This is a genomic window from Amycolatopsis sp. NPDC058340 (assembly GCF_042723975.1).
Lineage (GTDB): Bacteria > Actinomycetota > Actinomycetes > Mycobacteriales > Pseudonocardiaceae > Amycolatopsis.
Genome location: NZ_JBHXIB010000023.1, coordinates 42,663 through 98,996 on the forward strand (window position 1 = coordinate 42,663; position 56,334 = coordinate 98,996).

A 56,334-nucleotide genomic window follows, 5' to 3' on the forward strand; every position below is an offset into this window, starting at 1 on the left:
GCCCTGGGGTCGGCGCGCCCGCCCGGCCGGAGAAGGTCAGCCCTTGCCGACCTCGATCTTGACCTGCTTCTCCTGCGGCTTGTCCTCGACCGGCATGGAGATTTCCAGGATTCCGTCCTTGTAGGCCGCGGTGATCTTCGCCGTCTTCGCACCGGAGGGAAGCGAGACGGTCCGGCTGAACTTGCCGTAGTAGAACTCACTGCGACCGTGCTCCGCGGTCCTCGCCTCGCGCTCGGCGGTGATCGTCAGCAGGCCCTCGTGCGCGGTGACCGAGATGTTCTTTTCCGGGTCGAATCCGGGCAGCTCGGCCCGGACGAGGTACTTGCCGTCCTCGACGGACTCTTCGATGCGCACCGGGTTGTGTTCGGCGAACGGCCACGGATTCTCCAGCCAGGCCGCGATGCTGGGCAGGGTCAGCCGGGAACCGGGTACGAGAGTTGTCATGTCCGTACTTCCTTTCTCTTTTGTCGATCCGTCACGCTTCCCAAGCCCACTCTCGGACTTCGGGGAGATCCTCGCCGTGTTCGACGATCCATCTGCGGTGCCGTTCACGCGCGTCCGTCATCCGTTGCCGGACGGCGCCGGCCCGGGCGAGCAGTCCGGGCACCCGGTCGATCACGTCGGTCACGAGCTGGAAGCGGTCCATGTTGTTGCGCACCAGCATGTCGAACGGTGTCGTCGTGGTTCCGTGCTCGATGTACCCGCGCACGTGCATGCCGTCGTGGTTCGCTCGCCGGTAGGCCAGCCGGTGGATCAGCCAGGGATAGCCGTGATAGGCGAAGATCACCGGCCGGTCGGTGGTGAACAGCGCGTCGAACTCGCGGTCGGTCATCCCGTGCGGGTGTTCCGCGGCGGGTTGCAGGCGCATGAGGTCGACCACGTTCACGACCCGGACCGCGAGGTCGGGCAGGAATTCCCGCAACAGCTTGGCCGCCGCGAGCACCTCGACCGTCGGTGCGTCACCGGCACAGGCGAGGACGATGTCCGGTTCCCGGTCCGGATGGGCGCCCGCCCATTCCCAGATCCCGGCGCCGCGCGCGCAGTGCACCGCGGCCTCTTCGGTGTCGAGCCAGACGGGGCTGTCGTTCTTCCCCGCGACGATCACGTTGACGTAGTCCCGGCTGCGCAGGCAGTGCTCAGCGACCCACAGCAGGGTGTTCGCGTCCGGCGGCAGATAGACCCGCACGACTTCCGGGCTCTTGTTGGCGACATGGTCGACGAAGCCCGGATCCTGATGCGAGAAGCCGTTGTGGTCCTGCCTCCAGACGTGCGAGGTCAGCAGGTACGTCAGGGACGCGACCGGCCGCCGCCACGGGATCCCCTGATGCACCTTGAGCCACTTGACGTGCTGGTTGAGCATCGAGTCGACGATGTGCACGAACGCCTCGTAGCAGGAGAAAAGCCCGTGGCGTCCCGACAGCAGGTAGCCTTCGAGCCAGCCTTGGCAGAGGTGTTCCGAGAGCACCTCCATGACCCGGCCCTCCGCGGCGAGGTGCTCGTCGACGGGTTCGGTCGCGCACAGCCAGGTCTTGGCGGTCACGTCGAACACCGCGTCGAGCCGGTTGGAGGCGGTCTCGTCCGGGCCGAACAGCCGGAAGTTCGCGGCCTTTCGGTTCAGCGCGAACACGTCCCGCAGCCAGCGCCCGAGCACGCGCGTCGGTTCCGCGACCGCGCCGCCCGGCCGGACGAGCGGGATCGCATGCGGCGACACCTCCGGCAGGTCCAAGGGCCGCAGCACGAGACCGCCGTTGGCGTGCGGTGACGAACCCATCCGGAGCTCACCGCGCGGGATCAGGGCGGTGACCTCGGACGTGGGCCTGCCGTCCTCGTCGAAGAGCAGTTCGGGGCGATAGGAGCGCAGCCATTCCTCCAGCTGCCGCAGATGCTCTGGGTTCCCGCGCGCGTCCGGTACCGGTACCTGGTGCGACCGCCAAGTCCCCTCGACCCGTTTTCCATCCACAGTGGAGGGTCCGGTCCAGCCCTTGGGGCTGCGCAGCACGATCATCGGCCAGCTGACCGGCCCCGCCTGCCTGCCCGCGGCTCGGGCCCGCACCTGGATTCCGTCGATCTCGTCCAGCACCCCGTCCAGCGCCGCGGCCATGGCCTGGTGCATGACCGTCGGATCGTCGCCTTCGACGTAACGCGGGGCATATCCGTAGCCGCGCAGCAGCTCGTCGAGCTCGGTTCCGCTGATCCGCGAAAGCACGGTCGGGTTGGCGATCTTGTACCCGTTGAGATGCAGGATCGGCAGCACCGCACCGTCACGGACGGGATTGAGGAATCTGCCCGAATGCCAGCTCGTCGCCAGCGGGCCGGTTTCGGCCTCACCGTCGCCAATGACGCAACCGACGACGAGGTGCGGGTTGTCGAACGCGGCACCGTAGGCGTGCGCGAGCGAGTAGCCGAGCTCGCCGCCCTCGTGGATCGACCCCGGGACCTGTGGCGCGACATGACTGGGCACCCCGCCGGGGAAGGAGAACTGCCGGAACAGCGTCCGCAGGCCGCCCTTGTCGTAGGGGACCTCCGGCCACGCCTCCGAGTAGCTGCCTTCGAGCCACGTGTTCGCGTACAGCGCCGGACCGCCGTGGCCGGGTCCGGTCACGAACATGGCGTTCAGGTTCCGCCGCACGATGGCCCGGTTGAGGTGGGCGTACACGAAGTTCAGCCCCGGAGACGTACCCCAATGACCGAGCAGGCGCGGCTTCACGTGCTCCGGTTCGAGCGGCATTTCGAGCAGCGGATTGTCCATCAGGTAGATCTGGCAGGCGGCGAGATAGTTCGCCGCCCGCCACTGAGCGTCCACTTGGGACAGCTCGACCGGGGTCAGCACCGCGGGTGCCGGGGGTGCGCCGAGAACGGTCACCGCGACTTCTCCGGCCGGACCACCATCACCGGGCATTCCGCGTGGTGTGCGAGCGCCTGGCTGGTCGAACCGAGCACCTGACCGGTGAACCCGCCCCTCCCCCGACTGCCCACGACCACCAGCTGAGCCTTGGCACTCCACTCCAGCAGGGCATGCCTCGGCCGGTCCTGGACGAGGACCCGCTCGACCTTCACGTCCGGGTACTTCTCCTGCCAGCCCGCGAGCCGCTGCGCCAGCAGGCGGCGTTCCTCGTCCTCGATCGATTCCCACTGCACGACGAGCCGTGCCATGCCGTAGGCGTCGTCATAGGTGACGTCCCGCCAGGCGTGGACCACGACGAGGTCGGCCTTCCGCCACGCGGCCTCTTCGAAGGCGATCTCCAGTGCGCGCTCGCTCAGCGGACTGCCGTCGATTCCCACCACGATCGGCCCTTCCGCCGGATACGCGGTCGTGTTCTTCCGGCCACGCATGACCACCACGGGACAGTGGGCGTGGGCGACGACCGCCGACGCCGTCGAACCGATCGTCATCTCGCCGAAGAAGCCCTTCCCGGTGCCGCCGACGACCACCATCGCCGCCGCCTTCGACGCGTCGATCAAGGTGGGCACCGGCGAGTCAGCCGGCATCCGCGTGTCCACGTCCACTCCGGGAGCCACCGAACGGGCTTCCGAGACGGCCTCGTCCAAAACCCGCTGACCTTCCTCGGCCAGCACGTCGTACCAGGGAGTGGGGCCGGCCAATCCGGCTCCATAGGCCAGCCTGTCGACGCGAAGCGCGTGTACGACGAGCATCTTCAGCAGCCGTTCTTCCGCGACGGCGGCGGCCCACCGGACGGCGGCCCGTCCCGGCTCTGTCCCGTCCACCCCCACGACGATCTTCCGGTCCGGCGCGTTCATCGTTCGTCCTCCTGATAGGTCACTTTCGCTTCCACCACACCCGGAATCGCCTCGGCGAGCAGCTTGGCCACATGACGATCGGTGTCGTTGTCGTAGGCATCGCCGACCCGCACGAACCCGTCGCGCGCCTCGACCGTCCACCGGCCCGGGCCGCCGTAGATCGCCAGATGGTGGCGGACGTCCGCCGCGATCGCCTCGTCGGAACGGGCGAAGGCACGCACGAAGTCGCCTCGTGTGAGGATCCCGACCACCCGGGAACCGTCCACGATGGGCATCGCGCGAATACGCCCGTCGAGCAGAGCCCGGCCGACATCGGCGGCGTCCGCACCGGTGCTCATTCCCGTGGCCGGTGACGTCATCACCTGGGCGACGGTCAGCCCCGGCCTCGGGCGTGCCTCATGGTCCGGTCCCGAACGCATGTCGTGCGGGAACCGGTTCCGGATGAGATCCGCCTCGGTGACGATGCCGATCAGCCGGTCGTCCTCGTCCACCACCGGCAGCGCGGTGAAACCCTTCTCCGCCAGCAGTTCGGCCGCGTGTTTCGCGGTGGTCCCGGGCGTCACCGTGACGACCGGCGCGGACATCAGATCCCGTGCTCGCATGGTGCGCTCCTCACTCGCTTTCTCGTCCGTTCGAAGCCGGACGGACGACCGCCACCGGGCATTCCGAATGCGCGACGAGCGCCTGGCTCGTCGAACCGAGCAACATCCCCTGGAACCCGCCGCGACCTCGCGACCCGACGACCAGCAGCTGGGCACGTTCGCCGAAACCGAGCAGGGCACGAACCGGGCGGCCGCGGGCGACCACCGTCTCGACGCTCAGGTCCGGGAACTTGGCCAGCCAGGGCGCGAGTTGTTCGTCGACCGCTCGCCGCTCCGCCGGCTCGACCGTGCCCGGGTCCACCGCCAAGGCGTGCGCCCGCACCGACTCGTGGTCGGTGACCTCGTTCCACACCCGCACCACGATCAAATCCGCGCCACGGAGCGACGCTTCCTCGAAAGCGAAGGCCAAAGCGGCGTCACTCGACTCAGAGCCGTCCGTGCCCACGACGACGGGACCGGTCTCCGGTGGGACGTCTTCCGGGCGTTTCCCTCTCGCGACGACGATCGGGCAATGACCGTGCTGCGCCAACGCCACCGCCGTCGATCCGACCAGCAGACCGGTGAAGCCGCCAAGGCCGCGCGAGCCCAGCACGATCAGGGTCGCCGTCTTCGATTCCTGGATCAGTGCGGCCACCGGTGCCCATTCGCGCGCCGCGGTCTCGACGACCAGGTCCGGATGGCGCGCGGCCACCGCTTCGCAAGCTTCGGCGAGCCATCGCGCTCCCTGTGCCTCGAACGCCGATCGGATCGCGTCGGCGGACGGCACCACCCCGGGCATCCTCACCGGCGGAACCGTGTACACGTGCACCAGCCGAAGCCGTTTCCCTCTCTTCGCTGCCTCTCCCGCCGCCCACACCGCGGCCCGCCGGGCGGACCCCGAACCGTCGATCCCCACGACGACAGCGCCTTCAGCCACGCTCGACATGCCCACTCACCTCTCTTGTCCGGGCAGGCTTCAAGGCGGCGGCGACTTCGCCCGCCCAGGCCCGCACCGCCGGCCAATCCCGGAAGTCACCGTCTTCGACCCGAAGCGCCGTCACGACCGCTCGTTCGGCGAACCGCAGCAGACTCCGCTCGATCCGGCCCGGGAACACCGCGTGCCCGAGGGCGCCGGAGAGCGTCATCAGCCGGGTCACGTCCACCGGATCCTCCGCGGGCTTCGGCGGCGTCCCCACCGGGCCGCTGGAGAACAGCCACACCTTCTTGGACCTGAGGATCCGGGCGTGCTCGCCGACGACGTTTCGCGCCGCCTCGATCCACTGCCCGAGGTACACGCCGCTGCCCAGCAGAACGACGTCGAACTCTTCGACCGCCGCGACATCCTCGGCCCGAGACACCCGCACGACCGCGTATCCGCGCAGCTCCGAAGCGAGGGCGCGGCCGATCTCCTCCGCGATCTCCCAGGTCCCGCCGTGGCGGCTGGCCGCCGCTACGAGGATTTTCATTTGGCTCTCCTGTCTGGTCTGTTCCCAGCTTCGACCAGTGAGGAGCCCCGGAGGAGAGACCGAAGTCCCGGCCGTCCGGGCCCACAGTCCCGGCTTGATCGGCGGGTGGCCGTTAGCCGGTTCGAGGGAGGACCTTCGTCTCTACGACGCCCTCGATGCCGACCAGATCATCGGTGGACCGAAGGACGACTAGGGAGACGATCATGACGGTACGGCTCGGCATCAACGGCTTCGGCAGGATCGGGCGGGACATCCTGCGCTGCGTGCTGGAGCCGCCGGAAAGCCCGATCGAAGTGGTGGCGGTCAACGACATCACCTCGCCCGAGATGCTGGCGCATCTGCTGGTCCACGATTCCACGTACGGAAGGCTCCGGACACCGGTCGAAATCGTCGACGGCGAAGCGCTCCGCGTCGGCGACCACCTGATCCAGGTCAAGGCGGAGGCCGATCCGGCCCGGCTGCCGTGGGGCGAGTACGGCGTCGACGTGGTCGTCGAGTCCACCGGCAAGTTCCGGACTCGTGAAGCCGCCGGCGCGCATCTGGAAGCCGGTGCCAGGAAGGTCGTGATCTCCGCGCCGGGCAAGGACGTCGACGCGACGATCGTGCTGGGCGTCAACGAAGGTGACTACGACGCCGAAAACCACCACATCGTTTCCAACGCGTCGTGCACGACCAACTGTGTCGCGCCGATGGTGAAGGTGCTGCACTCCGCTTTCGGCATCCGGCGCGGCCTGCTCACCACCATCCACAGCTACACCGGCGATCAAGCGCTGCTGGACCGTCCGCACAAGGACCCGCGCCGGGCCCGCTCGGCGGCGGTCAACGTGGTACCCACCAGCACCGGCGCCGCCAAGGCGATCGGGCTGGTGATCCCGGAACTGGCGGGCAGACTCGACGGGGTCGCCGTGCGCGTGCCGGTCGAGGACGGGTCGCTGACCGACCTCACCGTCGAACTCGAGCGCCCGGTGACCGCGGAGCAGGTCAACCACGTGTTCGCCGAGGCTTCGGACGGTGCCCTCAAGGGGATCCTGCGTTACACGGAAGCACCCGTGGTGTCGCGCGACATCATCGGCGACCCCGCTTCGTGCGTGTTCGACGCTCCACTGACCAAGACCGACTCGCATCTGGCGAAGGTCTTCGGCTGGTACGACAACGAATGGGGCTACGCCACCCGCACGGTGGAACTGGTCGAGCTGATCGCACGCAGCCTGCCGCCGCGATGACTGGTTCTCGATGAGGCCATGCGGCTCCCACCGGGGCACACTGGTCGATCGTCGGGCGCCGGCGTCGAGCCGGACGAAGGGAAGGGGCCGATCCTCATGAAGAAGTCCTGGTGGATCGCGTCGACGGCGGGAGCGGCGGCGCTCGTCGTCGCAGTGGTCCTGGTCGTGCGGGAACTGTCCGGTCCGACGAACGGGACCGCCCCGGATCCGGCGCCGTCGTCCAGCGAAGCCGCCGCGCCTGATCGCCGATCGGTACTGGCCGTCAAGATCGACAACGTGGCCGCCGCCCGCCCGCAGACCGGTCTGAGCGCCGCGGACCTCGTGTACGTGGAACCTGTCGAGGGCGGGCTGACCCGGCTGCTCGCCCTCTACCAGGGCCGCCCGCCCGCGGTGATCGGCCCGGTGCGCAGTGCGCGAGCCACCGACCTCGGCCTGCTGGCCCAATTCGGGCGCCCCGCTCTCGCCTATTCCGGCGCCGCGCCGGAGCTGCTGCCGTCTCTGCGTTCGGCTTCACTCACGAGCGCTTCGCCCACGGAAATCCCGGACGCGTACTTCCGCGACGACTCCCGGCCGTCACCGCACAATCTCTACCTTCGCCCGCAACAGGTCCCCGACGGCGAGGTCGCGCCGCAAGACGCTTTTCCCGCCGCAGGCGCCGCACCCGGATCCGGCACGGCGACCGCCACCGCGGCGATCCGCTACCCGGCGGCCGCTTTCACGTTCACCTGGTCCCCGGACATCGGCCGATACCTGATCGGTCTGGACGGCTCGCCACTCACCTCGGTGGACGGCGGCAAGGCCGGCGCGGCGACGATCGTCGAGCAACGGGTCGCCGTCCGGCTCGGCGAACGCGGGGAGACCGGCACGGTGCCCAACTCCCCCATCGCCCAGACCGTCGGCACCGGGAAGGCGACGATGTGGCGGGACGGGCAGCGGTTCGCGGGTAGCTGGAGCCGTGCGACGGCAACGGCGCCGACCCGGTTCACGACCACGTCCGGGCAGCCACTTCCGGTGTCCGATGGTCCTTTGTGGATCCTGCTCGTTCCAGCGTGACCGGCGCGGCGGTCAGCCGACCCGCAGCACGGCCGCGCCGTTGACCCGGTCCGCCGCCAGGTCCGTGAGCGCCCGATCCGCCTCGTCCAGTGGGTACGGCACCGTGCTCACCTCGAGGCGGTGGGCACCCGCGAACGCCAGGAACTCCCGCGCCTCGGCGCGCGTGTTCGCCGTGACGCTGCGCACCTGACGTTCCTGGAAGAGGTGCCGCTGATAGTTCAGTGACGGGATGTCGGAGAGATGGATCCCGGCGAGTGCCAGCGTCCCACCCCGATCGAGAGCTTCGAGGGCGGGCGGGACCAGTTCGCCGACAGGTGCGAACAGGATCGCCGAGTCCAAGGGCTCGGGCGGCGGTTCGGCGGCCGCGACCGCAGAGGCCGCCCCGAGCGCCAAAGCCAGCTTCCTGGCTTCCTCGCTGCGGGTCATCACGTGCACGGTGGCGCCGCGAGCGATCGCCACCTGGGCGGTCAGATGGGCGCTTCCACCGAATCCGTAGATCCCCAAACGTCCACCTTCGGGTACTTGCGCCCGCTCCAGCGCGTGATACCCGATCAGGCCGGCGCACAACAAGGGCGCGAGCTCGTCGTCGGTGTACCCATCGGGCAGCGGAAGCGCGTAAGCGGCCGGTACGACCGCGAATTCGGCGTATCCCCCGTCGTCGTCCCAACCGGTGTAACGCGACTCCGGGCACAGGTTCTCCCGGCCGCGAAGGCAGTATCGGCACCGGCCGCAGGTTTCACGTAGCCAAGCGATTCCGACCCGGTCGCCTGCGGCGAAGCCCGAGACTCCCTCACCCGCGGCGACCACCTCACCGACGACCTCGTGACCCGGAATCACCCTCGCCCGATGGACCGGCAGGTCTCCCTCGGCGACGTGCAGATCGGTCCGGCACACCCCGCACACCAGCACCTTGACCAGCACCTCACCCGCGGCCGGCCGCGGGGCCGGCACCTCCGCCCAGTCGAGCGGGTTCGAGGCCATCGGCCCGGGCCGGGTGACCCGCCATGCGCGCATCTTCACGAACGGCCTCCTCCGTCGGAAAGTCCTCCGTCCAGGATCATCCGCCTTTCGGCCACGGGGAAGGACCGAAGGTCACTGCCGCCCGGCGAGCCGAAGCCTCACCGTGGACACGGAAGGGAGAGAAACCATGACCGTGCAGAAGGAAGACCGGCAAGTGACCGAATCCGCGGCACCGAAGAAGCCGAGCGAAGTGTTCACCGAGAAGGTGCAACGGCTCGTTCGCGAGGGCAACGTCCGGCGCATCGTCGTCAAGGACCCCCAGGAGCGGGTGATCCTCGATGTCCCTGTGAACGCCGGCCTGGTCGCCGCGGTTTTCGCACCGGTCGTGACCGCGGCCGGCGCGATCACCGCGCTCGCGGGCCCCTGGTCCATCGCGGTCGAACGCCGCGGCGACCCGGCGTCGGAAGAGAAGCCGTCGTGAAACCCGTTCGCGTCTGGGTCGGGCTGATCTTGGTCGCCCTGGGCGTGTTGGGAATCCTCGACGCGACCGGCGCCCTCGAGACCGGCGGCTTGCTCAGCGCGTGGTGGCCGGCCTCCTTGGTCGGCCTCGGCATCGTCGCGATGCTGTCCCAGCGGCGGATGTCGATCGGACCGGCCGCCGTGACGGTGATCGGGCTCGTCCTGCTCGCGGGCACCCTGGACCTGGCCGAAGGCGGCCTGTGGTGGCCCGTCCTGCTGGCGGTGGCGGGATTCGCCGTGCTCGCCGGACTGCGCCGGGAGCACGGCACCAGGACGCCGCTCGTGATGTTCGGTGGAGCGACCACCAGGGAACAGTCCCGCCACCTGCGGCACACCGACGTATCGGCGATCTTCGGCGGTTCGACGCTCGACCTTCGTCAAGCCCGGATCGACGAGGGAGCGACCGTGGACGCCTTCGCCTTGTTCGGCGGCGTCAAAGTCCTGGTACCGCGGGGCTGGCGGATCTCACTCGGCGGCCTGCCGTTCATGGGCGGTCTCGAGGACAAGACCGACAGCACCGGCGACCTCCCGGCGGACGCCCCGGTACTCGCCGTGAACGGGACCGCGATCTTCGGCGGCGTCGAAGTCACGAACACCCCGGAGAAATGACCAAGTGACTGCGCGGTGCCGTCGCGGCCCAGATGTCGCGCCGGTACCGCGGCAGCCGAGCCCTCACGTGGTCGCGATCGGCTCGCGGCTCCGGCGGGACAGGGGTGGCGGAGGCGCCACCGGTGGTTTGGATCGCGGTCACGGATCGGCCGACCGTGTCCGGTGAGGGCACGAGTTCGCCTTCGAAGTAGGCGAGCACCAGCAGGTCCTCTCCGGACTGGGTCTCCATGGCGAAGGCCCAGCCATGGCGCTCGTCCCACTGCAGGGCTGTGTCGCGCTCCGGCTGACGGGGTAACCGCTGGTCCAGGGCGATATAGGCGGACGCGGGGTGATCGAGATCCATGGCCCAGGACTCCTTCGCCACTCCCACCGCGGCGGTCACCGCGACCAGGTAGCCCGCCAGCCCGCACCGCAGGTCGTGATCGAGTTCGATTCCGGTCAGCAGGGAAACCACCCTCCGTCGAGTCTGAGCTTCACCGGCCACTTCGGACCGGCCTCGCCAGACGAAGGACTTTCGTCCCTCCCGACGTCGGTGCTAAGTCCATAACGGACGAAGTGCACGGCGGAGATCGCGCCAGGCCTCCGGCAGCGCGGCCACGCATCGATCGGCGTTGGCCGTCTCCTGCGCCCGCACCGCCGCGTGGGTACCGTCCGCGACCTCCAAGGCACCCAAGAGCTCGCGGGCGACGACCGCGTCTTGGAATTCGCCGAGAAGGTCCTGGAAGGCACGCAGTGCCGGCTTGGCATCGACCGGCAGCGCCTCGGCGCCCGCTTCCAGCGCGTACCGTAGCCGCTTGGCCGCTTTTCGTACACCGTGAACGGCGCGGTCACGTTCCGGACCGGCCGGTCGCGCGTCGACCCGGGACACGCGAGCGTCGACTTTTTCGGCCACCGCGCGAGCCAGTTGAGGAAGTACCCGCTCGGCGGGTCGCCGGGCCGCTTTGGGCCACTGCTGCCGGGGCCTCTCGCTCAGCACCACCTCAAGGACGTCCAAGGCGGTCAGCAACTGCAGGTACCGACGGCCGTCGAGCGCGCACCGAACCCGCTCGCGCGCCTCCTCCGAGAGGACGGCGAAGCAGGCGTTCGTCCGCTCCCCGGCCCAAGGCCGTGAACGTGCCCACTGGACCTCGATGTCCCGCGCCGGGCCGAGTTCCCCGCCGAGCCAGCGCAATTCGTCACCCAGAGCCTTGAGGAGTTTCCGGCCGCCCAGCACCCGGGCATAGGCGGAAAAGACGCCGCGCAGCCGCCGGGTGGCCACCCGCATCCGATGCACCGCGTCCGGTTTGTCCTGCCGCGCGGCCAGATCCGCGGCGGCGAGGGCCGCGATCTGCGCGCGCACGTAGCGAAGGACCACTCCCCGTGCGGAGTCATCCGGAGGTCGGGGCGATCGCGCGATCCGGTGATCGAGCACCGCGTGAAGTCCGGTCGTCCCGCCGTCGCCGACGCGCGCGACGGCCACCAGGTCGTTATCACGGGTATACGCACGAACCAGCCGGGAAAGGGCCGGCGGGACGGCGAGGTCCGAACCGGCGAAGTGAATCAGCCCGTCCGGCGTTGCGAGGCACCACGATCCGTTGTCGACACTCAACGTCAGGTCATTTCTGAGCAGGCGCAGGGAAGCCGTGTCGAAGTACACGGTATCGGGTGCGGTCGCGGCGGTCGCGCTCATGGACTTACCTCCTTCAAGGTCGCCGCGTGGTCCGGGACGTAGGTCTGCAGCAGCCGGTCGGGACGGCAGTAGCCGTTCGATTCCGGACGCGAGGGGAGCGAAACCGCCTCATGGACGACGTCGTGATAGGGCACGCTCGAGAGAAGGTGCGCGATCATGTTGAGCCGCCCACGCCGCTTCTCCTCGCTTTCGACCACGTACCAAGGAGACTCGGTGGTATCGGTATGCACGAACATGTCGTCCTTCGCCCGCGAATACTCCTCCCATTGCGTCACGGACCGCAGGTCCATCGCGGAGAGTTTCCAGCGGCGCATCGGATCGTCGATCCGGCTTCGGAACCGCCGCTCCTGCTCGTCCCGGCTGACCGAGAACCAGTACTTACGCAAGAGAATGCCGTCGTCGATCAACAGCCGCTCGAAGATGGGGCACTGCTGAAGGAACCGCTGGTGCTCTTCGGGAGTGCAGAAACCCATCACCCGCTCGACCCCGGCACGGTTGTACCAGCTGCGGTCGAACAGCACGATCTCACCGGCCGCGGGCAGGTACTCGATGTAGCGCTGGAAATACCACTGCGTCCGTTCACGATCGGCAGGCTTCGGCAGAGCCGCGATCCGCACGACGCGCGGATTCAGATGTTCGGTGACCCGCTTGATCGTGCTGCCCTTCCCCGCCGCGTCCCTGCCCTCGAACACCACCACCAGCCGGGCGCCCTCGTGCCGCACCCACTCCTGAAGCTTGACCAGCTCGGCCTGCAACCGCAGCAGTTCCCGTTCGTACACCACGCGCGGAATCCGCGCCTTGCCCTTGCTGGCCATGCCCTCAACGGTAGGTATCCAGGCGGCATCGGGATTCGGCCGTACGTCGACGGTGGAGAGGTCTTTGGTCATGAGTGACCAGAGACATCCGACTCTCGTCCGGACATCGTCTCCACTATGGACGGTTGCCGTAGCGAAAGGGCCAAAGGGCCCTCGGCTCCGTCATGCCCAGTGGGGTCGTTCGCCCCTGTGACCGCGACTCGCAGACGGTGAGCATGAGAAGCAGTTCGATCCGAGGAGGAAAGCGATGGACCATAACCTGCCCGACGCGTACACGGTGAGGGCGGCCATCGCACTGGCAGTACGCGCGCCCTCGGTGCACAACAGCCAACCTTGGGACTGGCGGTTCAGCGGCCGCACGATCGAGCTGCGCGCGGACACGGGCCGCAGGCTGCGGCAGGCCGACCCCGAGGGCCGCGATCTGCTCATCAGCTGCGGGTGCGTGCTCCATCACTTCACGACCGCGGCCGCCGCGCTCGGCTGGGCCGCCCGCGTCGACCGAATGCCCGATCCTGACCTGCTGGCCCGGATCGAACTCTTTCCTCGTGAACCGCGTGAAGAGGACATCGCGCTGGCCACGGCGATACCCCGCCGCCGAACGGATCGCCGCCGGTATGCCACTCGGCCGTTGACGGCCTGGGCGGAGAACCGTCTCGTACGAAGCGCGACAGTCCACGACGCGATGTTGCGATTCCTGGACGGTGCCCCACAGCGTTCGGCGTTGACGGCCGCCGCGGTGGAGGCTCGGGACCTGCACCGGGCCGACCCGGACTACGGACTCGAACTCGCGTCCTGGAGCGGACGGCGGTACGCAGCAGACGGCGTACCCGCACGAAACGCCGTCCTGACCACCGCTGCGCCGCTGGTCCGAGACTTCTCCAACGCCCTGCTCACCGACACCGACGCCCACGATGGCGCCGCACTGACCGTACTGTCGACCGCGGACGACACTCCGCTCGACAGGCTACGAGCAGGTGAGGCCGCCAGCGCCGTAGTGCTGACGGCGACCCGGCTGAACCTCGCGTCCTGCCTGGTCACGGAGCCACTGGAGCTGCCCTGCACCCGGGCTCAGCAGGTTTGCTGAGCATGCCTGTTTCACCACGAACGTCCTCTTCCGCGTGCCGCGTTCGCTCCAGCGTGTACTGCGCGAGTCCGGATCGGGCAGACTGACGCGGTGAGCAACGATCAGACCGAGACCTCGCCAGTGGACGACGAGCACGAAGCGCTGGCCGGGGTGGCGCACGCGCTGAGCCGGGTTGCGCGGTCGTTGGAGGACGAGCCTGACCTCGACCGCACTCTCGAGGGCATCGTGGCCGCTGTCATGCCCACGGTGGCGGGGGTCCAGTACGCCGGGATCAGCCTCATCGAGGACGGCAAGCTGCGCTCGGTCGCACCCTCGGACGACCTGGTCGGCCAGGTCGACGCGGCACAGTACGCCGCAGGGGAAGGGCCGTGCGTGGACGCGATCATCGAGCACGACACCTTCCGCACCGGCCATCTGGGCGCGGAGACGACCCGGTGGCCGACGTTCGCGCCCGCCGGCGCGGATTTGGGGATCGTGTCCATGGTGGCGTTCCGGTTGTTCACCACCTCCACCACCCTCGGCTCTCTGAACCTCTACTCCACCGAACGCGACGCGTTCGACGAGGACGCCGAGGTCACCGGGGAACTGTTCGCCACGCACGCGGCGGTCGCGTTGGCCGGCATCCGCAAACAATCACAGCTCAAGACCGCGTTGCAGACCCGGGACGTGATCGCCACCGCGAAAGGGATCCTGATGCAGCGCCACCAGCGCACCGACGATCAGGCGTTCGCCATGCTGGTCGAAACTTCCCAGCACACCAACATAAAACTGCACGACGTCGCCGCCTGGGTCGTCGACGACGCCAACACCACCGCCACCTCTGATGGGCGGCCCCCGGGTCACTCGGGATAGAAACCCGGAGGCCTTGACCACCACCGCGCCGCGGACGCGGTGACAGCCCTCCGACGGGCTACCCGCCCAGCCCGGACCCAACCTCGCACACAGCACCCCCATGCTGGCGGTGGTGAAGAGGACGGCGCGGATCTAAAGCTGCGCGGCGATGTGCGGGCAGGTTCGCCAGGCCTTTCTGTGCGGTGCAACGACAGGGCCCCGCCGACGGGTCGTCGGCTGGCGGTATGTCCGGTTACGCCGAGCCGGTCGTCGAGGACCTCCTGCCACCGCTCGCCGGGCGCGATGTGCCCGTCGAAGAACACCCGGACACCGGCAGGGGAAAGTACTTCGACGAGATCGATGACTATTGGGCGATCCTCGTTCGCGAACGCGTCGTAGCGGACCGTGACCTCGGAAGTGTCCAGTCGGGATAGGCGCTCGCGCGCCTCAGCGTGTGATCGGTCAGCCAGTCCTGACCCTGCGGGCCGGCAAGAAGCTGCCGCAGCTCGGGCTCCGAGAGAACTTTTCTGTTCTGCCGGCCGGAAGCTCCTCGCGACTCAGATATCGAGGCATGCCTTCGTCCCGGTGCCCATAGTCTGCTGGAGCGCCGGCTCCTCGATCCGTAAAGGGCGCCACCGCCGGGAACACCCGCGAGTCCCCGGCACGGCATCGCCTTCCGGTCACGGCCGCTCCAGGCGCACTGTCAAATCGCCGTGTGAGCGACCGGCTTCTGCCAAGACCACACCTGGGTTCATATTCCGGCCCCCGCTCAACGGCGGACGGCTATGCCACGACGGCGGGAGCACGCTGGTAGACGGCCTGTACGTCCTTGGCTTGGCTCGGCAACGCACCGGGTCGGCACTACTCGGTTGGGTCGGCCACTACGCGCCCTACCTCACCCGGCGATTCCTCACCGGGCAGGGGCTCCCAGGGGATCGAGCTTTCCAATCCGAGCGTCGCCAATTTCCGCCGGGCCGCGGCCGAGGCTGTCACCCGCAGCGTCGCTGCCTGGCCGCACAGTCGCGGACCAGCGCCAGCAGCGGCACGACGGCTTCCATACTCAGGTAGGCGACCGCGGACAAATCCACCACCACTGCGCCCGCCGAGCACATGGCCGGCGCAAGCAGTTCTTCGAGCCGACGGGCATCGGCGAGCTCCTCGGTCGCGGTGACGATCACCGTGGCCGCCACGATGTCGCCAGTCTGCGAGACGCCGCCGGTGAGCGAGGAGTGCCCGTCATGCGGATCGGTTGTCGCCTGCACAGGTCGTGCCCTTCTCTAGTCGCCCCTCGATCATCCCAGATCAACGCACCGAACGCTCAAACTCCGACCGATGGCTCCCCAGCGGCCGAACGTCTGCGGTTCAGGTCGTAGCCATCGCAGGCCCGCCCCACCATCGACGACGCCCTGCATGAATCGGCCGCCGGCAAGCATCGGCCCCGCCCTTTCCGTCAACCAGGCCGATTCTCGCGCGTCTCGCCATCGCGCCCACACGCCGTGGCCGATCAGGTCCCGCGGACGACGCCAAGGCCAGGCGGGGTCCGAACCCGGGTGCCGGTGCTGCTCGGCCGGGCAATCGTCATTACTCGCCTTCCCGCTGCCCTGCTGTCCCGCAAGCATTAGCCCCGATACGCGAGCCTCACACGGGCCGGCTTGTCCAAGTTGGCCCGTGCGAGCTCAGCTAACCCCAATGGCGAATGGGCTCCCGGCCTTGGCACATTGCGGCACGGCTACCTCGGACGACCGAGCCTCCGAGATAGCAGCGGGCTCGGCGTCAAATAGAGACGATGTAACGGCCGCCCCTTCGACGGCGACTTCGAACAAGTTGGCCCCGGCAGTTCCTCCCCCCTCGCTGCCGGGGCCAGCCATGGTTGGTAGATCGGGATCAAAACCGCGACATGAGCGCTGACCACAGCATCAGCCCAACCCGGCTGCGGTAGTCCCGGTTACCAGGAAGTCGCCGGGCTTGGCGGCGAAGGGATGAAGGCAACCCGCGGTGGCCGAGAGCTGGACACTGCCTTCAATCAGTACCTTCTGCGTCCCGCCGATTGCGCGAACTCGTCCCGGCGGGGTTAGATCGCTGCTCAGACTCGGCGGCAACCCCGGTTCACGCCCATTTGTCTGGTTGGCCTGGCAAGCCCCGGAAGAGTATCTGAACATCCCGCACCACGCTCTGCGCGGTCAACCACGCGTCGTACAACACGGGCAAGTTCGGCCCACCGTCGCCGGCGATGACCCGGTCGCGGTACTTATGCAGTTCTGAGGTGGGCAACCTGCACACCCAGCTGAGGTACTCGAGCCGTGTCATCTTCCGGACACGAGCATCCTCGGCAAGGGCGGCCAGTTGCTGGTCGGAGAAGAAGTCACCTTGGCAGCTTTCGAACCAGGCGACCTTGCTCGGATCGACCCTCCAACGACTAAGACTTCCATCGGGTGACGTCTCTACGGTCCAGCCGTCATTGTCATTGCGTCCCATGGCCGTAACTATCCCCAAACCCTACGGTCTGTTTCAAGAACAGACGCACTGAGAAATCGGCGAAGAAATTGTTGAGTGTGGCATGATCTCAGCGTTTCCGGTGGTCACGGTGCCGCGACCAGCCTGTGGTCATGCGACTCGCTGAACACAGTCGATCGCGATTCTGCTGCGGCGGAAGAGATCCTGGGTGCATTGTCACCAGCCGCGAGGTTCGCCGACAAGGCCGAGTCAGGCACCGCGTCGCCGAGCGGAAAGGTATCCCGGTGCCTGTCGACCGACAGGCACCGGGATACCACCCACCGTCGCGGGCCTGGTGTCCGACACGGCACAGGCTCGTGGGGGCACAGTTATCCGAAAACAGTGCTATCAGAAGCCTGCGAAAATTGTCGGCGGCCCGTCCGGTGGCGGCCGTGCGGCGGGTGGCTACCGGGCCCCCGGAGCACAAGGGACGTCGAGGTCCTTCTGCAGATCGGTCCACTGGTGTGTGCCGGTGGCGTTGACGATGACGAGCCGGTCCACGCGGCTGGTCCCGTCGGGTTTGCACAGGTTCCGGCGGGCCTGCAGGCGCCGTTTGTTTTTGAAGTACTCCTCGATGGCCGCCCGGGTACCGTCGTGCAGGCCCGGTCCCACCTTGGGTTCGAGGTAGATCTGCAGGACTCGTTCGAAGTCCGGCGGGCAGTCCTCGTCGGAACTCGCTTTTTCAAGATTGAGCTGTTCGGCGCCATCGCGCATGTTCGAGGTCAGTTTGCCGTCGCTCTCGGCGGTCTTGATCTGGACGCAGCGCCTCACCGGCGTGCCGTTCTCGGTGCCGGTATAGATGAGGTCGGCCTTGTACTGCTTGCCGTTGGCGGCGGTGTATTTGCCGTTGTACCAGATCTGGGCTGTCGGGTCGGCTTGCAGCAAATGCGTGATGTGTTCCAGTTCGCGGTGCTTGCCGAGGGTGTTGTTTTCGCTGACCACGCGACGAAGATCGTCGGGGTTCTGCAGACGCCCGGAACCGACGACCTTCTCCAGCAGCGGCAGCTTACCGTCCTGGTTGGCACGGGCGAGCACTTTCCGCGCGGAGGCGTTGATGTTCTCGGCCCCCGGGTCCGACGGCGGGACGGCTTTGGTCATCGCGTCCAGCAGGCGGGTGGCGGCCGGACGCAGCGGCGCGTCGACGCTGGAAAGCTCGCTCACCTGGTCGGGCTGCAAGCCACGGGCACGCAGCCGCTCGCTCACCTCGGGATCAGGACCGTACAGCATCGACGAGTACACCCAGACGTTCACGCGATAGTTCACGGTCTGGCCGGGGCGCGCGAGGTTGCCGTGGGTGAAGGTGACCGATCGCGACTCGCCGGGCTGCAGGGTGCCCAGCGGGTTCGGCGCGCCGGTCGAGCCGGGATCGTTGGTGTAGAGGGTGGCATCTGCGGGCTGCCCGCCGGAGTTGGTGACCTGGACGGTGTGCACGCAAGTCGGCGTCGTGCACAACGACGGGCTCAGCGGGTCGATCTTGAAGCTCGGCGGCTCCACCGCTCCAGTGGCGGCCTTGGCCGCACCGGCACCAGGACCGGCCGCAGCCGCGGCTTTGTCGACTGCCGTGGGCACGGCGGCGGCTTTCGCGGGGTCGGCCGGTTGTGGCCTGATCGACACGTAAGGGTTGTGGTAGTGGTCGTCGGGTGCGTCCGCCTGGGCGGGCAGCGGCCGGTGGACCGCCGGGATCGCGGTCCCCGGGCCGGTCCTCTGGGTGGAGGCGGGGCGGATCGGGCTGTTGCGGGTATGGGGGTTCCCGCCGAGCGCGAGCACGGTGTGTGGGGTGGTGTCCTCGATCAGAACGGTCCACTCACGCGACGAGTACGCCGTGGCCGTGTGGCCGTCCGCGACCGGCTGGGATTCGTGCCGTTGTACGGACGGGTCGGCGGTGATCTGCCGTACCAGCTCGGCCAGCGCCTTCGGTGTGACCGTCGAGGCGTCGAGACCGAATGAACTGAGCATGTAGTAGCCGGAGCGTTTCTCAGGTTTCACCCACCGGCCCGCAGCGGACAGGTCATGGGCATGGTGCGGTTGCTGAACCGCCCAGAACTCGGCGTCGCCGTTGAGGTAGAGATTCCCGGCCGACCACACCGCGTCCGCCTTCCCCGCGCCGGGCTGGCGCAGCATGCCGGCTGCTTTCCCGTCGGCGGTGACCGTCAGCTCGGCCTCGGTGACGGGCTTGTCGTCGGTGGCGGTTTGGGCCGGGGAATACGAAATCGACACCTCGGTCGCCGGCCAGGCGGCGATCGCCTCTGCCGCCACCGCGCCGAGCTCGGACGGCGACACGGACGAGGCCACGCCGGTCCCGTCGGAGCTCTTCGGCCACAATAGGAACCCGACGAGCACAGCCAGCACGAGCGCCGCGCAGACCCCCATCACGACGAACCGCCGTCGCGGGCCCCGCCCGGCCTGCACCGTCGGTGCGGCAGGTGGCGACCAGCTGGCGGCGGGTGTCGCCGAATGGGACTCGGTGAAAGGCACTGCCACCCGGTCCGGGCCGGGCTGCTCGGTGTCGGCCATCAATGCTCACCTCATTGGTTCTGGGGAAATCCGGCACGACGTCGGCGGTTTCGCCGCGCCGCTCGAGCTGCGCTGGCCACGGTCAACCGTCTGTCCGACGACGGCCGCCACCGTCGTTGTTCCCGACGTCACAGCTACGCATGGCACTCAGAGTTGTACGCAGCGATGAAATTTCGATGACACGGCCATCACCTAGACCCGGACTGGTGGCAACGCATCCGCGGCCGCGCCGGCCATTGCCTTCAGCGTCGGGCTGAGGGTCGCTACGCGGGGAAGTTCGTCCCTTCGGGCGCTAGGCCACCTTCGAGTAGGCGACGTCCACTACCCGCGAACTTTGACCGGCTACGGCATCGTCATGCGTCGCGACGATGATGGTTTTGCCGGACTGGTTGAGGCCGCGGAGTAGCCCGAGGACGATATCGCGGTTTTCAGCGTCGAGGGAGCCGGTCGGTTCGTCCGCCAAGACGATGTCGCACGGCTTGAGCAGTAGCCGCGCCACGGCGACTCGCTGCTGTTCACCCCCGGACAGGGAAAAGATCTTGCGGTTCTCCGCTCCCGGCAACCCGACCTGCGCGAGTGCCGCGGCGATTCGTTCACGCTTCGGGGTCCCGCGACCTGCGTAGGTGAGGGCGATGTCGAGGTTGTGTGCGACCGACTCGCTGTCGATGAGTGCGAAGTTCTGGAAAAGGTACCCGAGGTGTGTACGGCGAAGGCGGTTAGCGGCGCGACTGTGCGGGCCCGGTGCCTTGGTACCGAGCAGCCGGACTTCGCCGGAGTCGGGGGCGTCCAGCAACCCGATCATGTTGAGGACCGTGGACTTCCCCATGCCGCTCGCACCGGTGAGCGCGATGAACTCGCCCGCCTCGACGCGGAGGTCGAAGCCGTCCAGGACCCGGCGCGCGCCATACTGTTTGCGCAATCCCAGGAGTTCGCAACAGAATCCCACCACTACAGCTCCTTCAATCGCTTGACCGCGTTCCGGCGTTCCACGAGGCGTGCGGTCACGACCACGAGCAGAGCCTCGACCACCAACGACGCGAGCGCCACGACCAGCAGTTTCGGCAACTGGGCGTACGGATTCGCCTCGACGCCCGGCATCGACGTCGTCTGCGTTGCCAGCCACACGACCACGACGGCGGCAACGAGGCTCTGCACCAGCCACGCCCCGCCCAGCACGACGAGCAACTCCCGGTAGGACCGGGTGACACCGATGCCGTGGAGCCTGCGCACGGTGAGTCGTCTCCGTAACCGATCGGAGCCGATGACCACTGCCGTCGCGTTCAGGACGACCATGACGAGCAGCGCGCCTCCAGCGAACGCGATGGCCTGCGTCGCAGCGCTGCGCAACTCGTGGAGCTGCGTGCCCATGGCGTCGTGCACGCTCACCAAGCGCGGCAGGTTGTCGTCGAGCTTGAGCTCCCGCAGCAGCGGGGTGAATGTGGTGAGCATGGCCGCGGGGTCACCGTCGACGCGGACTTTCAGCCCGGTGTCCAGTTCGCCGGTGATGGCGTTCAGCCGATCCACCGTCAGGCTGTTCGCGGGCGTCATGACCTCGACGATGGGGTCAGTGATCATGTTCCCCTGACGGGGGTTGACCTTGGGGTCGAAGCTGAACACATCCTGCCCCGAAGCCGTCCAGATGATGCGGACCTGCTGGTCGGCGAACCGCTCCGGCGCGTTTTCGCCGGCTATACGCCTCTCCGCCTCCATGACGCCGGTGATCCCGGGTCCTCCGGTTCGCATTTCCCGGAACAGCTCCTTGAGCTCGGTTTCACGCGCCTTGAACTGCTCGGGCACGGCGACCACCCATGCCTGTTCGTCATCCGCAACATCGATCCGCTTCCGCGATTCATCCAGAATCGGGTATTCCTTCAGGTAGTTGCTGTTCACGCGGATGGGCGGCACCGGCCAAGGCGACGACGGGTCGCTCGGTGCGCCGGCTTGATAGTTGACGGAGTCGATGTACAGCGCGCCCGCCTTGTCGAGGACGGGATACAGGCCACGCGCCTCCGCGATCGTCGAAGCGTTGCCGCCGATTTCCAGCTCTTGCTGATCGTCCCCGATGAGGCGCGGGTGGAAGATCGCATAGTTCTGGACGTTCTCCCAAGGAGCCATTGACTTCTGCCGCTCGGCCAAGTCGGCGAACTGTTGCCACACCACCACGATCAAGACGGCCAGCACCACACCGCACACGGCTTTTGCCACGGCCGGCACCGCGACCGCAGCTCCGAGCGAGGAACGGTTTCGCTTGTGGCCGGCGCTCCGCATCTGATCGTTCACTGCAGGCTTCCTTTGATGAGGTCGGAGACTCGTACGCGATTGATGATGATCAGCCCGACTCCCAGTGTGGCCACGAGCGTGACCGCTGCGACTTGGCCGAGTGTGATCGCGAGTGCGCGCAGGAACAAGGTGTCGCCCCCGGGGACGGCGAGTGAGACAGCCAAGCAACCAACCAGTCCGGTGAAGAACGAGGCGAATTGCAATCGCCCCACGACCTTGTACCAGATTCGCAGCGCGGGGAACCCGACCAATCGCAGCACACCGATTCGCTTTCCCTCGCGCAGAAGGATAAAGGCGATGACCAGCGTGGCCACACCGGCGAGGATGTACGCCAGGACCTCCAGGTACCCACTGCCTTCAACGGGAACCCTGGCGTTCTCGGGCGTGAGATCCGCGATGGTCAGCCCATCGACCCCCGCCTCGATCAGCCGCTGGTGCACGATCGCAAGGAAACGGCCGGTAGCGGCACTGTCCAGGGATTCGACCACATACCTCCCCGGGCTGGGCAAGGAATCCAACCCGCGCCGCAGCGGCGCGAACGTAAGTTCGTACCGGTCACCGAAGACCGCAGGCACCCCCACGTTGTCCCGCTCACCAGCTCGCACCGAGGAAACGGTCGCCGTGCTATCGCGCGACTCGACCGGGCTCAACCAGCGCCCCTCCGCGAGAACGAACCCGTCGCACAAGGCAGTGCCATCACGCCCCAGTAAGACGTAGTGCCTGATGCGCTTCTGCCCGGACCGGGGAGTGCTCACGGTGGTGCGCAACACGTTCGAACCGGTCGCCACGGCCGCCTCGGCGAGCACGCGCACCGCCGCCTCGGGGTCGGCCGCCCGCGGGTGCTCCGGCCAGACGAACTGAGTACCGACGCGATACGCGGCGGTCTCCCCTCGCGACTCCCGCTCGAAGACCGCATCCGCCAGGACCACCGCTGGAATGGCGAGGAGAACTCCCATGAACAGGATGATGAGGGTCAGCCGCACCGATGCTCGCTCTCCTCGTCACGCACATACACGTCGCAAACCGGCGGACCACTCGTCACGCTCACCCTGCCGCTTGGACATGCCCGTCGATCTGGACGGTTCCCCTCGCCGAAACCGGTACCGGGCCGGACATTCGCCGGGCCCGGTACCGGTTCACCACTTGCTCCGGGTCACCTCACGACCGGATCAGGCGTTGGGGTTGTAGTAGGTGTTGCATGTGTACGCCCAGCCCGCCGTGACGGCGGCTTTGGCCCAGTAACCCGGGTTGGCGTAACGCTTGCTGGTCCCACCCGCCATCGCCGCGGTCGCGCTGTGGTAGTTGCGATTGTGGATGTAGTTCGAGTAGCACTGCTTGAGCGCGCCGTCCGGCTGAGTTCCGTGGCACCACGACCCGCCGCCCACGTTCTCACAGCCCTGGATCGACACAGTCCCGGCAGCCTCTGCCCCGCTGCTCGGAGCCGCCTGCGCGACCGACGTAACCCCCGCGGTCATGAAAAGCGCCAGCGAAGCGACCGAAGCCATTTTCGCAGCCTTGACCTTAATAGTTGACATGACTATCTCAATCCTCCCCTAATCGACCACTTTTGTGATGGCCGAGCCGATCACTCACGACACATCACATTCACAGCAGGCCGCCACTGTCACGAATTCCCAGCCCGCCAGAAACCACAACCGGCGAAACCACTGGGGGAACTGCAATCGATAGCCGAGCAGACACACGGCAGATTCAGCACGCGCGCCGCCACAAAAAGAAATAGCCCCCGTTAGCCCCCTCCGGCTTCGATGACCCTCATCAGATCATCACCAATCAACGTACCAACACGCATATCGACCAACAAGCACTCTGTCGCCACGTTCACCCGATCGATCGAACAACCAGATCAATGTCCTGCCGGCCCGCAAATGTCCACTGACTGCCAAGGCATGGACATCCCACGAGAGCCGAAGGGTCCGACAACCCCGCTACGCGATGTCGCCGACTTCAGCGTCGGATCGCAGAGACAGCCCCCTTGCTCATCGACACCCACGGTCTACTTGGGCATATGACCCCACCACACTGATCGCTCGACGCGCCGTATCCGCCGACTGATTACGACGCCGACTCCGCGCCCACAACATGACCTGAAGCGAAACCCGCGCAGGATACCAGCACGGGCACCATAAAGGCGAGGATACCGAAAGTTATTCGGCTTTACGTTGAACTGCCAGACCGGATCGAAATGCGTTCACAAGAGGTTCTAGGGCAGTTGCCCGGTCCAGAACTAGACTCATGCAATGGCGGTCTGGTCTTAATTTTTCAACTTTTTCAGTAGTCGCATCGAGCTGAGACCTTCCCTTTTGGCCGTTTCCGCGCCTGTGGAGTGCTAGAGCTTCCAGCCCCGGCGTCCCAGACGAGCGTCCCGGCCTCGCCTCTCAACTCCTCCCAGCAGCGGCACTGGCTGGGCCGCCACAACCCCAACACCATCGTTCTTCAGCCGTCCAGTGAATGGACCATCACGGCTGCCGTGCGGCTCGAGGTATGGCACGCAGAACCTGCATGCAGTTGACCCGCCGAACGCCGACACCTCCACAGTCGACGCCTCCTTCGACGCCCCTGACATCGGCGCCCGTTGATTCTCCGTACCCGCCAACGAAACCGGCCACGGCGAAGGGGTACACATGCAACTTGGCAGGGCACCGACATTCAGTCGTTCGATGCCCGGATCCCGCCGCATTGGTGCTCGTTCCCTGCGTGGGTCGCGCCACTGCCCGGCTTCGCCGACGGTCACCTCGGCCTGGGCGATGTAGAAGGCACGTGCCACAAGCACCCGGCTGCCGCCACCGGTGACCGGAGTGATCTCCATCGTCTCGCCGCATCGCAGGGCACGCTGGGACAGGTTAGCCAGTCCGCTTAGCCGCCCCCTCCCGGAAATGCTGACACCGTTGTCCGTCACTTCGATGACGAGCTCATGTCCGGCCTCCACGCTGACGGTGATCCGGCCGACGCCGGAATGCCGGACCGCGTTGCTGAAGCTCCCTCGTCTCTGATTTTCGTCGTGCTGCCAGCCTGAGTACGAGGTTTGGAGCCGCGAAGTGACATTCAACAGTTCGAGCTAGGACAGGCGGGGCGTCGGCGATGCATGCCAACTGAATCGACACCGGCTGAATCCGTGACACTCGGCGGCATCGCCGCCACCAGCCGGGTCGCTCGGGGCACTACCACGTTGATCCTCGAACCTGCCCGCCGGGCCAGGCTCCGCAAACGCCTCGATTCAACTCAAACCCGTTGAGGTGAATACCGAGACGAACGCACCGTGCCTTTCCATGGTTGTCGCCGATGAGCACGTCGACTTTTGTATCATCGCTCTCTATAGAGGGGGCGTCGTGAGATCTCTGAACCATGGGGAACCCACCGAGGTGGGTCGGTACCGGGTGTTCGCCGTGCTCGGGCAGGGCGGAATGGGCCGGGTGCTGCTGGGCCGTTCGCCCGACGGGCGACTGGTCGCCGTCAAGCAGGTGCATCCGGGCTTCGCCCACGATGCCGGTTTCCGTGAGCGGTTCCGCCGGGAGGTCGCTGCTTCGCGGATGGTATCCGGCGCTTTCACCGCCGCGGTGATGGACGCCGATCCCGACGCGCCGACGCCCTGGCTGGCGTCGATGTTCGTACCGGGTCCCTCGCTCTCGGAGGCGGTGACCACTGGTGGGCCGTTGCCGCCGTCCTCGCTGCGGTACCTGGCCGCAGGGCTGGCGCTGGCGCTCGGAGAGATCCACCGTGCCGGGCTGGTCCACCGCGATCTCAAGCCCGGTAACGTCATTCTCACCGGAGACGGTCCGCGGGTGATCGACTTCGGCATCGCCCGTGCCATCGAGGGCGACTCCGAACTCACCCACACCGGAGCGATCATCGGCTCGCCCGGGTTCATGTCGCCGGAGCAGGCACGCGGACAGGAGATTGGCCCCGCGAGCGACCTGTTCTCGTTCGGGTCCCTGCTGGTGATGGCCGCGACCGGGCAGGGCCCGTTCACCGGATCGTCCACTCCGCACACCCTCTACAACGTCGTGCACACCCGGCCCGATCTGAGCAGGGTGCCGGAGGACCTGCGCCGGATTGTCGAAGCCTGTCTGGCGAAGAGTCCCGGCGACCGGCCGGACTCGGCCTGGGTACTGCGTCAGCTCGGCCCCATCGCGCCGGCGGCTGCCCCGTGGCCACCGCCGGTGCCCCAGCTGATCGACGCGCAGCAGGCCGAGGTGCGGGAACTGCTGAACCCGCCCGCGCCGAAGCGCTCCCGACGCGGGCTCTACACCACCTTGGCCGCGGCCGCGGCGGTGCTGGTGGTTGCCTCCGTCGTCGTGGCGGTGAACCTGCCGCAACGGCCCGCGCCAGCACCCACGGCCGCGTCGGCGCCGCCACCCGGAGCGGCCGTGACCACGCCGGTCAACCCGGATCCGCTCGGTCCGGACAACCTGCGCCGGGTCGATCTATGCAAGGTGCTGGCGGGCTGGGAGGCGCCCATGCTCGGCGCGCTGACAGCGTCTTCGCCCGGACGAAGACTGGACTGCCTTTACGGTGCCCTGACACTCGATATCGGCCCCAGGTTGCTCGAGGGTGCTCCAGCCGGGGAACTGGAAGGGCTGCCGTTGTACACCAGCACCTTCGGCGATTCGTGCGCGGCCGCCGTTCCGGTCGCCGGTCTCCAGAGCGTCGTGCTCCTCACCGAGATCCGCGGCTCTCTCTCCTCGGACGAGAAGTGCACTGTGGTGAAGGCCGGACTCGGCGAGGCGGTGCGGCGGATCCGAGCGGGTGGTCACGGACGCGATATGGCCCCCCAGTCGCTGATCGGGCTGGACCCCTGCACGCTGCTCTGGCCCGAAAGGGTCGCCCGGTTGATCGGCCCCGTACGGGCCACCGTCCTCGAGGATCTGCACCAGTGCGTCTACCACGGCGACGACACGTTCCGTCTGACCGTGGAGCAGGCGTATCCGCCACACGGACCGGAGCAGGCCGCCGCCGGTGGCGTCGTGCCGGTAGAGGTCGACGGTACGACGGTGTACCGCGACGAGCGTCCACCGCAGGGGCCTCCGGCCTGTGTCCTGACCTGGCAGCACCGGCCGATGAGCGAGCGCAACGGTGAGAACGTCAAGGTGACGTACGAGCGTGGAAGCCGCAAGACCATGCAACAGGCCTGCGCCAAGGCCGAGGAGGTCGTCAGTGCACTGCTCACCTGGTTGCCGAAACCCTAGGACCAGTCTGTGAAACCCTTGCGTGCCGGCGAATCCCGGCAGATCGGTCCCCACCGGATCATCGCCGAACTCGGCGAAGGGGGCATGGGCAGGGTCGTACTCGGACTCGCTCCCGACGGCCGGCTCGTGGCCGTCAAACAGATCCACGCCGAGTTCGCCCACGACCCCGGCTTCCGGGAACGTTTCCGCCGGGAGATCGCCGCCTCACGCCTGGTCTCCGGCGCCTACACCGCCGCCGTCATGGACGCCGACCACGAAGCCGAATCCCCTTGGCTCGCCTCGGTCTTCGTCACCGGACCCGATCTGCGCACGGCCGTGGACACGACCGGCCCGCTCCCCGTGGAAGCCGTTCGCCGGCTCGCCTCCGGACTCGCCGCCGCACTCACGGACATTCACCGTGCCGGGCTGATCCATCGCGATCTCAAGCCCAGCAACGTCATCCTCTCCAGCGACGGGCTCCGCGTCATCGACTTCGGCATCGCCCGTGCCGTCGAAGAAGCGCAGAACCTCACCCACACGGGTGCCATCATCGGCTCACCCGCGTTCATGTCACCCGAACAAGCCGGAGGCGGCCCGATCACCCCGGCCACCGACATGTTCTCCCTCGGCTCCATCCTGGTCATGGCAGCCACCGGACGTGGCCCCTTCAGCGGCGCGTCGGCACCACAGACGCTCTACGACGTGGTCCACACAGAACCAGATCTGTCCACCGTGCCAACGGAAATCCGGCGCATCGCCGAACCATGCCTGGCAAAGGACCCCGCCCGGCGGCCCACCCCCGGACAGCTACAGGACTTCCTCGGTCCTGTTCCGTCGGACACCGAACCCTGGCCCGAGGCCGTACACGCCCGCATCCGGCATCAGGACGCAGAAGTGCGCTCGGTGCTCTCGTTGCCGATTCCCGCGTGGCAGCCACCCCCGAGACCTTTGCCGGTCAAGAAACGCCGGCCGGGATTGCCCATCACCGTGGCGCTGGTGGTGGTCGCGGCCCTGATCGGCACCCTGATCGTCGTCATCAAGGCGATCACCTCACCACCGGATCCTGGCCCCGCGGCCATGCCGGTGGCCGAGGCGCTGACCCTGGCCCGGCTCCGCCGTGTCGACACGTGCAAGGTGCTCGACGGCCGGTATACCGAGGACCTCGGCTCGCTGGAGCCGGACTCGAACCCGATGTCACCGGACAGGTGCACCTACAAGGGACCCAAGGGCCTCTATTTCGGTCTCCAGCTCGGAGAACCTGTGGTCAACGGCGGCATCGGCATGGCGAACCGCACCGCCGAAGGACTACCGCTGCTGCGCGCCTCCTTCAGCGGGGGCTGCCACTCGCTGATTCCGATCACCGACGAGCCGGCGCTTTACGTGATGGTCTACAACGACACGAACGTGGGCGACAAATGTGCGGTCGCGGACAGCGCGCTCACCGTCGTGCTCGCCCGCCTGCGCACCCACGAAGTCGATCGTCAGGACGACGCGGCCGGTGTACTCCCCCTCGACCCATGCGCCCTCCCTGACGCCACCGTGGTCGCCCAAACCATGACCGACGTCCGGGCGGTCACCGCGGGCCTGCGGAACTGCCGGTGGCAGCGGAAAGACGAACGGCTCGACGTGAGACTCCAGCGGAGCCTTTACATCGACGCCGACAACGGTGACCCCGTCGATCTCGGCAACGGAGTCACCGGTTACGTAACCGATGACTCCGAGTCCTCCTGTCAGCTCTCCTGGCCGCACCGCACCCTCCCGGACGGTGACGCCGAGTACATTTCCGTGTGGCTGCAGGGATACAGCGGTGAACGGGCCTGCGAGCGGGTACGCGCCGTCGCCGGCTCCGTGCTGAACCGGCTTCCGAAGCGCTAGCGGCCTCGCACCCCTCGCCCAAATGTGCGTTGTGGGTGCCGAAAATTATGTCCATGCACATCAAGCGGCATGTCGGTACTCATGGAGGACTCCGCCGAGTCGGTCCTGTCGGGGTATCACGAGGCGTTCGATCCGGTCAGGTTCAAGGGCTTGAGGCCGGGCTCGCAGGGGCGCCGCGGCGGCCATGATCGGTGGGTTCGATACTGGTTGTAGTGCTGCTCGCACTCGCGCAACGCGTGCCGGAGGTGGGTCTCATTCCAGATCATGCCAGCGCGACGACGCTCGAAACGAGCAGGAGCCGTTGCACCGGCCGGATCACCTCGGCTGAGGCTCCACGCAGCGACAGCTGCCGGATTGCGATCAGCAGCGCCAGCACTGACAGGTCCACGGCGGGGGCGACCAGCGGGGCGACCCAGCCGGATACGCCGAGCCGAAGCCCGAAGGCCAAAACGTTGCCGAACCCGAACAGGAACGTAAGCCCCACGATCACGCCGACAATGACCGTGACCAGCTGCAGCACAGCGTCACGCTCAACCGGAAAACCAACTGCTTTGGCAGACACGAAGTAACTCCTCGTAACCAGCATCCCAAGATCAACTGGCGATATTCAGGCGACCGGAACGCGCCGCAACGCGTCCGAAGCCACCCCAACGAGGAGGAACGAGAAACCGCGGACCTGCGAAAACAGACGAAACGCCTGGTCAGGAGCTAGTTCGATCTTCCCTGACACGGAAGAGGTCACTGGTTCAATCCCAGTATCGCGCACCATCTGTTTTCGCAGGTCAGAAGCCCTGCTCCTCCTCGGAGGGGCGGGGCTTCAGTCGTTCTCCCCCACATCCCATCAGGACGTTTGAACCGAGCACGCCAGCCCGGCGGATCACCGTCGGTTGGTTGTGCGTAGGCCACGACGGATACCTCGCTTTCTTTGGTGACGGTCCCGGCTTGTTCCGGGACGTAATGGGCCGACGCTCACGCCGCACGCATACCACCGCGATACGGACGCACCGCGTTCTTCGTCAACTGCACGATCTCGGCGACGTCCTCCCGGCTGAACCGGTAGTGCTTGCCGAACCGACGATGCGGGAACGCCCCGGCAGCGGCCCGGTCCTTCAACGTCCTCGGCGACAAGCCGAGCAACGCACCGAACTCCTCGGCCGTAAGCAAGGCGTCGGGATCGCGCGGCGCATGCGCCGCCAACGCGCGGATCGCGTTGGCGAGCTCCCGGATCGAAGCCGCCAGCGCGGCCCCGCCATCGACGGGCTCCGGGGCGGAAGTGCTCATCCGCGGAGTGTCGTTCGTCATAACCTTTCACCTCCTTCAGTGGCGCGGGCAGCACAGACCAGCCCGCCACGTCTGCGGCACCGGATGGTTCCGGCGCCCGCGGACGTGAGGGCTCGTGACAACGAATCAGCTGGCGCACAAGGCAAACCTGAGCCGAGCCGGAGACCTACCCGATCGCGTGAACTACCGCTCCGCTCGGATCTCCCACCGGGTTCGCCGGATCCCGTCGACACCACGGGACTCGCGCGGTCGGGACACTGTGGACCAACCCGGCCGCGGCCGCAGGTCCACGACCGGACGAAACCCCGCCGCGCGCAGACTCGCTCCGCTCTCGCCGTCCTGTGTGTAGGTGATCAGGCGCTGGAACCCGAGGGTCCGGGCGACGCGCCACGAGACTCCGTACAGCTTGGAGTTGGCGTTGCGAGTCCCCGTCGTGCAGGTGCGGGTCACCTCCACGCTGACCCCGTCATCGAGATGCCGGGCGCCCAACGATAGCCACCCCGACGAGTTCGGTCTCGTACGCGACACCCACGGCGAACTTCATCCCGCGTAGTGGCCGGTGGTGCCGGTGATGTGCGGCGATGAACTCGCACGCCTGCCGGAAGGTGACGGGAACGATGGTCAAGCTCAACGTCGTCACCTCCATCCCGGCGGGCCGGCATTCGACGGATCACAGACGGCCCACAGTGGAGGGTCGGCCGGGTCTGAGTCCGGACTCGAATCGTTCGGTTCGGTCGACGGTGTAGTCGGTGGACAGGCTCTGCGTCCGAGTCCGGACTCGGACCGCGATGCCACGACCGCCACTCGGCGGGCAATCGGTGGCGTCGCCTCGGGTCGGCCGGCGCTAGCCGCTCGCTCGTTCACGCCGCCGCCTTACCGACGCCGACGAGCGCACTGCTGTCGGCATCCCGATCCGGCGTGATCCGACGGGAGCGCGGCGGCAACGTGGACGGCGGCGAGACCGGCTTGGCCAGGACCGAATCAACGCCGTGCGGATCGGCCCTGAACACGAGAACCGTCTGGTGTGCCGACAGAGCGATCGGGTGCTCAAGTGCGCGCTCCGCTCGGACGGCAGCGCGCCGCGGCGCGAGAGTCGGGTGGGTGTAGGCACGGCCACGTGTCACGGTGGCGGTAAGAGCGAGACAGCGCGCGACCGGTGCCAACCCGACCGCACTGCCGATCCCGACGATCTGGCTGGGAACGTCGAGCAAGTCATGCACGGCTTCGGACATGCATGTGTCCTGACTCCCACCAGCACACCAGACACGGCGGACCTCCAACTCCCCCAGCACGTTTTCGTCGGTGTTCCAGGTTAGGTCCAGCCTCGTGAAGGCACGCACAACTCCGCCGGCAACGGCTGCCACGACGGCGTCAAGACCATCGAGCTCCGCCGTACCCGCGTGTCCGCTCCCCCGACGTTTCACGCATTCCGCCGAGGAAGCCGAGGGGAATGCCGAGTTCTTGCCTCGTCCCCAGTTGCACGTCGGCGCCGACGCGCCGCAGGGTCCTGGTCACGCGGCGCATCCGGCCCATCTGCCCTCGGGAGACCGCCGCGAAGACATTGCCCGTCCGTTCGTAGCCGCAGTCGATGCGTACTTCTCGATGAGGCTCGGCTGACGGTCACCGTGACCGCAGTGGCGGTCGAGGCATCTGGGTTTCCAGCCCCAGCCCCAGAGGCGGCCGCTTCACTATCCCGAGGTGGCCTCGTTGGCGTCGTCGACGACCCAAGCCGCGACATCATGCAACTTCATGTTGGTGTGCTGCGAGGTCTCCACCAACATCGCGAACGCCTGGTCGTCGGTACGTCCATGGCGCACCATCAGGATCCCTTTCGCCGTGGCGATCACATCCCGCCTCCGCAGCGCCCGTTTCAGCTCCGACTGTCGGCGCGCCCCGGCCAGCGCGATGGCGGCGTGCGCGGCGAACAGTTCCCCGATGGCCTCGGCGTCCTCGTCGAACGCGTCAGGCTCAGTGGAATAGAGGTTCAGCGAGCCCAGTGTGGTGCTACTGGTGAACAGCCGGAACGCCAGCATCGACACGATCCCCAGGCCCGCGCCGGCGGGCGCGAACTTCGGCCACCGGACCGTGTCAGCGCCGAGGTGGCCGGTGCGGAAGGTGCCACGCTCGATGACCGCATCCACGCACGGCCCCTCCCCCGAGGCGTACTGCGCCACGTCGATCTTGCCGACCAGGCCATCTGAGGGCGCGACCGAGCGCAGCGTGCCGTGATCGATGAGACTGATCCCGGCGTACTGGACCCCGTCCACCGTGGACATCGCCGCCGCGACGATTCCCTCGAGCGTGTGGTCGAGATCGGGTTCGCCTCCCAGCGACCGCGCGACCCGGCTCAACGCGTGCGCCACCCCCACCAGCCCATCCTGGCCGTCCCCCGCCGCCGATTCGGCACGATCCCCGCTCACCACGTCAGTCTGCCCGACCCCGTCCGATGTGGGTACCGACCGGGCCGAACGTGCTCAGGGTCCGCTTCAGCTCACCCCTCAAGGGCGTTGAGGGGGTGAGCCGAGAAAGACGGCGCTCCAGTTTGCCGACTCCATGGAGTGACAGGGCCTGGCCGGGGTTGAGTTTGTGGCCGAGGCGGTCGGCCTTCGGCCAGCGGACCTCGGTCGCCCAACCCGCCTTCTCGAACACCCAGATCAGGCGTGCGAAGATGTCGAGCTGACGGGGTCGGGCTCGGGCAAAAATGGATCCGGTGGCAATACCACGTTCGACGAATGCCGAACCGCACCGTGGCGGGCGGCTTACGCCAAGGATGAGGGAAACGCCTTTCCGCACAGCCGAATTCGAAATGGCTACCGGGTAACCGGGGCATCCGCCGCGGCCGCTCCGTCGAGGTGGTCGGTCAAGCCGGTCGCCACGATCGCTCGTCGCACCGGCCCGGAAGGGACGACCCGAACCCGCGCCCCGCGTTCGTGAGCGAGGTCTCGGATGCGGACGAACTCTGACAAACCGGCACAACCACAGAAGGTGACGGAACGGAGGTCAAGAAGCAGCAAGGCGAGATCACGGTGGAGCGCGTGTTCTGCCTGTGAGGTAAAGGCTTTCGCGTTCGAAAGGTCTATCTCCCCACGAACGACCACTAGCGCTGTGTCCGGAGCAGGCCGCTCGATCTCGATCGTCAACAGCTGTGACGCCGGTGCCGTGTTCCTCATTCGACTACTCCTTTCTGTGCCAGCGAACCTCCCGATGTATCACCGTGCTTCCGTTGACTTCCCGGTATGGACGCGGCTCAAGCTCGAACATCCCAAGCCACTCACATGCGTCACAATCCTGAATCGAGGCGCGTAGGCGGGTGTGCCCCTGAAAGCGGAGCCTCAGAACTCACCCGAGTCCCGCGGCTGCGGGCGGCATGCGGTTTCGGTAGCGGGGCACCACGCGCGACGAGCAGGCCCAGCGCGATCATGCCGACGCCGAGACCGGGGTGCAGCCAGTTGTCGGCGGTGTTGACCGGCACGAGGTCGGCATCGGCGCCGTGGTCGATCACCAGTCCATGGATCCAAGGCACGAGGTAGATGGCGCCGCCGGCGATCAGGAACAGCAGCGCTCCCTCACAGATGCGCGCGGCGGCGATCCCTGCGACGCCGAACAGCCGATTCGTGTCCGGCGAACGACATCTTGTCGTAGTCGGTGGTGACGACATGACTCCACCTGTCCGCGTACGGAGTCCCCGGCCTCATCGGCCCTCTCGCGGCCGGCCACGCAAGCCGTTGCCCGTCAGCCGTCGCCCAGCTCCGGGCCCGCCGGATCGGGGTCGATCTCCTCGCCGTCCGCGGGTTCGATCTTGTCCGGCTCGGCCGCCTCGGGCCCGAAACCTTCAGCCGGGCCGGGAGCACCCTGTCCGGCATCGGCGGCCGCGATCCGTTCTTCGCCGATTCGAGGATCGGGTTCGAAGGGTGATGTCGTCATGGACGCCGGATACCCGTCGAGCGACCGTCCATGCGTGCCTCTCACCTTTCGTGCCGGGGAGTGCGGATCTCGTCCGCCGTCGAACCCCCGGCGACATCCGCGTCAATCCCCAGGTTCTCCTCGTAGCGCTGTCCCGTTTCCACCCGGTCGTCGATCAGCGTGGGCGCGACGCCGCGGCTGTCGGCACCGGTTCCCGAGCCCGGATCGGCGGCAGCGGCCGGATCCGGTTCCTCCTCGGCGAGCCGCTCCGCGAGGGGAACGGGGTGGGTCTGTTCCCAAGGAGTCACGCCGTACTTGTCCACTCCAGACGAGTGCTCTGGCGGATTCATCCCCTGTTCGAGCGGGTCGGCGCGGAGCCTGTCCTCATCAAGATCCTCGGCGTTGTTCAACGCGGCCGGATCGGTTTCGACCGGCTCGGGCGCCCCGGTGTCCTGAGGCGGGTCATCAGGCTTATCCGGCTCGGTCATCACCGCTCCTTCCGCGTTCCGGGGAGGGTCACGTCGCCTCACCGCGGAAATTCTCCAGATGTTCTGGATGGCCTGGCTTCGACCGCCCCTCCTCGTCTTCGAGCGGGGTGTCGTGCTTCTGCCGCTGAGGCTCCCCGAGGGGACGTCGTTCGTCCACTTCGTTGCCGCTGCTGTCTTCCGTAGACGTCTGGTGGCGGCGGTCATCCGGCATGTCATCACTCGATTCGCTGGCTCGCTTCTTCTTTCGAGGGGTACCGAGATTCGCCGCAGTTGAAACCGACTGGTCCCCGCTTTCGAACCCATACGCACCCGCGCCCGCGACGAGTACGAGCGTCAGGGCGTTCCCGACCAGCACGCTGACGCCGCGGCGAGCCGGGAACTCCAGCGGGATCCCACCACGCCCGATCGCCTGCGGGCCGGAACTTCGCAGCGCGGCGTTCACCGATGGCACCCTGATCCCGGAGCGGCACGCATGCCGGACCGGCAACACGTCACCGCATTTGGAATGGCGCGAGATCCCGAAGAGGCGCAGACCCTGGTGCTGTTGTCCGAGGACCCCGACCCACCCGATGGAACGTTCACGCATTGCCTGATCACAAGGATTCCGCCGCGACGTGGCGAAGTCGCGAAGGACGGGCCTGGTTCCCGCCTCGGCGCCGACGCCGGTCCTGATGAGGTCCGCGACGCCATGGCCGGGCATGTCCTCGCCACCGGCACCCTGGTCTGCCGGTACGCCCGCTGACCCCCTCCGTGCGGTTCGACGAGGAAAGTCTCATTTGGACTGGCGGCGTTTCCCCGAGATCATGACGGGTACCCGCACTGGGTGAAAGACTCGCCGGCGGTGACCAGGCTCCGATTCACCGTCGTGGTCGTTTGCGTCGCTGTCCTCGCCGGGTGCGGAACCGACGCCCGGGCTGAGACGGTTCACGCCGGACGAGAACTTCGCGGGCAGATCGAACTCCTCCGGCTGGTTGTCGCGACCGATCGCGCTTCGGTGCCTCCGGTGCCCTATCTATCGGTCACGATCGGCGACGCCGCCGAAGATCTCGGCTCCGCGGGGACTGACGCGGCGGCGATCCCTGACGAGTGTGTCAGGGCCGCTCTGGTTTCGATCGCGGACCGCGCGGTCGGCGTGGCACGGGAGCTGGACGGCACCGTCGGCGACGGCACCGACCAGGGCCTTGACCAGATCGACGACAGGCTCCGTGGCCTGTTGGCCGAGCTGGACGGCTGGGGTGTCCGCCGATGAACAAACGCCTGCTCGCCATCACACTCGGCATCCTCACCGCGGTCGGCGGTTTCGTCGACATCGGCGATCTGGTCGAAAGCAGCGTGGTCGGCGCCCGATACGGGATGGCGATGCTCTGGGTCACCGTGCTCGGCGTCGTGGGGATCTGTGTCTACGCCGACATGTCCGGACGGATCGCGGCGGTCACCGGGCGGCCGGTGTTCGATTTGATCCGGGAACGATTGGGACCACGCGTCGCCCTGCTGAACCTCGCGGGGTCCTTCCTCGTCACGCTGCTGACCGTCTCCGCGGAGATCGGTGGGATCGCGATCGCGATCGAGCTGGCCTCCTCGGTCGACAGACTGATCTGGGTGCTGCCTGCGGGCGCCGCGGTCTGGCTCGTGATCTGGCGGGTCAAATTCCAGAAGATGGAGCAGGGATTCGGCCTAGCCGGTCTCGCGATCGGCGTGTTCGCCGTCGCGTTGTTCGTCCTCGAACCGGATTGGTCCGCACTCGGTGCCCAGGCGGCGGCTCTCGGCCCACCCGCCGATGAGGCAATCCCGACCTACGCCTACCACACGATCGCCTTGTTCGCCTCCGCCATGACACCGTACGAAGTGTTCTTCTTCTCCTCCGGGGGTGTCGAAGAACGCTGGTCCACAAAGGACCTTCCGGTCCAGCGCACCAACGTGTTCCTCGGCTTCCCGCTCGGCGGGCTGCTCGCGCTCGGCGTCATGGCCTGTGCCGCGACCGTCCTGTATCCGGCCGGTATCGACGTCGGTCACGTGAGCCAACTGGTCATGCCGGTGGCGGTGGCTCTGGGCACCGCGGGCGTCGTCGTCGCCCTCATCGGCGTCTTCGCGACGACCTTCGGCGCCGCACTGGAATCCGGGCTGTCCTCCGGGTACATCCTGGCCCAGTATTTCGGCTGGGAATGGGGAAAACAGCGGCCCCCACGCGGTGCCGCGCGCTTCCACATCGCGGTGGCCGTCTCCCTGCTGCTCGCGGTCGTGCTGGTACAGACCGGAATCGACCCCATCGCACTCACCGAGACGTCCTTGATCTTCTCCGCGATCGCGCTGCCGCTCACCTATCTCCCCGTGCTCCTGGTCGCCAACGATCGTGAGTACCTCGGCAAGCACGCGAACGGGCGGTTCAGCAACGTGCTGGGCGTGGGCATGCTGATCGTCATCGTGGTGGCCGCCGTGGCGGCCGTCCCCGTCATGATCGCGACCGGAGCGGGCCAATGAATCCCTGGCAGGACCTCGATCCACTGGACCTCGGCGATTCCCTGCTCGACCGGCAAATAGTCGGCGAGGACGGCACCGTGGTCGGCAAGGTCGACGATCTGGAACTCCGCGAAGACGACAGGGGACGCTACGTCATCGACACGGTGCTGACCGGGTCCTGGTCGCTCGCCGATCGCCTCGACGGCCTCCTCGGGCGGCTTCTGCGCCGAATCGGCGCACGGCTGCACACCACGGCACCGCACCGCATCCCGATCTCGGCCATCCGCGAGATCGAGCCCGCCATCGTGGTCACGACCGCGGTGGCACGGGCCAGCATCAGTCCCAGCGAGGAATGGCTGCGCCGCACGATCATCGACCGGATACCGGGGGCGGGCGATGCGGGCTAGCGGATTACTGGGCAGGCCGGTCACCGACAGCACCGGGCGCTCACTGGGCGCGGTGCGGGAGATCCGGGCCCAACCGCGGATGCGCGGAGACGGGATCCTGGAAGTGGCCGTCGTCGGGCTGATCGTCGGCCCCAGCAGTATGCGGCTCTTCGGGTTCCAGCGCCACGACCAGCGCGGACCCGCACCTCTGGTGGCACTGATCCGTTGGCTGCACCGCCACACCCGCTACGTCGCGTGGGACGACCTCGAACTCACCGAAACGGCCGTGCGGGTCCGGAAAACCTACGACGAGCTGAACCCGCTGGTCCACTGATCGAGGTCAGGCCGAAACCGGACATGCCCACCTGACCGAACCAACAGTTCCCGACGTGCCCGCGCGATGTACCTGAGCCTGCCGCAGGCACATCGCCCGCCTCCCGGCCGATGGAAATCACGTCCGCGTTCAGCGACGGTGCCGAGGATGTGCTCCGGCAGACCGGGGTCGGCACTAGCAGGGGTTCGTCGGCCGCGTTCGTGCCCGAACGATATGACGACGCGATACCGGCCGCCTGCCTGGTATTCATCGAAGTGCCCGACGTCCTGGCGGCCGGATTCATCATCGCGCCGACGCCGCGGCGCTCGGCTTGGGAGTCAGCCGCCGATTTCCTTGCTTACGCCGCTCGGCCCTTCGTAGGTCCGATCCGGCAAGGCGCGCAAGGCCGCCAAGGTGTCCCCGTCGGCACCATTCCGCTCGGCCACCTGCACCAGGTCGTCGCGCTTCGCCGGGTAGTCGACGCCAGCCAGGTGCTTCTGGACCTCGATCGGGTTCGAGTTGCTCATGAAATCTCCTTCCTTTCGGGTAACCAGCCCCGGTTACCCAGTCACGTGGAAGTCATACCCATCGATCGGGCGGCCCCGACCTGTCCGGCGGCCGGCAGCTGCCGCACGTGGCGCCGGCTTTACGGATCCAGTGGCTGCAACGGCTGAGAGTGCGCGTCGTCACGCGCCCGATCCCGACACGGCTCACCTTCCCCTTATGCCAAGCACGGCTCCGGGTTTCGCCGGTTGGTCGCGGGGAAGCCGGTGAATGTCGGGCGAGAAAGGAGACGAGATGCCTGGACGGGAAGACCTGCCCGCCACATTACTGCGCTCGCCGCGGAAGGCTCAGGACACGTGGGTCGCGGCGCACGATTCGGCACTCGATACCTACGGGCCTGGTCGGCGGGCACAGCAGACCGCTTTCGCCGCGGTGAAGCACTCTTTCGAGAAAGTGGGCGATCACTGGGAGCCGAAGCAGCAACGCGGTCCTTCGGACGACCAAGCCGCCGGTGGCGCAAGGCAGCGTGAGCGGCCGACCCACGGCGGCGTCGACGCGCGCGCCAGCAGGGCCCATCTCTACGAGCGGGCCCAACAGCTGGGGATCCATGGACGTTCACGCATGTCGAAGGCCGAACTCGTGGACGCTTTGGAGAAGGCGAGCCACCGCGAAACCGCTCGGGCCCGGGCCTGAATACGTATCGGGCAGGGCGCCTTTCGGCCGGGTGTAATCGCCCAACGGGCCGGGTAGCCGTATCGAGGGAGGTCCTGGATCGGACCGAACTTCCGGACCCCGTCCGTGGCAGGGCGGACGCGGTGTCCGGCGCCCGGCCGAGTGGTGACACCCCGAGTCACCACTCGGCCTTCGACCAGCGCTGCGACCCCAGGAGGCCGACATTGCGAACTCCGCTGCAGAACCTCACCCGGCATGGGCAGAGCCCCTGGGTGGACTACCTGTCCCGGCCGTTCTTACGAGACGGCGAGCTCGGCCGTCTGGTCGGCGCCGGTGTCCTGGGGATCACCTCGAACCCCACGATCTTCCAAGGAGCGATCGCCGAAGGCGACGCCTACGACGACCAGCTACGGGCAGTGCTACAAGAGCAGCAGGACCCGAAGGAAGTGTTCCTGACCCTGGCTGTCGACGACGTCCGCGCCGCGTGTGACCTGCTGCGGCCGGTCTTCGATCGCAGCGAGAGCCGCCAGGACGGTTGGGTGTCGTTCGAGGTGGACCCTCGGTTCGCCCACGATACCGGCGCAACGATCGCCGAAGCCGCCCGCTTGCACGAGCTGGTCGGACGGCCGAATGTGATGGTGAAGATTCCCGGTACGGAAGCGGGCCTGCCCGCGATCGAGGAAACCGTCGCGCGCGGTATCCCGGTGAACGTCACCCTGCTGTTCTCCCTGGAACGGCACAGGCGGGCCGCGGAAGCGTATGTGCGCGGCCTGCGACGCCTGCACGCCTCTGGCGGTGACCTGCGGCAGACGGCGTCTGTCGCGTCCTTTTTCGTCTCTCGCGTCGACACCGAGGCGGACCGGCGGCTGCGTGCCATCGGCGGCCAGGACGACCTGCTCGGCACCCTCGCCGTCGCCAATGCCCGCCTCGCTCACCAGACCTACCTCGACGTCTTCGACGGGCCGGATTGGGCCGATCTGGCCGCCGCGGGGGCGACGCCGCAGTGGTGCCTGTGGGCATCCACCTCGATGAAGGACGAGACCCGGCCAGACGTCTTCTACGTCGAGCAGCTGGTCGGCGCGGACACAGTGGTCACCATGCCGCGTGAGACAGCGGAAGCGTTCCTCGACCACGGCGTGGTCGAGGACAGGCTCACCGGCCAGGTGGAGGACGCCCGGCGAACGTTGGAGTGGTTCGCCTCCGCAGGCATCGACTACGGCGATGTCGTCGAGGTCCTCGAACGTGAAGGAGTCGAGAAGTTCAGTGCCTCCTTCCAGAAGTTACTCGAGGGAATCGCGGCGAAACGAGACCAGCTGCTCAACGTGTGAGGTGGAAGACCATGTCCGACAACACATTCCGGGGTGAACTGGGCCAGCAGCTGCGGGTGGATTCCATCCGGGTGAGCACGCAGGCGGGATCGGGACACCCGACGTCCTCGATGTCCGCGGCCGATCTGATGGCCGTGCTGCTCGACGGGCATCTGCGGCTGGACTTCGACCAGCCACGCTCCCCGCACAATGATCACCTCGTCTTCTCCAAGGGACACGCTTCACCGCTGTACTACAGCGTGTTGAAGGCGGCCGGTGCGATCGACGACGACGAGTTGCTCACCTACCGGCAGTCCGGCAGCAGGCTGGAAGGCCACCCGACCCCGCGGATCCCGCCGACCGACGTGGCCACCGGTTCACTCGGGCAGGGACTGCCGATCGGCGTCGGGATCGCGCTGGCAGGCAAGCGGCTCGACCGGCTCCCTTACCGTGTCTGGGTTCTCTGTGGCGATTCGGAGATGGCGGAAGGCTCGATGTGGGAGGCGTTCGAGCACGCCGCGCATCACGGCCTGGACAACCTCACCGCGATCATCGACGTCAACCGGCTCGGGCAGACGACCGAGACGATGCTCGGCTGGGATCTCGACACCTACGCCGCACGTGCTCGCGCCTTCGGCTGGCACGCCATCACCCTGGACGGACACGATCTCGATGCCATCGAAGCGGCCTACACCGAAGCCGAAAGCACCCGCGGAAGCCCGACCGTGCTGATCGCCAAGACCCGCAAGGGCAAGGGTGTCAAGGCGGTCGAGGACCAACCAGGCAAACATGGCAAGCCCCTCGACGATCCGGACGACGCGATCGCCGAGCTCGGCGGTGTCCGCGACCTCTCCGTGCGGGTCCGCAAACCCGACACGGCCGCACCCGTGCCCACCCTGGCACCTGAAGAAACCCGAATGCCGAGTTGGGATGTCGGCGATGAAGTGGCGACGCGCCGCGCGTACGGAGAAGCGCTGACCGCGCTGGGTACGCTCCACCCGGACGTGGTCGCGCTCGACGGCGAGGTGTCCAACTCGACCAGCAGCGAACTGTTCGCGAAGGCCCATTCCGACCGCTACTTCGAGATGTACATCGCCGAGCAGCAGATGATCGCGGCCGCGGTCGGTTTGCAGGCCCGCGGCTGGAAGCCGTTTGCCTCCACCTTCGCCGCGTTCCTGTCCCGTGCCTACGACTTCATCCGCATGGCCGCGATCTCCAGGGCGGATCTGCGGCTGTGCGGATCCCACGCCGGCGTCTCCATCGGCGCCGACGGCCCATCGCAGATGGCGCTGGAGGACATCGCCGCGTTCCGCGCCGTGCACGGCAGCGTGGTCCTGCACCCCTCCGACGCCAACCAGACCACGCGACTGCTCACCGAGCTGGCCGGCCGGGACGGAATCTCCTACCTGAGGACCCTGCGCGGGAAGACGACGGTCCGTACCGGGAAGGACGAGGACGTGCGGATCGGCGGCAGCCGCATCGTGCGGTACTCGGACAACGATCAGGTCACGCTCGTCGGATGCGGGATCACCGTCGGCGAAGCCGAGGAGGCAGCCACCCGGCTGGCGGCCGACGGCGTCACGGCGCGGGTACTCGACTGCTACTCGATCAAGCCCATCGACTCGGCCGCGCTCCAGACCGCCGCACGCGACACCGGCGTTCTCATCACGATCGAGGATCACTGGCCGGAAGGCGGGCTCGGTGACGCCGTACTCGAAGCCCTGGCGGAAGTCCCCGATGTCGTCAGGGTCCGCAAACTCGCTGTCCGCGAAATGCCCGCTTCCGGCAGTCCCGACGAGCTACTCGCCGCCGCCGGGATCGACGCGGACCATATCGTCGCGGCGACCCAGGACATCGTCGGCCGTCGTGTGCGACGCGAACACCATTTCGGCGAAATCTCGCAGGAGGAACGGGAGATCATCCGGGGTGAGCAGGGCACGTCGTCGGGTGACCCCCACGACGACACCGACCCGCAGTCCGGATAGCCGACACAGCGCTGACACATACCTGTCGCGGTCAGTGGGCTTTGGCGAAGAGCGGGATCCTGCCGCCGGCCAGAACTGCGTCGAGCTGGCGGGGTGACAACCGGTGGGTGACCATGTAGCGCTCATCGCGCGCCTTGCTGTGCAGGGACAGCCTCCCCGCCGCGAGTGTGTCCCGCAGGTCATCGACGATCAGGATGTCGCCGGCGGAGATTCGGTCGTAGTCGGCCGGGTCGGCGAACTCGAGGGGCAGGACACCGAAGTTGGCCAGGTTCTGCCAGTGGATCCGTGCGAACGAGCGGGCCAGTACCACCCGGAGACCGAGGTGGCGGGCGGTGATGGCGGCGTGCTCGCGGGATGAACCCTGCCCGTAGTTAGAGCCGCCGACCACTAGGTGATCGCCGGCTTCCCTGGCGCGGCGTGGATAGTCGTCGTCGATGCGAGTGAAGGTGAATTCGGCGAGTTTCGGGATGTTCGAACGGAACGGCAGCGCACGGGCACCGGCCGGGGAAATCTCGTCGGTGGAGACATCGTCGCCCACCTTGAGCAGAACGGGAACTTCGAGCCGGTCGGGCAGCGGCCCGAAGTCCGGAAGCCCGGAGATGTTGGGGCCTTTGACCAGCTGCGCTTCAGCGGCCTCGGCCGCGGGCAACGGCTCAAGCAGCATACGTGTGTTCACCGCCGAGCGCTCCGGCGGTACGAGGCTGGGCGGCCGCAGATCATGCTCGGCCGCGAAGTCGCGTGGGTCCGTAACTGTCCCGGTCAGGGCGGAGGCGGCAGCGGTCTCCGGAGAGCAAAGCCATACGGCGTCCTCAGCCGTGCCCGAGCGGCCGGGGAAGTTGCGCGGAAAGGTACGCAGCGAGTTCTGTCCGGCCGCCGGGGCTTGCCCCATCCCGATGCAGCCGAGGCAGCCGGCTTGATGAATCCTCGCGCCCGCGGTCAGCAAGTCCGTGACATGCCCAGTCCGGGTGAGGTCGACGAGGATCTGCCGGGAGGTGGGGTTGACATCGAAGCTCACCGAGTCCGCTGTCTGCCGTCCCTTCACCAGCTCCGCGGCGACGGCGAAGTCACGGAATCCCGGGTTGGCCGAGGATCCGATGACGACCTGACCGACCGGTGTTCCGGCGGCCTCACGTACCGGCACGACGTTGCCGGGCGAGGAGGGCTTCGCGACGAGTGGTTCCACTACGCCGAGATCGATCTCGTCCTCGACGTCGTAGGTGGCGCCGTCATCCGCCCGCAGCTCCCGGTAGTCGTTTTCACGGCCTTCAGCGCGCAGAAACGTGCGTACGGCGTCGTCCGAGGGAAAGACTGTCGCGGTAGCGCCCAGTTCGGCTCCCATGTTCGCGATCACATGCCGGTCCATCGCGGTGAGCCCGCCAAGGCCAGGACCGTGGTATTCGATGATCCGGTGGACACCACCGCTCACCCCGTGCCGGCGCAGCATCTCCAGCACGACGTCCTTGGCAGACACCCAGTCGGGCAGGTCGCCGGTGAGCCGCACGCCCCAGATCTCGGGCATGCGCAGGCGGAGCGGTTCGCCCGCGATGGCCAGCGCGACCTCCAGGCCGCCGACGCCGATCGCCAGCATGCCCAGCGACCCCGCAGCGCAGGTATGCGAGTCCGATCCGGCGAGCGTCCGGCCGGGGATCCCGAATCGCTGCATATGGGTCGGATGCGAGACACCGTTGCCTGCCTTGGAAAACCAGAGGCCATAGCGGCGGCAGGCCGAACGGAGGAAGGCGTGATCCTCGGCGTTCTTTTCATCCGCTTGCAGGAGGTTGTGGTCGACGTACTGGACGCTCACGTCGGTCCTCGCCCGTTCGAGGCCCAGTGCCTCGAGTTCTTGCATGACCAGCGTTCCGGTGGCGTCCTGCGTCAGGGTCTGGTCGATACGCAACCCGATTTCGGCACCGGCGACCGCGTCGCCGTCCACGAGATGGTCGTCGATCAGCTTGCGTGCCAGAGTGCGCGGACCCGTCATACCCGGTCGGCTACCCGGCTCAGCCCGCCTGCAATCACGGGTCTTTCGGACTCGATCGTCGCGGTGATGCCGACGGCAGTCGGCATGCTGGCCCACGATCAGCAGCGCACGACGCCGCCGGGCCGCTTCCTCCACCAACGGCTGGCCGCGGTTTCGGAAGCCGGAGAGCGGGTATCGCCCGGGCAGGGAAACCCGGCTGGAAGGTGACGAAGCCATGTCCACGACCGAGACGACCGGTGGGGCGCGCGCGATGGCCGTGCGAGTCGACGGTGTCCCGCACCGGCTGACCGTCGATCCACGCCGCACGCTGCTCGACCTGCTTCGGGAGCAACTCGGTGTGTACAGCGTGAAAAAAGGCTGTGACCACGGCCAGTGCGGTGCCTGCACGATCCTGGTCGATGGACGGCGGGTGCTGGGTTGCCTGTTGCTGGCTCTGAGCTGTGACGGTGCGGAGGTCACCACGGCCGCCGGTGTGGCCGCGGACGGGGAATCACCTTCGTTGCGGGACGCGTTCCTGGCCAATGACGCTTACCAATGCGGCTACTGCACGCCGGGTCAGATCTGCTCGGCGGCCGGCCTGCTCACGGAGTTCCGCGACGGCGATCCCAGCCACGTCACCGAACCGGTTTCCGCGGATCCGCGGTGGACCGAGCGGGAGATCGCCGAACGGATGAGTGGCAACCTCTGCCGCTGTGGCGCCTACGCCGGCATCGTCACAGCCGTCCGGCAGACGGGAGAAGCCCGATGAGGCCGTTCGCCTTCGACAGCCCGGCCACCGCCGAGGAAGCGGTACTGGCGGTGGCGGGCGAACCGTCGGCGGTCTTCCTCGGCGGCGGGACCAACCTCGTCGACCACCTGAAACTGGGCATCGCGCGGCCGGCCCGCGTCATCGACGTCACCGGTGTGACCCCCGCTGGGATCCGCGAGGAGGACGATGGTGGCCTGGTGATCGGGGCCGGCACGCGCAACAGCGATCTGGCCGCCGACCCGCGGATCCGCGAGCGTTGTCCCGTGCTGGCCGAGGCGCTGCTCTCCGGCGCGTCCCCGCAGCTGCGGAACATGGCGACGGTCGGCGGCAATCCCTTGCAACGCACCCGGTGCGTGTACTTCCAAGACGTCACGACACCCTGCAACAAGCGGTCGCCCGGCTCCGGCTGTTCCGCGTTCGGCGGCTACACACGGCACCATGCGATCCTCGGTGCGTCCGACCAGTGCGCCGCGACGCATCCTTCGGACATGGCGGTCGCCCTGATGGCGCTCGACGCGCACGTCCGTGTCGTCGGCCCCGCGGGTGAGCGGGTCCTCCCGTTCGGTGAACTGCATCGGTCGCCGGGCGAGCATCCGGAACGGGACACCGTGCTGGATCACGGAGAGCTCATCACCGAAATCACCCTGCCGCCGGTCCCGTGGTCACGCCGGTCGGCCTACCGCAAGGTCCGGGACCGGGCCTCGTATGCCTTCGCGCTCGTCTCCGTCGCGGCCGCGCTGTCCCTTTCGGACGGAAGGATCGGTGACATCCGCGTCGCCTTCGGTGGAGTGGCGCACAAGCCCTGGCGTGCGTCGCGTGCGGAACAGGTGCTCCGTGGCGCGCGTCCGGGCGACGACGTCTTCCGGTCCGCCGCCGAGGCCGAGTTCACCGACGCGCGGCCGTTGGAGGGCATCGACGGCGGCAACGCGTTCAAGATCCCGCTTGCCACGCGCACCCTGACCGCGGTGCTGCGGCACCTGACCGCCGAAGGAGACGCACGATGACCGGGCTGCTGGAGCCGCACGCGATCGGGCAGGGACGTACCCGTGAGGACGGGCCGGCGAAGGTCACCGGGACGGCACAGTACGCCTACGAGGTCCCGGTCGACGGGCCGGTGTACTGCCACCCGATCCAGGCCACCATCGCCCGCGGCAGGTGCACGGGACTCACCACCGTCGAGGCGGATGCGCTCGACGGTGTGCTGAAGGTGATCACCCCCTTCATCGCCGAGCGGCTCGCTTCCACCGACGACGCCGAGCTGGCGGTGCTGCAGGACTGCGAGATCCCCTTCCGTGGCTGGGTCATCGGGCTCGTGCTGGCCGAGAGCTCCGAGGCCGCTCGGCACGCCGCTGGCCTCGTCGAGGTGCACTACGAGACCGACCCCCACGACGCCTTGCTCACGACTGACCGTCCCGGCCTGTACAAGCCGGACACCGTCAACCCGGACTTCCCGACCGACACGTCGGAAGGCGACATCGAGACCGCGTTCGACGATGCCGAAGTGACCGTGGCCGAGACCTACAAGACGGCGATGTACCACAACAATCCGCTCGAGCCGCATACCACGACCGCGTTGTGGGAGAGCGGAACTCTGACCCTCTGGGACTCCACCCAGGGCGTTCATTCGGTGCGGTCCACCATCACCGAGATCTTCGGGCTGGGGGAAGAACGGGTCCGGGTGATCTGCCCGTACGTCGGCGGCGGCTTCGGCTCGAAGGGTACCCCGCACGCGAACGTCGTGCTCGCGACCATGGCGGCCCGCGCCGTGCCGGGACGGACGGTCAAACTCGCGTTGACCCGGCAACAGATGTTCAGCCTCGCCGGCTACCGTACGCCCACGATCCAGCGGATCCGGCTCGGCGCCGGACGAGACGGGCGGCTGCGGGCACTCCGCATGGACGTCGTCGAACAGACGTCGCGCATCAAGGAATTCGCGGAGCAGACCGCCGTGCCCTCCCGGATGATGTACGCCGTACCGCACCGGGCCACCCGCCACCGGCTGGCGGCGCTCGACGTGCCGGTGCCGTCGTGGATGCGAGCACCGGGCGAATGTCCCGGGATGTTCGGTCCGGAAGTGGCGATGGACGAACTGGCCGTCGCGCTCGACCTCGACCCCATCGAGTTGCGCATCCGCAACGAACCCGAGCGCGACCCCGAGACCGGAAAGCCTTTCTCCAGCCGGAACCTCATCGCCTGCCTGCGCAGCGGCGCCGAACGCTTCGGCTGGGCGGAGCGCGACCCCCGGCCCGGTGCCCGGCGAGACGGACCGTGGCTGATCGGCACCGGCGTCGCGGCATCGGTGTATCCGGCGAAACGGATGCCCGGCTCCACCGCGGTCATCCGGTTCGAGAACGGCCGCTATACCGCCGAGATCGGCGCGGCCGACCTGGGAACCGGCGCGTGGACCGTCCTGCCGCAGATCACCGCCGACGCGCTCGGCGTACCTCCTGGATCGGTCGACGTCCGAATCGGCGACACCGCCTACCCGTCCGCCACCGTGGCAGGCGGCTCGACCGGAACGGCGTCGTGGGGCTCGGCCCTCGTGGCGGCCGCACGAGCGTTCCGGGACAAGTACGGCACCGAACCCGCCGATGGGGACGAAGTCAGCGCCGACACGCCGGACAACCCGGCGGAAGACGATTACGCGATGTACGCGTTCGGCGCCCAATTCGCCGAAGTACGGGTCGACGTCGACACCGGAGAGATCCGGGTGTCACGGCTGTACGGCACCTTCGACGCCGGACGCATCATCAACCCGGTCACCGCGCGTTCACAGTTGCTCGGCGGGATGACCATGGGCCTGTCGATGGCTCTGCACGAGAACAGCGTGCTCGACCCGCGCTTCGGGCACGTCGTCAACCACGATCTCGCCGAGTACCACATCGCCGCCAACGCGGATATCGAGGATCTACGCGCGGACTGGCTCGACGAGACCGATCCATACCTGAACCCCATGGGCAGCAAGGGAATCGGCGAGATCGGCATCGTCGGCACCGCCGCGGCCATCGCCAACGCCGTCCATCACGCCACCGGGATCCGCGTCCGGGACCTGCCGATCACTCTCGACAAACTACTGCCCGGCCTGACAACGCCGTTTCCCGGCCGGACGAGCGGGTAGCCGCGAAGCAGAACACGCGATTCCGAGGAGGTTTCATGCACCGCGAAAGTGACCTGCACTCCCCCCGCGAGGACGACGAACTGAAGGCCGAACTGCAAGGCACGCTCCGGGGCACCGGCCCGACCCGTGCCGAAGAAGGACGAGAAGCCGAGGGGCCCGCGGACGACGACCCGGATGTGCCGCCGGTGGGAAACGGTACGTGACCGCCACTGGTATCTGACGTTGCGAAAGTGGCATTCGCAGCACGCCACATTTGCCTTATTCCTCAGTAGGACATCGCCGACGCAACCCGGTCATTCCACTGGCGTTTCGGTTCCTGGCACCGGACAGTTCGCGTGGCAAAGGACAGCGTGGCTGACCGAACCGAGCAGGAGATGGTGGACCGTGCCGTAGCAACGACGAGCAGTCGCGCGTCCTTCCCGATATCCAGCAATACACAGGCCGGTCGGTTTTCCGGAGCGGCGGCATCGGGATCCCCGAATACCATCACGCGTGGCCGCCGGACGGATCGCGACAACTCCGCCGCCGTGGAGCCTTGCTGTGTTCCCTGGGAGCTAGTGGCGATAAGAGCGGTTGAGGAGGTCCCCGGCGCGGTCCAGGCACTCGACGCAGATCACCGCGCCGAACTGCGAGGTGGTCATCCGGAGCAGCGGCCGCCGAAACCCCAGGAAACTGCGGCGCTCGTGGCGGCCGCAGTACTCGCAGGCATACGCGCCGGACGAACTCACCGGCACCAAGGCGTTCCCGCCATCGCTGATGGGTAATACGTCACCCTGCACCGACCTCAGGCCGGACTGGACGCAGTCCAGGCAGATCGGCCCTACAGGGCCGGGAACACGGTGTTGACCGGGACAGGGTAGCCGTCCGCAGAACCGGCAACGGGCCGTCCGCTGACCAGGAACGTCACTTGCCATCACCGTGCCTCCTCACCCACACACCGCTTGCGCGGAACGTGGACACGTCCGCGCAGACAGCGATCGCGACGGCGCGCCCGAGTACATCCGCGGCCTGGGTCGGCGACAACGGTGTGTCCACCGTGTCGGGCGGCTGTGCGGGCCGGCCACGATGGTGTGTCAACGCACGAAACCGCCGACGAGAAGTCAGCTGGAGGTGAGGCGGCTTGCCAGCAGTCGTTTGCCCTCCTCGGCCCCCTTCCGGCTCTCCTGCTGGGCGCGTCGGAAGAAGCGGGCCAGTTCCTCGTCACCGTCGCGTTCTGCATCCGCGGCGTAAGTCTCCATGCGCAGTGCGTTGGAGAGACAGGCCTCGGTGAACCAGATGATGTTGTAGTCCTTGTCCTTCGTACCGGTGACCTCACCGGCCTCCGAGTTGGTCACAATCCGCTCCTTTCGATGTCGGAACCAGCCAAGTACCCGTTATCGCCGGTTTTAAGCACAGTCGTGGCCACCCCACGGGCCGAACCCCCATGTATTGAACAAATACCGCCCATTTGGTTGGGGCACCATCGTTTCGACGGCGCTGCCACGGGTATCGGGAAGATATGACCGATTCCGTCCGGAGCTTGTTCCGGACGTGGGTTCCGACCGCGCTCGGGGCTTCGACCTTGGTCGTTGAGATCCCACTGGTTTATGCGGCGGTGTCGCACTCGTCCGGTACGGCGCAGCTCGCCGCGCTCGGTGTCTGTATCGCGGTGCTTGTCGTGGTGAATTCACCGGCGTTGGCCATCACGCCGCTGGTGGTGACGCACCATGACTCGTATTCGTTACGCCGGTGGTGGCGATACGTGGTCGCGACCGGCTCCGCAGGTGTACTGGTGTTACTTTCCTTGGCGGCACTGCCGGCCGCGGGCAGGGTGATCACCGCTCTGGTTGGTTCCCAGCACGAGCTCACCGGAGCGGTCCGTGCCGGGTTACTCGGTTTGGCACCGAACTCGCTGGCGGTGGCGATGCGCCGGTACCTGCACGGCCGCTGTATTCAGCTGTCCAGGACGAGCGCGATCGCGCGTGCGTCGATCATCAGGATCGGGGGGTCCGGCGGGCTGGCCTGGCTCGGTGTGGCCTTGTGGCCGCAGCACGGAACGCTGGTCGCCGGCGCGGCGTTGTCGGCGGGAGCGTTGATCGAAACCGGCTTGCTCGCCGCGGCGGTGGGCAAGCTTCCGGCGGTGTCCAAGCCTGCGTCCCACGGGCGGCTCCGCATGCTGATCCTGGCGCACGCTCACTTGTCCGCCGCCCGGTTGCTCTACATGGCCCCCATGGCGGTCACCACGATCGGCATCGCGCACTCCGCGTCACCGGCACCGTCGTTGGTGGTGTGGCCCGCACTGTACGAGCTGGCCATGCTGTTCGCCTCACCCACCGGCGACTGGGAATCGGTGACCGCCAACGCGGTGCGCGCCGGCAACGGCGGCCGGGCGGCACGGCGACTCACATTGCTGCTGATGATGGGTTACACCGCCCTGTTCGCCACCATCCTGTGCTCGGGACTCATCGACGGTTACTTGACCGGGCTGCTCGCCGTGCCGGCCGGACCGGCCGAACTGGGCCTGCAGGCCGCCCCGCTACTGCTGCCGATCCCCATGCTGTGGATCCTGCGCGCGCATCTGCGCGGCAACCTGATGGCCCGACATCGCGTCGGGCGGGTGGCCGTCGCCGCGGCAGCGCACCTCGCCTGCCTGACCGGTGCGGCCGCCGCACTGAGCCGCACTCCGCTACCGGGCGTGTCCGCCGCCTGCCTGACCTTGCTCGGCGGCCTGCTGGCCGAGCTCGCCGTCCTCACGTTCGGCGGTGTCTCGATCAACGCTTGTCAGCGGATCAGCCGGGTGGTCCTGCCGCGCTGCGCTTTCCGTCGTCCGGAGCCGGGCTCGAGGTTTGTTGTCAGCCACGGCGACAATCAGCACATCCTTATGTAGCTTCACATTAGTGGCCGTGCTGACGCATCGGCCATCTTGCGCCTTGATGCTTACCCACCCCCCGTCGCCTCGACGAAGATATCGGGCTGGAGACGTGACGCGAGCTCGTCCATGTCCCCGTGGTGACAAGTCGGCCCGAGTCGTTCGACCAGGTGTGGTTTCGGACCGGAATCGCGACCAGGCCGAGGACGTGCACGTCAAACCGCGTTAGGGCCGTGCCAGGCACGCTCTCCGACCCGCCAGATCTGCTCCCAAGCCTTGGCCCACGAGCTGTATCCCTCGGCGACGATCGCGACCGCGGTGCAGGAGAGTCCTCACCTGGACCTGGTTCGGTGTCATGGCGCCGATCAAGCCGTGGTCACCACCGAAACCGCCGGAAAGACTTTGGCTGAGACACTGCTCGGTCACCGCGGACCGACCTCTGCCCCGTGGACGCTCGATCAACGGCCTGCCCGACCGTCCGAGATCGGACAACAGGTCGCCGAATGCGATCCGCGACCGCTGACGGCCTGATCCGAAACGACCGGCGCTACTGGGGGCCTCCACGCGACGCGGGCTACGCATGGCCTCCGGCGATCACCTCGTCTTCCTCAATCCCATCACCTCAACGGAAGCGTAGACCCCGCCCTCCATGCCCACATCCGCCTCCATCGCCAAACGTCTACTGTTCGGCCGACCGTTCCGCACTGACCGTTTGTCGCACACCCAAGCGGATCGCGCTGCCGGCATACAGAAGCACAGCTCAACTAGGCTGATCATCCTGTTCCGGAGCCCGTGTATTCGCTCTCCCACCGCGCGCGGACGGTGCGCATCAGCAGGCGTGAGCGCTCCGCTCCCAGGCCGAAGTGTCGCATCAGGCCTTCCGCCGAGATCGGGCGTTGGTGCTCTTCGCGATGACGACGGTCCACCTCAATGGCTCTCCCGATGAGGTCGTCGTCGAGCTTCGACAAGCTCGACCGCTTCGTAGGCGATGGGGACGGGGACGTATCGATCTCCTGAGGCTGTGAGTCCGAGGAAGCTTCATGCACCATCGGAGAAAGGCGGTTCGGCGACGGCGCCAGAACTGCAGGTTCGTCTGCAGACGGCGCCGCGGAGGCGAGCTCACGAAGTAGCGCTGGGCCGACGTCGGCCCAGCCGACCAACAAGAGTGGGCCGACTGCGTCGAACAGTGTCCGGCCGATCTCTCCAGCGATGAGCGGTTCCGCCACGTTCAAGGCCAGCGTGACGAAACTCGAGATCAGCAGTAGCCGCCGCGCCGGCCGGATCACCTCGGCAGAGGCTCCACGCAGCGACAACTGCCGGATCGCGATCAGAAGCGCCAGCACCGACAAGTCCACCGCGGGCGCGACCAGCGGAGCGACCCAACCAGGTACCCCGAGCCGCAGACCGAACGCAAAGACGTTCCCGAACCCGAACAGCAACGTCAGCCCCACGATCACCCCGACCATGACGGTGACCAGCTGCAGGACAGCGTCACGCTCAACCGGAAACCCGATAGCTTTGACAGACACGAACTAACTCCTCGTAACCAGCAGCACAAAGATCAACTGGCGATATTCAGGCGACCGGAACGCGCCGCAACGCGTTCGAAGCCGCCCCAACGAGGAGGAACGAGAGACCGCAGACCTGCGAAAACACAGGAAACGCCTGGTCAGGAGCTAGTTCGATCTTCCCTGACACGGAAGAGGTCACTGGTTCAATCCCAGTATCGCGCACCATCTGTTTTCGCAGGTCAGAAGCCCTGCTCCTCCTCGGAGGGGCGGGGCTTCAGTCGTTCTCATGACGGCATTCGATGGCCTTCGGAGCCGTCTCCACGCCGCCGGGATCGACGCGGACCATATCGTCGCGGAGGCCCAGGACATCGTCGGCCGTCGTGTGCGACGCGAAAACCATTTCGGCGAAATCTCGCAGGAGGAACGGGGCGTTCGCCGAAGGTCCAGGCGGCGCCTGCGTCCGGCAGTCCGCTCGAGCGGACTGCCGGTGGACACGTTCATGCGGACGGTCCAGCTGATCGACTACAACCGCGACGATCCGCAGGCCGTTCGATACCCAGTCGTCACGCTGGCCGAAGCTCTTGATCTCCATCCCTGCCCCGAAGTCGTCGTGGCCGACCGAGGATCCAGGGTGGAGATCGCCACGTCGGTGGCCTTGTCCTGGTTCGCGACGATCAGGTGATCGGGATGGGGTTCCTCGTGATCACCGCATGTGTGCCGACGCCGCTGACTTTCTCACGGACGGTCCTGGGAGACCGGTTTCTTTGCCGTGACGTAGTGAAGATCTTAGCGGGAAATCGTCGTGCGCGGCCGGCGCCGGCTTCGGCGGACGGGCCGCTCGCCGGCGCTATCATCGCCCCGTGGACGACAAGGTGTCGAATGAATCGACGGAGCTGCTGTCGGTGCGCGAAGAACAGCGGCGGATGACACGGCAGCGGATCATCACCGCGGCGCGGCAGACCTTCGAGGAGCGTGGCTACGGGCAGGCCTCGATCGGAGATGTCGCCAAGGCGGCGAAGGTCAACAGAGCGACCTTCTATCTGCATTTCACGAACAAGGCCGAGGTCTTCACCGAGGTCTACCGAGCCGTCCGGGAACAGCAGAGCGCACAGTACTGGTCGTTGCTCGGACAGGCGCTCGCCGAGGGCAAGGCGGCGAGTGTGCGCGATTGGCTCGACAAGGCGCTGGTCTGGTGGGAGGACCAGGCGGCGCTGCTGCCGGCCATTCACGAGGCGATGGCGAGTGACCTGGAGGTCGCGACCCGCTGGAAGGACCAGCTCGATCAGCTGGCCGGCGAGCTGGGCGGCTACCTCGCGACGATTCCCGAGGAACGGCGCGAACAGCAGCGACTGCGTGTCGAGTTGCTCATGGTGCAGCTCGATCAGCTGTGCTTCCGCGCGATCGTGCAGAAGGTCTTCGCGATCGAAAGGGAGGCGCTACTGGACGTCGTGACCGGACTTTGGGTCGACGCGCTCGGCCTGGAGGACTAGCGAGCGAGGAGATTTGATCAACACATTGATGCTTGACTCGACATAGTGTCGTCTCTACGCTTCCCGTGAGACCTGCGCCACCCGTGTTTTCATCGCGAGTGCGCAGGTCAGGCGAGTCGTACCGCAACCCTGTGCGGAATGGCTCGTTCCGTCGTCGGCGGTCGAGGTGTCACCAGGGAAGGTGCCTCAGCACGCTGGCCTTCGCCGTCATGTCAACGACGACTTGGGAGCACCGAATGCCCTCCTCCAATCCCGGCGTGGTCCCTCCTCCCCCGGCGCTCATGCGACGCGTGACCCTCGCGGCCGCGATCGGCAACACCGTCGAGACCTACGATTACGCGGTCTACGGCTTCTTGACCGTGATGCTCTCGAAGCTGTTCTTCCCCGTCGCTCAGCCAGGGGTCGCCCTGCTCTCCGCGTTCGCGGTGTTCGGCGTCGCCTTCGTGATCCGGCCGCTCGGTTCGCTGATGTTCGGCTCCATCGCGGACCGAGCCGGACGGAAGCCCGCACTGGTGGCGACTTTGGTCCTCATGGCCGGCGCCACCGTGGCGATCGGCCTGCTGCCCACGGCCGCCTCCATCGGAATATGGGCGCCGATCTTGCTCGTCGCCTGCCGGTTACTGCAAGGGCTCGCCGCCGGTGGCGAGTACGGCACCGCGATGACCTATGCCGCCGAGTTCACGCCACAGCGTCGACGAGGCGCGATGACGAGCCGGGTGCAGATCGGAAGTGTGGTCAGCCTGCTGCTGGCCGCGGGCATCGTTCTCCTGTTGAGCGCCACCCTGACCCCCGCGGCGATGGCGTCCTGGGGCTGGCGGATCCCGTTCCTCCTGGCGCTGCCGCTCGGGCTGGTCGGGCTGTACATCCGCGCCCGGCTCGACGAGTCGCCGGAGTTCCGCGCACTGGAGCAACAGGCCGAGGTCACGTCTTCGCCTGCCAAGGAGTCGTTCACGAAACACTGGCGGCTCATCGTCCTCATCTTCGGAGTCGCCGCGTTCCAGCAAATCGGCTATTACGTCGCCTTCACCTACGCGCAGTCGTACATCATCCAGCTCGGCTTCACGCAGGCGCAGGCAACGCTGGCCACCGTGATCAGCATCGCCGTGGCGGTGGTGCTCGTCGCGATCGGCGGGCCGCTGTCGGACCGATGGGGACGGTGGCCCATGCTCTTCGGGCTTTCCGCCGGGACGTTGGTATTCGCCTATCCGATCTTCGTCGGCTTGTCCTCCGCGACGAGCCTGGGAATGGTCATCCTGATGACCGTCTCGCTGGGAGTGCTTCCCGCGCTGTACACCTCGGTCGCGCCGGCGACCTACGTCGAGGTCCTCCCGGCCCGGGTGCGCGCCACGGTGTTCGCGGTCGGCTTCGCCTTGGCGGCGGCGCTGCTCGGCGGTCCCGCGCTGTACATCAGCCAAACTCTCGTGCAGATCACCGGCGACAGCCGTGCTCCCGCGTTGTTGCTGATGTTCGGAGCGCTGGTGAGCCTGGTGGCGGCTCTGTTCGTGCGGCGCAGGCAGCCACGGACCCTCGTGCCGGACATCGCCGTGACGGCGGGTGAGCGGTCTCACGAAGGGGTCTGACCCGTGTTTCTCGTCGGCCTCTCCGAGCAACTGAGTGCCGTCGCGCCGCGCCTGACCTCCGAGGTGATCGAGCAGGCAGGCACCTGCCTGCTCGATGCCCTCGCCTGCGCGTACGGCGGGCGTGACATGCCCTGGGCCGCACAAGCCAGGACGATCGCCGACGGCGGTGACGACGCCACGATCTGGGCGAGCGGCGGGCGGCGGAGCGGGCTGACGGACGCCGTGTTCGCGAACTCCGTTGCCTGCCACGCCCTTCTGCACGAGGACACGCATGCCGAGAGCCGTGTGCATCCCGGCACCGTGGTGATACCGGCGGCGCTCGCGATCGGCGAGCGACTCCGGTCTCCCCTACCCGAGGTGCTCCGCGCGATCGTCCTCGGCTACGAAGCGGTCGCGCAGGTCGCCGCCGTGACTCTGACCGAAGACTTCGTCGCGCGCGGCTGGCGGGCGAGCAGTGTCTTCGGCCCGTTCGGAGCCGCAGCGGCCACCGCCTACCTGCTTGGCCTGGACGAGACGGCCACGGCGCACGCACTCGGGATGGCGGGCAGCTCGTCGGCCGGAGTGTGCCAGTGGGCGCGGGATGGGACCACGGAGGTCTTCTTCCAGAACGCGAACGCCTGCCGCGCAGGGCTAGTCGCCGCGCTTCTGGCACGGGAAGGCGCGACAGGCTCCGCATCGGCGATCGAGGGAGCGAACGGCCTTCGCCAGGCATTCAGCGGCGTCCGGGGCGAAGTCGGCGAGCCGGAGATCCGGCTGGACCGGATGGCGATCACGACGACATTCTTCAAAGCCCATCCCTCGTGCGCCCTCACTCAGGAAGCGATCGACGCCGCCCGGCAGCTTGCCGC

At 67.5% G+C, this 56,334-nt stretch carries 58 protein-coding genes and 1 pseudogene (1 of these 59 cut by a window edge); 27 read left to right on the plus strand and 32 right to left on the minus strand.

All coding sequences use genetic code 11. From position 1 onward, the window contains the following. Positions 1-36: 36 nt before the first annotated feature. The 6 genes from ACFWIW_RS24380 to ACFWIW_RS24405 are packed head-to-tail and all read right to left on the minus strand — an operon-like array spanning position 37 to position 5,806. Positions 37-444: an Hsp20/alpha crystallin family protein gene (locus ACFWIW_RS24380; protein ID WP_378370544.1), complete on the minus strand. Its 408-nt coding sequence runs from the start codon at positions 442-444 to the stop codon at positions 37-39. A 31-nt stretch (positions 445-475) separates the two neighbouring features. After that, a complete protein-coding gene (locus tag ACFWIW_RS24385; RefSeq protein WP_378370545.1) occupies positions 476-2,863 on the minus strand; it encodes a phosphoketolase in 2,388 nt (795 codons plus the stop codon). Further along, a complete protein-coding gene (locus tag ACFWIW_RS24390; RefSeq protein ID WP_378370546.1) occupies positions 2,860-3,759 on the minus strand; it encodes a universal stress protein in 900 nt (299 codons plus the stop codon). Before ACFWIW_RS24390 ends, ACFWIW_RS24385 begins: the two co-directional genes overlap by 4 nt. Next, on the minus strand, positions 3,756-4,361 hold the full coding sequence (locus tag ACFWIW_RS24395; protein ID WP_378370547.1) for an HPP family protein: 606 nt from the start codon (positions 4,359-4,361) through the stop codon (positions 3,756-3,758). Before ACFWIW_RS24395 ends, ACFWIW_RS24390 begins: the two co-directional genes overlap by 4 nt. Positions 4,362-4,371: 10 nt before the next feature. Continuing rightward, entirely contained in the window at positions 4,372-5,286 is a 915-nt protein-coding gene (locus ACFWIW_RS24400; RefSeq protein WP_378370548.1) for a universal stress protein, read from the minus strand. Further along, entirely contained in the window at positions 5,270-5,806 is a 537-nt protein-coding gene (locus ACFWIW_RS24405; RefSeq protein ID WP_378370549.1) for a flavodoxin domain-containing protein, read from the minus strand. The genes ACFWIW_RS24400 and ACFWIW_RS24405 overlap by 17 nt, the downstream gene beginning before the upstream one ends. A gap of 203 nt (positions 5,807-6,009) precedes the next feature. Between ACFWIW_RS24405 and gap the strand changes: the two genes are divergently transcribed. Both gap and ACFWIW_RS24415 read left to right on the plus strand, forming a co-directional pair. Beyond that, positions 6,010-7,029, plus strand: a complete 1,020-nt coding sequence (gap, locus tag ACFWIW_RS24410; RefSeq protein ID WP_378370550.1) for a type I glyceraldehyde-3-phosphate dehydrogenase — start codon at positions 6,010-6,012, stop codon at positions 7,027-7,029. A gap of 96 nt (positions 7,030-7,125) precedes the next feature. After that, on the plus strand, positions 7,126-8,082 hold the full coding sequence (locus ACFWIW_RS24415; RefSeq protein ID WP_378370551.1) for a DUF3048 domain-containing protein: 957 nt from the start codon (positions 7,126-7,128) through the stop codon (positions 8,080-8,082). A gap of 12 nt (positions 8,083-8,094) precedes the next feature. Here the strand turns inward: ACFWIW_RS24415 and ACFWIW_RS24420 are convergent, their stop codons facing one another. Next, positions 8,095-9,096, minus strand: a complete 1,002-nt coding sequence (locus ACFWIW_RS24420) for a zinc-binding alcohol dehydrogenase family protein (protein ID WP_378370614.1) — start codon at positions 9,094-9,096, stop codon at positions 8,095-8,097. A gap of 133 nt (positions 9,097-9,229) precedes the next feature. On the opposite strand from ACFWIW_RS24420, the gene ACFWIW_RS24425 reads away from it, so the two are divergent. Both ACFWIW_RS24425 and ACFWIW_RS24430 read left to right on the plus strand, forming a co-directional pair. After that, positions 9,230-9,523, plus strand: a complete 294-nt coding sequence (locus ACFWIW_RS24425; protein ID WP_378370552.1) for a DUF4342 domain-containing protein — start codon at positions 9,230-9,232, stop codon at positions 9,521-9,523. Further along, entirely contained in the window at positions 9,520-10,170 is a 651-nt protein-coding gene (locus ACFWIW_RS24430) for a hypothetical protein (RefSeq protein WP_378370553.1), read from the plus strand. The genes ACFWIW_RS24425 and ACFWIW_RS24430 overlap by 4 nt, the downstream gene beginning before the upstream one ends. On the opposite strand, the gene ACFWIW_RS24435 is transcribed toward ACFWIW_RS24430, so the two are convergent. The 3 genes from ACFWIW_RS24435 to ppk2 all read right to left on the minus strand — a co-directional run bounded on the left by ACFWIW_RS24435 (position 10,148) and on the right by ppk2 (position 12,654). Beyond that, positions 10,148-10,624 (minus strand): DUF6292 family protein, encoded by a 477-nt coding sequence (locus tag ACFWIW_RS24435; protein WP_378370554.1) that lies wholly within the window; start codon positions 10,622-10,624, stop codon positions 10,148-10,150. The two genes, ACFWIW_RS24430 and ACFWIW_RS24435, sit on opposite strands and share 23 nt — an antisense overlap. 81 nt (positions 10,625-10,705) lie before the next feature. Further along, positions 10,706-11,839: a CHAD domain-containing protein gene (locus tag ACFWIW_RS24440; protein ID WP_378370555.1), complete on the minus strand. Its 1,134-nt coding sequence runs from the start codon at positions 11,837-11,839 to the stop codon at positions 10,706-10,708. Next, complete coding sequence (gene ppk2 / locus ACFWIW_RS24445) at positions 11,836-12,654, minus strand: polyphosphate kinase 2 (protein ID WP_378370556.1); 819 nt, start codon at positions 12,652-12,654, stop codon at positions 11,836-11,838. Before ppk2 ends, ACFWIW_RS24440 begins: the two co-directional genes overlap by 4 nt. Before the next feature lie 247 nt (positions 12,655-12,901). Between ppk2 and ACFWIW_RS24450 the strand changes: the two genes are divergently transcribed. From ACFWIW_RS24450 to ACFWIW_RS24460, 3 genes are all read left to right on the plus strand, one after another. Then, complete coding sequence (locus ACFWIW_RS24450; RefSeq protein WP_378370557.1) at positions 12,902-13,738, plus strand: Acg family FMN-binding oxidoreductase; 837 nt, start codon at positions 12,902-12,904, stop codon at positions 13,736-13,738. A 90-nt stretch (positions 13,739-13,828) separates the two neighbouring features. Next, positions 13,829-14,590, plus strand: a complete 762-nt coding sequence (locus ACFWIW_RS24455; RefSeq protein ID WP_378370558.1) for a GAF and ANTAR domain-containing protein — start codon at positions 13,829-13,831, stop codon at positions 14,588-14,590. 224 nt (positions 14,591-14,814) lie between these two features. Next, a complete protein-coding gene (locus ACFWIW_RS24460) occupies positions 14,815-15,003 on the plus strand; it encodes a hypothetical protein (protein ID WP_378370559.1) in 189 nt (62 codons plus the stop codon). 555 nt (positions 15,004-15,558) lie between these two features. Here ACFWIW_RS24460 and ACFWIW_RS24465 read toward each other — a convergent pair. The 7 genes from ACFWIW_RS24465 to ACFWIW_RS24495 form a co-directional block, all read right to left on the minus strand. Then, the gene (locus ACFWIW_RS24465) at positions 15,559-15,831 is read right to left on the minus strand and encodes an anti-sigma factor antagonist (protein WP_378370560.1); all 273 of its coding nucleotides are present in this window, start codon (positions 15,829-15,831) and stop codon (positions 15,559-15,561) included. An 844-nt stretch (positions 15,832-16,675) separates the two neighbouring features. Next, entirely contained in the window at positions 16,676-17,044 is a 369-nt protein-coding gene (locus tag ACFWIW_RS24470) for a hypothetical protein (RefSeq protein WP_378370561.1), read from the minus strand. A 423-nt stretch (positions 17,045-17,467) separates the two neighbouring features. Further along, positions 17,468-19,576 carry a hypothetical protein gene (locus ACFWIW_RS24475; RefSeq protein ID WP_378370562.1) on the minus strand — a complete coding sequence of 703 codons (2,109 nt, stop codon included), beginning with the start codon at positions 19,574-19,576 and terminating at the stop codon, positions 17,468-17,470. Between the two features lie 292 nt (positions 19,577-19,868). Next, positions 19,869-20,525, minus strand: coding sequence for an ABC transporter ATP-binding protein (locus ACFWIW_RS24480; protein ID WP_378370563.1), 657 nt, complete (start codon positions 20,523-20,525; stop codon positions 19,869-19,871). Continuing rightward, entirely contained in the window at positions 20,525-21,856 is a 1,332-nt protein-coding gene (locus ACFWIW_RS24485; RefSeq protein ID WP_378370564.1) for a hypothetical protein, read from the minus strand. The genes ACFWIW_RS24480 and ACFWIW_RS24485 overlap by 1 nt, the downstream gene beginning before the upstream one ends. After that, on the minus strand, positions 21,853-22,839 hold the full coding sequence (locus ACFWIW_RS24490) for a hypothetical protein (protein WP_378370565.1): 987 nt from the start codon (positions 22,837-22,839) through the stop codon (positions 21,853-21,855). Before ACFWIW_RS24490 ends, ACFWIW_RS24485 begins: the two co-directional genes overlap by 4 nt. Positions 22,840-23,025: 186 nt before the next feature. Next, on the minus strand, positions 23,026-23,361 hold the full coding sequence (locus ACFWIW_RS24495; RefSeq protein ID WP_378370566.1) for a lactococcin 972 family bacteriocin: 336 nt from the start codon (positions 23,359-23,361) through the stop codon (positions 23,026-23,028). Between the two features lie 1,842 nt (positions 23,362-25,203). Between ACFWIW_RS24495 and ACFWIW_RS24500 the strand changes: the two genes are divergently transcribed. Together ACFWIW_RS24500 and ACFWIW_RS24505 are read left to right on the plus strand one after the other, a co-directional pair. After that, a complete protein-coding gene (locus ACFWIW_RS24500; RefSeq protein WP_378370567.1) occupies positions 25,204-27,060 on the plus strand; it encodes a serine/threonine-protein kinase in 1,857 nt (618 codons plus the stop codon). A 9-nt stretch (positions 27,061-27,069) separates the two neighbouring features. After that, on the plus strand, positions 27,070-28,914 hold the full coding sequence (locus tag ACFWIW_RS24505; protein ID WP_378370568.1) for a protein kinase: 1,845 nt from the start codon (positions 27,070-27,072) through the stop codon (positions 28,912-28,914). 262 nt (positions 28,915-29,176) lie between these two features. Here the strand turns inward: ACFWIW_RS24505 and ACFWIW_RS24510 are convergent, their stop codons facing one another. The 10 genes and pseudogenes from ACFWIW_RS24510 to ACFWIW_RS24555 form a co-directional block, all read right to left on the minus strand. After that, positions 29,177-29,476: a hypothetical protein gene (locus tag ACFWIW_RS24510; RefSeq protein ID WP_378370569.1), complete on the minus strand. Its 300-nt coding sequence runs from the start codon at positions 29,474-29,476 to the stop codon at positions 29,177-29,179. A 407-nt stretch (positions 29,477-29,883) separates the two neighbouring features. Further along, positions 29,884-30,195, minus strand: a complete 312-nt coding sequence (locus ACFWIW_RS24515; RefSeq protein WP_378370570.1) for a helix-turn-helix domain-containing protein — start codon at positions 30,193-30,195, stop codon at positions 29,884-29,886. Positions 30,196-30,378: 183 nt separating this feature from the next. Continuing rightward, positions 30,379-30,841, minus strand: a pseudogene (locus ACFWIW_RS24520) (XF1762 family protein). Positions 30,842-31,055: 214 nt separating this feature from the next. Continuing rightward, positions 31,056-31,427: a hypothetical protein gene (locus tag ACFWIW_RS24525; RefSeq protein WP_378370571.1), complete on the minus strand. Its 372-nt coding sequence runs from the start codon at positions 31,425-31,427 to the stop codon at positions 31,056-31,058. A gap of 456 nt (positions 31,428-31,883) precedes the next feature. Further along, positions 31,884-32,615, minus strand: coding sequence for an ANTAR domain-containing protein (locus ACFWIW_RS24530; protein ID WP_378370572.1), 732 nt, complete (start codon positions 32,613-32,615; stop codon positions 31,884-31,886). Positions 32,616-33,005: 390 nt separating this feature from the next. Then, positions 33,006-33,365: an STAS domain-containing protein gene (locus ACFWIW_RS24535; protein ID WP_378370573.1), complete on the minus strand. Its 360-nt coding sequence runs from the start codon at positions 33,363-33,365 to the stop codon at positions 33,006-33,008. Between the two features lie 110 nt (positions 33,366-33,475). Next, a complete protein-coding gene (locus ACFWIW_RS24540; RefSeq protein ID WP_378370574.1) occupies positions 33,476-33,853 on the minus strand; it encodes a DUF4383 domain-containing protein in 378 nt (125 codons plus the stop codon). 74 nt (positions 33,854-33,927) lie between these two features. Continuing rightward, positions 33,928-34,119, minus strand: coding sequence for a hypothetical protein (locus tag ACFWIW_RS24545; RefSeq protein ID WP_378370575.1), 192 nt, complete (start codon positions 34,117-34,119; stop codon positions 33,928-33,930). 41 nt (positions 34,120-34,160) lie between these two features. After that, on the minus strand, positions 34,161-34,586 hold the full coding sequence (locus ACFWIW_RS24550) for a hypothetical protein (RefSeq protein ID WP_378370576.1): 426 nt from the start codon (positions 34,584-34,586) through the stop codon (positions 34,161-34,163). A gap of 28 nt (positions 34,587-34,614) precedes the next feature. Beyond that, positions 34,615-35,028, minus strand: coding sequence for a hypothetical protein (locus tag ACFWIW_RS24555; RefSeq protein WP_378370577.1), 414 nt, complete (start codon positions 35,026-35,028; stop codon positions 34,615-34,617). Between the two features lie 63 nt (positions 35,029-35,091). Here ACFWIW_RS24555 and ACFWIW_RS24560 point away from each other — a divergent pair, with 63 nt between their 5' ends. The 5 genes from ACFWIW_RS24560 to ACFWIW_RS24580 all read left to right on the plus strand — a co-directional run bounded on the left by ACFWIW_RS24560 (position 35,092) and on the right by ACFWIW_RS24580 (position 37,763). After that, positions 35,092-35,328, plus strand: a complete 237-nt coding sequence (locus ACFWIW_RS24560) for a hypothetical protein (RefSeq protein WP_378370578.1) — start codon at positions 35,092-35,094, stop codon at positions 35,326-35,328. Between the two features lie 99 nt (positions 35,329-35,427). Next, a complete protein-coding gene (locus ACFWIW_RS24565) occupies positions 35,428-35,835 on the plus strand; it encodes a hypothetical protein (RefSeq protein WP_378370579.1) in 408 nt (135 codons plus the stop codon). Then, positions 35,832-37,064, plus strand: coding sequence for an NRAMP family divalent metal transporter (locus tag ACFWIW_RS24570; protein WP_378370580.1), 1,233 nt, complete (start codon positions 35,832-35,834; stop codon positions 37,062-37,064). Before ACFWIW_RS24565 ends, ACFWIW_RS24570 begins: the two co-directional genes overlap by 4 nt. Then, positions 37,061-37,450 carry a hypothetical protein gene (locus tag ACFWIW_RS24575; RefSeq protein ID WP_378370581.1) on the plus strand — a complete coding sequence of 130 codons (390 nt, stop codon included), beginning with the start codon at positions 37,061-37,063 and terminating at the stop codon, positions 37,448-37,450. The genes ACFWIW_RS24570 and ACFWIW_RS24575 overlap by 4 nt, the downstream gene beginning before the upstream one ends. Continuing rightward, entirely contained in the window at positions 37,440-37,763 is a 324-nt protein-coding gene (locus ACFWIW_RS24580) for a hypothetical protein (protein WP_378370582.1), read from the plus strand. Before ACFWIW_RS24575 ends, ACFWIW_RS24580 begins: the two co-directional genes overlap by 11 nt. A 317-nt stretch (positions 37,764-38,080) precedes the next feature. Here ACFWIW_RS24580 and ACFWIW_RS24585 read toward each other — a convergent pair whose 3' ends face one another. After that, on the minus strand, positions 38,081-38,269 hold the full coding sequence (locus tag ACFWIW_RS24585; RefSeq protein WP_378370583.1) for a DUF2795 domain-containing protein: 189 nt from the start codon (positions 38,267-38,269) through the stop codon (positions 38,081-38,083). A gap of 271 nt (positions 38,270-38,540) precedes the next feature. On the opposite strand from ACFWIW_RS24585, the gene ACFWIW_RS24590 reads away from it, so the two are divergent. From ACFWIW_RS24590 to ACFWIW_RS24600, 3 genes are all read left to right on the plus strand, one after another. Continuing rightward, a complete protein-coding gene (locus ACFWIW_RS24590; protein WP_378370584.1) occupies positions 38,541-38,939 on the plus strand; it encodes a ChaB family protein in 399 nt (132 codons plus the stop codon). Positions 38,940-39,142: 203 nt separating this feature from the next. Continuing rightward, complete coding sequence (gene tal, locus ACFWIW_RS24595) at positions 39,143-40,246, plus strand: transaldolase (RefSeq protein ID WP_378370585.1); 1,104 nt, start codon at positions 39,143-39,145, stop codon at positions 40,244-40,246. A gap of 11 nt (positions 40,247-40,257) precedes the next feature. Beyond that, positions 40,258-42,210 (plus strand): transketolase, encoded by a 1,953-nt coding sequence (locus tag ACFWIW_RS24600; RefSeq protein ID WP_378370586.1) that lies wholly within the window; start codon positions 40,258-40,260, stop codon positions 42,208-42,210. A gap of 31 nt (positions 42,211-42,241) precedes the next feature. Here ACFWIW_RS24600 and ACFWIW_RS24605 read toward each other — a convergent pair whose 3' ends face one another. Further along, entirely contained in the window at positions 42,242-44,191 is a 1,950-nt protein-coding gene (locus ACFWIW_RS24605) for an aconitate hydratase (protein ID WP_378370615.1), read from the minus strand. 66 nt (positions 44,192-44,257) lie between these two features. On the opposite strand from ACFWIW_RS24605, the gene ACFWIW_RS24610 reads away from it, so the two are divergent. From ACFWIW_RS24610 to ACFWIW_RS24630, 5 genes are read left to right on the plus strand one after another with little or no spacing between them, the layout of a single operon-like run. Further along, entirely contained in the window at positions 44,258-44,398 is a 141-nt protein-coding gene (locus ACFWIW_RS24610; protein ID WP_378370616.1) for a hypothetical protein, read from the plus strand. Between the two features lie 7 nt (positions 44,399-44,405). Continuing rightward, positions 44,406-44,939, plus strand: a complete 534-nt coding sequence (locus ACFWIW_RS24615; RefSeq protein ID WP_378370587.1) for a (2Fe-2S)-binding protein — start codon at positions 44,406-44,408, stop codon at positions 44,937-44,939. Next, positions 44,936-45,943: an FAD binding domain-containing protein gene (locus ACFWIW_RS24620; RefSeq protein ID WP_378370588.1), complete on the plus strand. Its 1,008-nt coding sequence runs from the start codon at positions 44,936-44,938 to the stop codon at positions 45,941-45,943. The genes ACFWIW_RS24615 and ACFWIW_RS24620 overlap by 4 nt, the downstream gene beginning before the upstream one ends. After that, positions 45,940-48,057: a xanthine dehydrogenase family protein molybdopterin-binding subunit gene (locus ACFWIW_RS24625; protein WP_378370589.1), complete on the plus strand. Its 2,118-nt coding sequence runs from the start codon at positions 45,940-45,942 to the stop codon at positions 48,055-48,057. Before ACFWIW_RS24620 ends, ACFWIW_RS24625 begins: the two co-directional genes overlap by 4 nt. A 35-nt stretch (positions 48,058-48,092) precedes the next feature. Then, on the plus strand, positions 48,093-48,260 hold the full coding sequence (locus ACFWIW_RS24630) for a hypothetical protein (RefSeq protein WP_378370590.1): 168 nt from the start codon (positions 48,093-48,095) through the stop codon (positions 48,258-48,260). A 351-nt stretch (positions 48,261-48,611) separates the two neighbouring features. Here the strand turns inward: ACFWIW_RS24630 and ACFWIW_RS24635 are convergent, their stop codons facing one another. Together ACFWIW_RS24635 and ACFWIW_RS24640 are read right to left on the minus strand one after the other, a co-directional pair. Beyond that, positions 48,612-48,791, minus strand: coding sequence for a hypothetical protein (locus tag ACFWIW_RS24635; RefSeq protein WP_378370591.1), 180 nt, complete (start codon positions 48,789-48,791; stop codon positions 48,612-48,614). A 366-nt stretch (positions 48,792-49,157) separates the two neighbouring features. Next, positions 49,158-49,391 (minus strand): hypothetical protein, encoded by a 234-nt coding sequence (locus ACFWIW_RS24640; RefSeq protein ID WP_378370592.1) that lies wholly within the window; start codon positions 49,389-49,391, stop codon positions 49,158-49,160. Positions 49,392-49,618: 227 nt separating this feature from the next. On the opposite strand from ACFWIW_RS24640, the gene ACFWIW_RS24645 reads away from it, so the two are divergent. Then, a complete protein-coding gene (locus ACFWIW_RS24645; RefSeq protein WP_378370593.1) occupies positions 49,619-50,923 on the plus strand; it encodes a hypothetical protein in 1,305 nt (434 codons plus the stop codon). A gap of 755 nt (positions 50,924-51,678) precedes the next feature. Here ACFWIW_RS24645 and ACFWIW_RS24650 read toward each other — a convergent pair. Further along, a complete protein-coding gene (locus ACFWIW_RS24650) occupies positions 51,679-52,434 on the minus strand; it encodes a hypothetical protein (protein WP_378370594.1) in 756 nt (251 codons plus the stop codon). 268 nt (positions 52,435-52,702) lie between these two features. Between ACFWIW_RS24650 and ACFWIW_RS24655 the strand changes: the two genes are divergently transcribed. The 4 genes from ACFWIW_RS24655 to ACFWIW_RS24670 form a co-directional block, all read left to right on the plus strand. Continuing rightward, positions 52,703-53,098, plus strand: a complete 396-nt coding sequence (locus ACFWIW_RS24655) for a hypothetical protein (protein ID WP_378370595.1) — start codon at positions 52,703-52,705, stop codon at positions 53,096-53,098. 178 nt (positions 53,099-53,276) lie between these two features. Continuing rightward, positions 53,277-53,906: a TetR/AcrR family transcriptional regulator gene (locus tag ACFWIW_RS24660; protein ID WP_378370596.1), complete on the plus strand. Its 630-nt coding sequence runs from the start codon at positions 53,277-53,279 to the stop codon at positions 53,904-53,906. A 236-nt stretch (positions 53,907-54,142) separates the two neighbouring features. Further along, positions 54,143-55,486 (plus strand): MFS transporter, encoded by a 1,344-nt coding sequence (locus ACFWIW_RS24665; RefSeq protein ID WP_378370597.1) that lies wholly within the window; start codon positions 54,143-54,145, stop codon positions 55,484-55,486. A 3-nt stretch (positions 55,487-55,489) separates the two neighbouring features. Then, positions 55,490-56,334, plus strand: the 5' portion of a protein-coding gene (locus ACFWIW_RS24670) for an MmgE/PrpD family protein (protein ID WP_378370598.1). The gene runs 481 nt beyond the window's last position; 845 of the gene's 1,326 nt are visible here — the first part of the coding sequence; the start codon lies at positions 55,490-55,492; the stop codon falls past the right edge of the window.

Coding starts and splice junctions, on each gene's coding strand:
- ACFWIW_RS24475 (WP_378370562.1), bottom strand. CDS start 19,576: ATGGCCGACACCGAGCAGCCCGGCCCGGACCGGGTGGCAGTGCCTTTC.
- ACFWIW_RS24605 (WP_378370615.1), bottom strand. CDS start 44,191: ATGACGGGTCCGCGCACTCTGGCACGCAAGCTGATCGACGACCATCTC.
- ACFWIW_RS24570 (WP_378370580.1), top strand. CDS start 35,832: ATGAACAAACGCCTGCTCGCCATCACACTCGGCATCCTCACCGCGGTC.
- ACFWIW_RS24655 (WP_378370595.1), top strand. CDS start 52,703: ATGACGGCATTCGATGGCCTTCGGAGCCGTCTCCACGCCGCCGGGATC.
- ACFWIW_RS24470 (WP_378370561.1), bottom strand. CDS start 17,044: ATGGGACGCAATGACAATGACGGCTGGACCGTAGAGACGTCACCCGAT.
- ACFWIW_RS24380 (WP_378370544.1), bottom strand. CDS start 444: ATGACAACTCTCGTACCCGGTTCCCGGCTGACCCTGCCCAGCATCGCG.
- ACFWIW_RS24600 (WP_378370586.1), top strand. CDS start 40,258: ATGTCCGACAACACATTCCGGGGTGAACTGGGCCAGCAGCTGCGGGTG.
- ACFWIW_RS24525 (WP_378370571.1), bottom strand. CDS start 31,427: ATGTCCGAAGCCGTGCATGACTTGCTCGACGTTCCCAGCCAGATCGTC.
- ACFWIW_RS24425 (WP_378370552.1), top strand. CDS start 9,230: ATGACCGTGCAGAAGGAAGACCGGCAAGTGACCGAATCCGCGGCACCG.
- ACFWIW_RS24625 (WP_378370589.1), top strand. CDS start 45,940: ATGACCGGGCTGCTGGAGCCGCACGCGATCGGGCAGGGACGTACCCGT.
- ACFWIW_RS24400 (WP_378370548.1), bottom strand. CDS start 5,286: ATGTCGAGCGTGGCTGAAGGCGCTGTCGTCGTGGGGATCGACGGTTCG.
- ACFWIW_RS24665 (WP_378370597.1), top strand. CDS start 54,143: ATGCCCTCCTCCAATCCCGGCGTGGTCCCTCCTCCCCCGGCGCTCATG.
- ACFWIW_RS24535 (WP_378370573.1), bottom strand. CDS start 33,365: ATGAGGAACACGGCACCGGCGTCACAGCTGTTGACGATCGAGATCGAG.
- ppk2 (WP_378370556.1), bottom strand. CDS start 12,654: ATGGCCAGCAAGGGCAAGGCGCGGATTCCGCGCGTGGTGTACGAACGG.
- gap (WP_378370550.1), top strand. CDS start 6,010: ATGACGGTACGGCTCGGCATCAACGGCTTCGGCAGGATCGGGCGGGAC.
- ACFWIW_RS24495 (WP_378370566.1), bottom strand. CDS start 23,361: ATGGCTTCGGTCGCTTCGCTGGCGCTTTTCATGACCGCGGGGGTTACG.
- ACFWIW_RS24550 (WP_378370576.1), bottom strand. CDS start 34,586: ATGACCGAGCCGGATAAGCCTGATGACCCGCCTCAGGACACCGGGGCG.
- ACFWIW_RS24630 (WP_378370590.1), top strand. CDS start 48,093: ATGCACCGCGAAAGTGACCTGCACTCCCCCCGCGAGGACGACGAACTG.
- ACFWIW_RS24590 (WP_378370584.1), top strand. CDS start 38,541: ATGCCTGGACGGGAAGACCTGCCCGCCACATTACTGCGCTCGCCGCGG.
- ACFWIW_RS24420 (WP_378370614.1), bottom strand. CDS start 9,096: ATGCGCGCATGGCGGGTCACCCGGCCCGGGCCGATGGCCTCGAACCCG.
- ACFWIW_RS24545 (WP_378370575.1), bottom strand. CDS start 34,119: ATGACGACATCACCCTTCGAACCCGATCCTCGAATCGGCGAAGAACGG.
- ACFWIW_RS24405 (WP_378370549.1), bottom strand. CDS start 5,806: ATGAAAATCCTCGTAGCGGCGGCCAGCCGCCACGGCGGGACCTGGGAG.
- ACFWIW_RS24585 (WP_378370583.1), bottom strand. CDS start 38,269: ATGAGCAACTCGAACCCGATCGAGGTCCAGAAGCACCTGGCTGGCGTC.
- ACFWIW_RS24575 (WP_378370581.1), top strand. CDS start 37,061: ATGAATCCCTGGCAGGACCTCGATCCACTGGACCTCGGCGATTCCCTG.
- ACFWIW_RS24620 (WP_378370588.1), top strand. CDS start 44,936: ATGAGGCCGTTCGCCTTCGACAGCCCGGCCACCGCCGAGGAAGCGGTA.
- ACFWIW_RS24415 (WP_378370551.1), top strand. CDS start 7,126: ATGAAGAAGTCCTGGTGGATCGCGTCGACGGCGGGAGCGGCGGCGCTC.
- ACFWIW_RS24395 (WP_378370547.1), bottom strand. CDS start 4,361: ATGCGAGCACGGGATCTGATGTCCGCGCCGGTCGTCACGGTGACGCCC.
- ACFWIW_RS24560 (WP_378370578.1), top strand. CDS start 35,092: ATGGCGCGAGATCCCGAAGAGGCGCAGACCCTGGTGCTGTTGTCCGAG.
- ACFWIW_RS24615 (WP_378370587.1), top strand. CDS start 44,406: ATGTCCACGACCGAGACGACCGGTGGGGCGCGCGCGATGGCCGTGCGA.
- ACFWIW_RS24540 (WP_378370574.1), bottom strand. CDS start 33,853: ATGTCGTCACCACCGACTACGACAAGATGTCGTTCGCCGGACACGAAT.
- ACFWIW_RS24515 (WP_378370570.1), bottom strand. CDS start 30,195: ATGAGCACTTCCGCCCCGGAGCCCGTCGATGGCGGGGCCGCGCTGGCG.
- ACFWIW_RS24390 (WP_378370546.1), bottom strand. CDS start 3,759: ATGAACGCGCCGGACCGGAAGATCGTCGTGGGGGTGGACGGGACAGAG.
- ACFWIW_RS24610 (WP_378370616.1), top strand. CDS start 44,258: ATGCCGACGGCAGTCGGCATGCTGGCCCACGATCAGCAGCGCACGACG.
- ACFWIW_RS24450 (WP_378370557.1), top strand. CDS start 12,902: ATGGACCATAACCTGCCCGACGCGTACACGGTGAGGGCGGCCATCGCA.
- ACFWIW_RS24580 (WP_378370582.1), top strand. CDS start 37,440: ATGCGGGCTAGCGGATTACTGGGCAGGCCGGTCACCGACAGCACCGGG.
- ACFWIW_RS24460 (WP_378370559.1), top strand. CDS start 14,815: ATGTCCGGTTACGCCGAGCCGGTCGTCGAGGACCTCCTGCCACCGCTC.
- ACFWIW_RS24440 (WP_378370555.1), bottom strand. CDS start 11,839: ATGAGCGCGACCGCCGCGACCGCACCCGATACCGTGTACTTCGACACG.